The organism is Halorientalis sp. LT38 (assembly GCF_037031225.1).
Lineage (GTDB): Archaea > Halobacteriota > Halobacteria > Halobacteriales > Haloarculaceae > Halorientalis > Halorientalis halophila.
The window spans coordinates 1-54,401 of sequence record NZ_JAYEZN010000002.1; the positions used below are offsets into that span (position 1 = coordinate 1).

Annotated in this window: 61 protein-coding genes and 1 pseudogene (1 of these 62 running past the window's edge); 21 read left to right on the plus strand and 41 right to left on the minus strand. The window is 67.4% G+C overall.

Annotation, left to right across the window (positions count from 1 at the left end; all coding sequences use genetic code 11):
- Positions 1–369: pseudogene (locus U5918_RS17980) on the plus strand (hypothetical protein); the annotation flags it as partial.
- Positions 370–409: 40 nt separating this feature from the next.
- On the opposite strand, the gene U5918_RS17985 reads toward U5918_RS17980, so the two are convergent.
- The 3 genes from U5918_RS17985 to wecB all read right to left on the minus strand — a co-directional run bounded on the left by U5918_RS17985 (position 410) and on the right by wecB (position 3,617).
- Positions 410–1,483 (minus strand): glycosyltransferase family 4 protein, encoded by a 1,074-nt coding sequence (locus U5918_RS17985; protein ID WP_336003372.1) that lies wholly within the window; start codon positions 1,481–1,483, stop codon positions 410–412.
- 133 nt (positions 1,484–1,616) lie between these two features.
- Positions 1,617–2,516 carry a polysaccharide deacetylase family protein gene (locus U5918_RS17990; protein WP_336003374.1) on the minus strand — a complete coding sequence of 300 codons (900 nt, stop codon included), beginning with the start codon at positions 2,514–2,516 and terminating at the stop codon, positions 1,617–1,619.
- Complete coding sequence (gene wecB, locus U5918_RS17995; protein WP_336003536.1) at positions 2,517–3,617, minus strand: non-hydrolyzing UDP-N-acetylglucosamine 2-epimerase; 1,101 nt, start codon at positions 3,615–3,617, stop codon at positions 2,517–2,519.
- A gap of 397 nt (positions 3,618–4,014) precedes the next feature.
- On the opposite strand from wecB, the gene U5918_RS18000 reads away from it, so the two are divergent.
- Positions 4,015–5,058 (plus strand): GNAT family N-acetyltransferase, encoded by a 1,044-nt coding sequence (locus U5918_RS18000; RefSeq protein WP_336003375.1) that lies wholly within the window; start codon positions 4,015–4,017, stop codon positions 5,056–5,058.
- Positions 5,059–5,067: 9 nt separating this feature from the next.
- Here U5918_RS18000 and U5918_RS18005 read toward each other — a convergent pair whose 3' ends face one another.
- The 4 genes from U5918_RS18005 to U5918_RS18020 form a co-directional block, all read right to left on the minus strand.
- Positions 5,068–5,448, minus strand: a complete 381-nt coding sequence (locus U5918_RS18005) for a putative zinc-binding protein (RefSeq protein WP_336003376.1) — start codon at positions 5,446–5,448, stop codon at positions 5,068–5,070.
- 85 nt (positions 5,449–5,533) lie between these two features.
- Entirely contained in the window at positions 5,534–5,767 is a 234-nt protein-coding gene (locus U5918_RS18010) for a DUF2249 domain-containing protein (protein ID WP_336003377.1), read from the minus strand.
- 73 nt (positions 5,768–5,840) lie between these two features.
- A complete protein-coding gene (locus U5918_RS18015) occupies positions 5,841–6,314 on the minus strand; it encodes a redoxin domain-containing protein (RefSeq protein WP_336003379.1) in 474 nt (157 codons plus the stop codon).
- Between the two features lie 71 nt (positions 6,315–6,385).
- Positions 6,386–7,087 carry a hypothetical protein gene (locus U5918_RS18020; RefSeq protein ID WP_336003381.1) on the minus strand — a complete coding sequence of 234 codons (702 nt, stop codon included), beginning with the start codon at positions 7,085–7,087 and terminating at the stop codon, positions 6,386–6,388.
- A gap of 419 nt (positions 7,088–7,506) precedes the next feature.
- Between U5918_RS18020 and U5918_RS18025 the strand changes: the two genes are divergently transcribed.
- Entirely contained in the window at positions 7,507–7,734 is a 228-nt protein-coding gene (locus tag U5918_RS18025; RefSeq protein WP_336003382.1) for an RING finger protein, read from the plus strand.
- A 46-nt stretch (positions 7,735–7,780) separates the two neighbouring features.
- On the opposite strand, the gene U5918_RS18030 is transcribed toward U5918_RS18025, so the two are convergent.
- The 5 genes from U5918_RS18030 to U5918_RS18050 form a co-directional block, all read right to left on the minus strand.
- Positions 7,781–8,353 carry a hypothetical protein gene (locus tag U5918_RS18030; protein WP_336003383.1) on the minus strand — a complete coding sequence of 191 codons (573 nt, stop codon included), beginning with the start codon at positions 8,351–8,353 and terminating at the stop codon, positions 7,781–7,783.
- Between the two features lies 1 nt (position 8,354).
- Positions 8,355–8,729, minus strand: coding sequence for a DUF8160 family protein (locus tag U5918_RS18035; RefSeq protein ID WP_336003384.1), 375 nt, complete (start codon positions 8,727–8,729; stop codon positions 8,355–8,357).
- 253 nt (positions 8,730–8,982) lie between these two features.
- On the minus strand, positions 8,983–9,288 hold the full coding sequence (locus tag U5918_RS18040; RefSeq protein ID WP_336003385.1) for a HalOD1 output domain-containing protein: 306 nt from the start codon (positions 9,286–9,288) through the stop codon (positions 8,983–8,985).
- Positions 9,289–9,713: 425 nt separating this feature from the next.
- Positions 9,714–10,724: a Cdc6/Cdc18 family protein gene (locus U5918_RS18045; protein WP_336003387.1), complete on the minus strand. Its 1,011-nt coding sequence runs from the start codon at positions 10,722–10,724 to the stop codon at positions 9,714–9,716.
- 234 nt (positions 10,725–10,958) lie between these two features.
- The gene (locus U5918_RS18050; RefSeq protein ID WP_336003389.1) at positions 10,959–11,309 is read right to left on the minus strand and encodes a hypothetical protein; all 351 of its coding nucleotides are present in this window, start codon (positions 11,307–11,309) and stop codon (positions 10,959–10,961) included.
- 582 nt (positions 11,310–11,891) lie between these two features.
- Between U5918_RS18050 and U5918_RS18055 the strand changes: the two genes are divergently transcribed.
- The gene (locus tag U5918_RS18055) at positions 11,892–12,485 is read left to right on the plus strand and encodes a hypothetical protein (RefSeq protein ID WP_336003390.1); all 594 of its coding nucleotides are present in this window, start codon (positions 11,892–11,894) and stop codon (positions 12,483–12,485) included.
- A gap of 12 nt (positions 12,486–12,497) precedes the next feature.
- On the opposite strand, the gene U5918_RS18060 is transcribed toward U5918_RS18055, so the two are convergent.
- Positions 12,498–13,898 carry an ATP-binding protein gene (locus U5918_RS18060; protein WP_336003392.1) on the minus strand — a complete coding sequence of 467 codons (1,401 nt, stop codon included), beginning with the start codon at positions 13,896–13,898 and terminating at the stop codon, positions 12,498–12,500.
- A 119-nt stretch (positions 13,899–14,017) separates the two neighbouring features.
- Between U5918_RS18060 and U5918_RS18065 the strand changes: the two genes are divergently transcribed.
- Entirely contained in the window at positions 14,018–14,452 is a 435-nt protein-coding gene (locus U5918_RS18065; protein ID WP_336003394.1) for a hypothetical protein, read from the plus strand.
- A 472-nt stretch (positions 14,453–14,924) separates the two neighbouring features.
- Entirely contained in the window at positions 14,925–15,422 is a 498-nt protein-coding gene (locus U5918_RS18070; RefSeq protein WP_336003396.1) for a hypothetical protein, read from the plus strand.
- Here the strand turns inward: U5918_RS18070 and U5918_RS18075 are convergent.
- The 7 genes from U5918_RS18075 to U5918_RS18105 form a co-directional block, all read right to left on the minus strand.
- A complete protein-coding gene (locus U5918_RS18075; protein WP_336003397.1) occupies positions 15,379–17,505 on the minus strand; it encodes a type B DNA-directed DNA polymerase in 2,127 nt (708 codons plus the stop codon). The two genes, U5918_RS18070 and U5918_RS18075, sit on opposite strands and share 44 nt — an antisense overlap.
- Before the next feature lies 1 nt (position 17,506).
- Positions 17,507–17,839 carry a DUF8156 family protein gene (locus U5918_RS18080; protein ID WP_336003398.1) on the minus strand — a complete coding sequence of 111 codons (333 nt, stop codon included), beginning with the start codon at positions 17,837–17,839 and terminating at the stop codon, positions 17,507–17,509.
- A 3-nt stretch (positions 17,840–17,842) separates the two neighbouring features.
- Positions 17,843–18,580 carry a P-loop NTPase family protein gene (locus U5918_RS18085; RefSeq protein ID WP_336003400.1) on the minus strand — a complete coding sequence of 246 codons (738 nt, stop codon included), beginning with the start codon at positions 18,578–18,580 and terminating at the stop codon, positions 17,843–17,845.
- An 87-nt stretch (positions 18,581–18,667) separates the two neighbouring features.
- Entirely contained in the window at positions 18,668–18,955 is a 288-nt protein-coding gene (locus U5918_RS18090) for a hypothetical protein (protein WP_336003401.1), read from the minus strand.
- 175 nt (positions 18,956–19,130) lie between these two features.
- Positions 19,131–21,221 carry a CapA family protein gene (locus U5918_RS18095; protein WP_336003402.1) on the minus strand — a complete coding sequence of 697 codons (2,091 nt, stop codon included), beginning with the start codon at positions 21,219–21,221 and terminating at the stop codon, positions 19,131–19,133.
- Between the two features lie 98 nt (positions 21,222–21,319).
- Complete coding sequence (locus tag U5918_RS18100; RefSeq protein ID WP_336003403.1) at positions 21,320–23,371, minus strand: YegP family protein; 2,052 nt, start codon at positions 23,369–23,371, stop codon at positions 21,320–21,322.
- Entirely contained in the window at positions 23,368–24,537 is a 1,170-nt protein-coding gene (locus U5918_RS18105) for a poly-gamma-glutamate biosynthesis protein PgsC/CapC (protein ID WP_336003404.1), read from the minus strand. The genes U5918_RS18100 and U5918_RS18105 overlap by 4 nt, the downstream gene beginning before the upstream one ends.
- A 515-nt stretch (positions 24,538–25,052) precedes the next feature.
- Here U5918_RS18105 and U5918_RS18110 point away from each other — a divergent pair.
- The 3 genes from U5918_RS18110 to U5918_RS18120 all read left to right on the plus strand — a co-directional run bounded on the left by U5918_RS18110 (position 25,053) and on the right by U5918_RS18120 (position 28,013).
- A complete protein-coding gene (locus U5918_RS18110) occupies positions 25,053–26,267 on the plus strand; it encodes a tyrosine-type recombinase/integrase (RefSeq protein ID WP_336003406.1) in 1,215 nt (404 codons plus the stop codon).
- Between the two features lie 418 nt (positions 26,268–26,685).
- Complete coding sequence (locus U5918_RS18115; protein WP_336003407.1) at positions 26,686–27,525, plus strand: ParA family protein; 840 nt, start codon at positions 26,686–26,688, stop codon at positions 27,523–27,525.
- On the plus strand, positions 27,522–28,013 hold the full coding sequence (locus tag U5918_RS18120; RefSeq protein WP_336003409.1) for a DUF7970 domain-containing protein: 492 nt from the start codon (positions 27,522–27,524) through the stop codon (positions 28,011–28,013). Before U5918_RS18115 ends, U5918_RS18120 begins: the two co-directional genes overlap by 4 nt.
- 36 nt (positions 28,014–28,049) lie before the next feature.
- Here the strand turns inward: U5918_RS18120 and U5918_RS18125 are convergent, their stop codons facing one another.
- The 3 genes from U5918_RS18125 to U5918_RS18135 all read right to left on the minus strand — a co-directional run bounded on the left by U5918_RS18125 (position 28,050) and on the right by U5918_RS18135 (position 29,020).
- Positions 28,050–28,172 carry a hypothetical protein gene (locus U5918_RS18125; protein ID WP_336003411.1) on the minus strand — a complete coding sequence of 41 codons (123 nt, stop codon included), beginning with the start codon at positions 28,170–28,172 and terminating at the stop codon, positions 28,050–28,052.
- A gap of 5 nt (positions 28,173–28,177) precedes the next feature.
- Positions 28,178–28,447: a HalOD1 output domain-containing protein gene (locus U5918_RS18130; protein ID WP_336003413.1), complete on the minus strand. Its 270-nt coding sequence runs from the start codon at positions 28,445–28,447 to the stop codon at positions 28,178–28,180.
- A 315-nt stretch (positions 28,448–28,762) separates the two neighbouring features.
- Entirely contained in the window at positions 28,763–29,020 is a 258-nt protein-coding gene (locus U5918_RS18135) for a hypothetical protein (RefSeq protein WP_336003415.1), read from the minus strand.
- A gap of 165 nt (positions 29,021–29,185) precedes the next feature.
- Between U5918_RS18135 and U5918_RS18140 the strand changes: the two genes are divergently transcribed.
- Positions 29,186–29,989, plus strand: a complete 804-nt coding sequence (locus tag U5918_RS18140) for a CBS domain-containing protein (protein WP_336003416.1) — start codon at positions 29,186–29,188, stop codon at positions 29,987–29,989.
- Between the two features lie 276 nt (positions 29,990–30,265).
- Positions 30,266–30,508 (plus strand): PRC-barrel domain containing protein, encoded by a 243-nt coding sequence (locus U5918_RS18145; RefSeq protein ID WP_336003418.1) that lies wholly within the window; start codon positions 30,266–30,268, stop codon positions 30,506–30,508.
- Between the two features lie 36 nt (positions 30,509–30,544).
- On the opposite strand, the gene U5918_RS18150 is transcribed toward U5918_RS18145, so the two are convergent.
- Positions 30,545–30,805, minus strand: a complete 261-nt coding sequence (locus U5918_RS18150) for a hypothetical protein (protein ID WP_336003420.1) — start codon at positions 30,803–30,805, stop codon at positions 30,545–30,547.
- Between the two features lie 229 nt (positions 30,806–31,034).
- Between U5918_RS18150 and U5918_RS18155 the strand changes: the two genes are divergently transcribed.
- Both U5918_RS18155 and U5918_RS18160 read left to right on the plus strand, forming a co-directional pair.
- On the plus strand, positions 31,035–31,400 hold the full coding sequence (locus U5918_RS18155) for a HalOD1 output domain-containing protein (RefSeq protein ID WP_336003423.1): 366 nt from the start codon (positions 31,035–31,037) through the stop codon (positions 31,398–31,400).
- Positions 31,401–31,654: 254 nt separating this feature from the next.
- Entirely contained in the window at positions 31,655–32,464 is an 810-nt protein-coding gene (locus tag U5918_RS18160) for a hypothetical protein (protein WP_336003424.1), read from the plus strand.
- A gap of 97 nt (positions 32,465–32,561) precedes the next feature.
- Here the strand turns inward: U5918_RS18160 and U5918_RS18165 are convergent, their stop codons facing one another.
- The 4 genes from U5918_RS18165 to U5918_RS18180 form a co-directional block, all read right to left on the minus strand.
- The gene (locus U5918_RS18165) at positions 32,562–32,885 is read right to left on the minus strand and encodes a TFIIB-type zinc ribbon-containing protein (RefSeq protein WP_336003425.1); all 324 of its coding nucleotides are present in this window, start codon (positions 32,883–32,885) and stop codon (positions 32,562–32,564) included.
- Between the two features lie 69 nt (positions 32,886–32,954).
- Positions 32,955–33,665 (minus strand): DNA starvation/stationary phase protection protein Dps, encoded by a 711-nt coding sequence (gene dps, locus U5918_RS18170; protein ID WP_336003427.1) that lies wholly within the window; start codon positions 33,663–33,665, stop codon positions 32,955–32,957.
- Between the two features lie 87 nt (positions 33,666–33,752).
- Positions 33,753–34,058 (minus strand): DUF5789 family protein, encoded by a 306-nt coding sequence (locus U5918_RS18175; protein ID WP_336003428.1) that lies wholly within the window; start codon positions 34,056–34,058, stop codon positions 33,753–33,755.
- 82 nt (positions 34,059–34,140) lie between these two features.
- Entirely contained in the window at positions 34,141–34,587 is a 447-nt protein-coding gene (locus U5918_RS18180; RefSeq protein WP_336003430.1) for a hypothetical protein, read from the minus strand.
- Positions 34,588–34,774: 187 nt separating this feature from the next.
- On the opposite strand from U5918_RS18180, the gene U5918_RS18185 reads away from it, so the two are divergent.
- Complete coding sequence (locus tag U5918_RS18185) at positions 34,775–35,545, plus strand: mechanosensitive ion channel family protein (RefSeq protein WP_336003432.1); 771 nt, start codon at positions 34,775–34,777, stop codon at positions 35,543–35,545.
- Positions 35,546–35,729: 184 nt separating this feature from the next.
- A complete protein-coding gene (locus U5918_RS18190; protein ID WP_336003433.1) occupies positions 35,730–36,401 on the plus strand; it encodes a helix-turn-helix domain-containing protein in 672 nt (223 codons plus the stop codon).
- On the opposite strand, the gene U5918_RS18195 is transcribed toward U5918_RS18190, so the two are convergent.
- Complete coding sequence (locus tag U5918_RS18195) at positions 36,402–37,259, minus strand: YihY/virulence factor BrkB family protein (protein WP_336003434.1); 858 nt, start codon at positions 37,257–37,259, stop codon at positions 36,402–36,404.
- Positions 37,260–37,450: 191 nt separating this feature from the next.
- Between U5918_RS18195 and U5918_RS18200 the strand changes: the two genes are divergently transcribed.
- The gene (locus U5918_RS18200; RefSeq protein ID WP_336003435.1) at positions 37,451–39,076 is read left to right on the plus strand and encodes an FAD-dependent oxidoreductase; all 1,626 of its coding nucleotides are present in this window, start codon (positions 37,451–37,453) and stop codon (positions 39,074–39,076) included.
- Between the two features lie 88 nt (positions 39,077–39,164).
- Here the strand turns inward: U5918_RS18200 and U5918_RS18205 are convergent, their stop codons facing one another.
- Positions 39,165–39,314 (minus strand): hypothetical protein, encoded by a 150-nt coding sequence (locus U5918_RS18205; protein WP_336003436.1) that lies wholly within the window; start codon positions 39,312–39,314, stop codon positions 39,165–39,167.
- On the opposite strand from U5918_RS18205, the gene U5918_RS18210 reads away from it, so the two are divergent.
- The gene (locus tag U5918_RS18210; RefSeq protein WP_336003438.1) at positions 39,300–40,058 is read left to right on the plus strand and encodes a hypothetical protein; all 759 of its coding nucleotides are present in this window, start codon (positions 39,300–39,302) and stop codon (positions 40,056–40,058) included. The two genes, U5918_RS18205 and U5918_RS18210, sit on opposite strands and share 15 nt — an antisense overlap.
- A 227-nt stretch (positions 40,059–40,285) precedes the next feature.
- Here the strand turns inward: U5918_RS18210 and U5918_RS18215 are convergent, their stop codons facing one another.
- The 5 genes from U5918_RS18215 to U5918_RS18235 form a co-directional block, all read right to left on the minus strand.
- The gene (locus U5918_RS18215; RefSeq protein WP_336003439.1) at positions 40,286–40,831 is read right to left on the minus strand and encodes a four-helix bundle copper-binding protein; all 546 of its coding nucleotides are present in this window, start codon (positions 40,829–40,831) and stop codon (positions 40,286–40,288) included.
- Positions 40,832–40,944: 113 nt separating this feature from the next.
- A complete protein-coding gene (locus U5918_RS18220) occupies positions 40,945–41,304 on the minus strand; it encodes a hypothetical protein (RefSeq protein ID WP_336003440.1) in 360 nt (119 codons plus the stop codon).
- A 57-nt stretch (positions 41,305–41,361) separates the two neighbouring features.
- Positions 41,362–42,459, minus strand: coding sequence for a Gfo/Idh/MocA family protein (locus tag U5918_RS18225; protein ID WP_336003441.1), 1,098 nt, complete (start codon positions 42,457–42,459; stop codon positions 41,362–41,364).
- Positions 42,456–43,421 carry a sugar phosphate isomerase/epimerase family protein gene (locus U5918_RS18230; RefSeq protein ID WP_336003443.1) on the minus strand — a complete coding sequence of 322 codons (966 nt, stop codon included), beginning with the start codon at positions 43,419–43,421 and terminating at the stop codon, positions 42,456–42,458. The genes U5918_RS18225 and U5918_RS18230 overlap by 4 nt, the downstream gene beginning before the upstream one ends.
- Positions 43,422–43,551: 130 nt before the next feature.
- Positions 43,552–43,800, minus strand: a complete 249-nt coding sequence (locus U5918_RS18235; protein WP_336003445.1) for a hypothetical protein — start codon at positions 43,798–43,800, stop codon at positions 43,552–43,554.
- Between the two features lie 128 nt (positions 43,801–43,928).
- Between U5918_RS18235 and U5918_RS18240 the strand changes: the two genes are divergently transcribed.
- Entirely contained in the window at positions 43,929–44,960 is a 1,032-nt protein-coding gene (locus U5918_RS18240; RefSeq protein WP_336003446.1) for a Gfo/Idh/MocA family protein, read from the plus strand.
- Between the two features lie 86 nt (positions 44,961–45,046).
- On the opposite strand, the gene otsB is transcribed toward U5918_RS18240, so the two are convergent.
- Entirely contained in the window at positions 45,047–45,823 is a 777-nt protein-coding gene (gene otsB / locus U5918_RS18245; RefSeq protein WP_336003447.1) for a trehalose-phosphatase, read from the minus strand.
- Between the two features lie 94 nt (positions 45,824–45,917).
- A complete protein-coding gene (locus tag U5918_RS18250) occupies positions 45,918–47,405 on the minus strand; it encodes an alpha,alpha-trehalose-phosphate synthase (UDP-forming) (protein ID WP_336003448.1) in 1,488 nt (495 codons plus the stop codon).
- A gap of 1,373 nt (positions 47,406–48,778) precedes the next feature.
- Between U5918_RS18250 and U5918_RS18255 the strand changes: the two genes are divergently transcribed.
- The 3 genes from U5918_RS18255 (at position 48,779) to U5918_RS18265 (ending at position 50,016) form a co-directional block, all read left to right on the plus strand.
- Entirely contained in the window at positions 48,779–49,072 is a 294-nt protein-coding gene (locus U5918_RS18255; protein ID WP_336003449.1) for a PadR family transcriptional regulator, read from the plus strand.
- A 275-nt stretch (positions 49,073–49,347) separates the two neighbouring features.
- Positions 49,348–49,716, plus strand: a complete 369-nt coding sequence (locus U5918_RS18260) for a hypothetical protein (protein ID WP_336003450.1) — start codon at positions 49,348–49,350, stop codon at positions 49,714–49,716.
- Positions 49,717–49,821: 105 nt separating this feature from the next.
- Complete coding sequence (locus U5918_RS18265; RefSeq protein WP_336003451.1) at positions 49,822–50,016, plus strand: DUF7511 domain-containing protein; 195 nt, start codon at positions 49,822–49,824, stop codon at positions 50,014–50,016.
- A gap of 166 nt (positions 50,017–50,182) precedes the next feature.
- Here U5918_RS18265 and U5918_RS18270 read toward each other — a convergent pair whose 3' ends face one another.
- From U5918_RS18270 to U5918_RS18285, 4 genes are all read right to left on the minus strand, one after another.
- Entirely contained in the window at positions 50,183–50,782 is a 600-nt protein-coding gene (locus U5918_RS18270; RefSeq protein WP_418771381.1) for a DUF7344 domain-containing protein, read from the minus strand.
- A gap of 404 nt (positions 50,783–51,186) precedes the next feature.
- Positions 51,187–52,557: a nucleotide sugar dehydrogenase gene (locus tag U5918_RS18275; protein WP_336003453.1), complete on the minus strand. Its 1,371-nt coding sequence runs from the start codon at positions 52,555–52,557 to the stop codon at positions 51,187–51,189.
- A gap of 1 nt (position 52,558) precedes the next feature.
- The gene (locus tag U5918_RS18280) at positions 52,559–53,551 is read right to left on the minus strand and encodes a Gfo/Idh/MocA family oxidoreductase (protein WP_336003455.1); all 993 of its coding nucleotides are present in this window, start codon (positions 53,549–53,551) and stop codon (positions 52,559–52,561) included.
- A gap of 13 nt (positions 53,552–53,564) precedes the next feature.
- Positions 53,565–54,401, minus strand: partial view of a DegT/DnrJ/EryC1/StrS family aminotransferase gene (locus tag U5918_RS18285; RefSeq protein ID WP_336003456.1) — the 3' portion only. It continues 273 nt past the right edge of the window; the window shows 837 of its 1,110 coding nt (coding positions 274–1,110); the start codon falls outside the window, past its right edge — the gene reads right to left on this strand; its stop codon occupies positions 53,565–53,567.

Genomic DNA, 54,401 nt, shown 5'->3' on the forward strand with positions numbered 1-54,401 from the left:
ACGGACGACGGGACCGACGGTTCCACGGACGACGGGACCGACGGTTCCACGGACGACGGAACCGACGGTTCCACGGACGACGGAACCGATGGGTCGAGCGGGTCCGGCGGTATTCTGGTGATCGACGGATCGGACACGCCCGAGGACATCGCCAGGTACGACTTCACCGTGTCCGGCGACGTCGAGCGTGACGAGAGCCGGTCGGAGGTCTACGACAGCGGTCTGCCCTGGGACCTGATGGAAGACCGGGTCCTCGAGAGTCGCGTGGTCGGGATCGTCGGGAACGGCACGGACGCCTACCGGTTCACCGGACAGCTGACGGACATCTCGGTGGTCGGACAGGCCGACTTCACCGTCATCGGCGAGTAACACGGACTCCAGCCCGCGTCGTGTGCCGGATCTGCGCCGGTCACTGCGCGCTCGCGGGCTGTGGATCCGACTCGTAGACGTCGAGGAGGTTCCTGGTGAGGCGCTCCCAGGTGTAGTCCGACGCACAGGCTTCGCGGTTCCTGCGAGCCATGGCTTCGGTGCGTTCGGGGTCGCGGATCAGCGTCGCGAGCGCCGAGACCAGCGCCTCCTCGTCGCCGGGCTCGACGAGGAGGCCGTTGTCCTCGTCGATCACCTCCGGAATCGCGCCGACGGCGGTCGAGACGATGGCGTTCCCGCTCGCCATCCCCTCGAGCATGGCGATCGGGAGCCCCTCCGCGTAGGTCGGGAGGACGAACACGGACCCCTTCGCCAGGAGCTCGCGTTTTCGCTCCTCGGAGACGTACCCGTGATAGGTGACGTAGTCACGGTCCGCGACGAACGCCTGCACCTCCGCTGCGAGCGGGCCGTCCCCCGCGATGTCGACCCGGAACGGTCGTTCGACCGTGCGTTCGAGTTCGTCGAGCGCGTCGAGGAGTTCCGAGACGCCCTTCCGCGGGACCAGGTTCGAGACGAAGACGAGCCGCACGGGATCGGCCGTGAACTGCGGGTCGTAGGCGTCGAGCGTGATCGCGTTCGGCACGACGTGGATGTCGGCCTCCGTGACGTGTTTCGAGACGACCTCGCGCCAGGAGTCCGAGAGGACGATGACGTCGTCGACGGCCCCAAAGACCGCTCGCTGTAACAGCGAGACGAGTACCGAATCGGTCTCGAGGAACTCGTCGAAGGTCGAGCCGTGAACGTGGAGGATCACCTTCGAGCCCCAGACGTACTTCGCGAAGAGGACGAAGAAGGCGGATCTGTAGAACGAGAACCGGATCGCGGTGTGGACGTGGACGACCTCCGGCGGATCCTGGAACGGAAAGAGCGCGAGCACTCGCAGCGTCCGGAACAGCCCCCGAAGGATCCGGGCGAGTCCGCTCCCGGGGGGCGTCGAGTACCGCTCGTGAACCCGTACGGGCACGTGGTCGCGGAGGTGCTCTCGTTGCTTGTCGATGAACTGGGCCATCCCACCCGTGCCGGTCGGCCCGACGATCAAGACGCCGTCTGTGATCATTGACGTACCACCATAGGACGACGTATCGGGATCGGACCGATAGTAATAGACCTTCTAAGTGTGGGACTGCGTCTCGTACGAGACCGGTAGTCGAAGCCAGTCGCGTCCGGCGGGCCGGCTCCGGATCGGGCGGTCAGGCTCGCTCGGCCACACTCTGTCTCTCGTCCACGAGGAACTCCTCGTAGAACTGGCCCGGAGACCCGACCCACGCGCCCCGTTCGAGCGCGCCTTCGACGAGTTGCCGATACAGACGCCGGTATCCCGGAAAGTCGCGGTCGCAGAAGTAGCGCGGATGGAACAGCGCCGTCATCACGGCCCGTTCGGCGGCGGCGGTGTCCAGCAGGGACTCACAGACCGCCCACGCGCGGGCGAACTCCTCGCCGGGGTCGGGGAGGTGTTGCTCCATCAGGGTCAGCGGGAACACCACGAACTCGTCGTCGAACGGTCTGACGACGTCGTAGCCGAACTGGAACCCACACTCCGTCCTCGAGCCGAGCGACGCGTCGTACTCGAGCCCGATGGCCTCGTGATGGCGCCACGTGTCCGGAATCTCCAGGTTCAGGTAGTGCTGTCGACCGCCCCTGATCTCGCCGTCGACGACCGATTCGATGCGCGATTTCTCACGCTGCAATCGCTCGCGATCGTCCGGCGTGTGAAACGAGCCGTGCAGGCCGACCTCCCAGCCGTCCCCCTCGAGTCGACGGAGGACGGTGGCGAGCTCCGGGTCCCGGACGTCGTACCGACCGAGCGCCTGCACGAGCGCGTCGAAGTCGAGGAGGTCGGTCGGCGAGTGGTTCCACACCGGCGGTTCGCTCAGGAAGTAAAACGCCGAACGCACGCCCAGGTCCGCCTCCAGGTCCGTGATCGTCTCGAACTGCCAGTAGGGGTTCCGGCCGGGCAGCAGGTCGAGCAGGTGGCTCGGTGCTCGCTCCGTCACCGCGTAGAACAGCGACTGGTAGGTCTTGTACGGTCTATCGACGTCGTGGGTGAGACAGAGCGCGAACGGGTAGTCGGTGTTCTCGACGACGGTCATTCAACGTGACACCCTGGCCGTCCGCGGTTCGCTTCCGTCGACGCCGGTTTCGAGCGCCGACACGATCCGTGCGGCAGCGTTGCCGTCCCCGTACGGGTCCGGTTTCGTCGTGGTGTCGAACACCCGACCGAGATTGCGCTCGATCGCGCCGCTGTCCGAACCGACGAGGACGTTCCAGCCGCAGGCGACCGTCTCCTCCCACTCGGTCTCCTCGCGGAGCGTCACGCAGGGGGTGTCCAGGTAGAAGGCCTCCTTCTGGACGCCACCGGAGTCGGTCGCGACGCGCTCTGCCCCGTCGACGAGCCGGAGGAAGTCCAGGTAGCCGACCGGATCGATCAGCTCGATCGGGCCCGGCAGGTCCCCGAGCAGTCCCGCGTCGTCGAGCGCCTGCTCGGTCCGGGGATGCGCCGGGAAGACGACCGGGAGCCGCGACTCGGCGAGTCCGGCGAGGATCTCGACCAGCCGGTCCGGGTCGTCGGTGTTCGTCGCGCGGTGGACCGTCGCGAGGACGTACTCCCCGTCGTCGTATCCGAGCCGGTCCAGCACGGACGAGCGCTCGCGCGCTCGCTCCCGGACGGCAAGCAGCGAATCGTACATCACGTCGCCGGTGACGTGGACGCCGTCCGTGATGCCCTCGGCGGCGAGCCTGTCCGCCGCGCGCGTCGACGGCGCGAACAGCAGGTCCGAGCAGTGATCGGTCAGGACGCGGTTCGTCTCTTCGGGCATCGACCAGTTGTCGCTGCGGAGGCCCGCCTCGACGTGGGCGACGAGCGGCTCGCGTTTCGCGCCGGCGAGGGCGGCGGCCAGCGTGGAGTTCGTGTCGCCGTAGACGAGTACGACGTCCGGCGATTCGTCTGCGACGACGCCGTCGAGTTCGGCGAGCATCGCTGCGGTCTGTTCCCCGTGAGTCCCCGAGCCGACGCCGAGGTTCGCGTCCGGTTCGGGGATGGGGAGCTCCTCGAAGAACACGTCGCTGAGTTCGTGGTCGTAGTGCTGTCCCGTGTGGACGAGCACCTCCTCGTGTGCGCCCGAGAGCGCGTCGGAGACGGGGAACGCTTTCACGAACTGCGGGCGAGCGCCGACGACGGAGAGGACCTTCATCTGGAGCCCCTCCGCGAACCGTCGACACACCGAACTACCGCCGTCCTGCGCACAGTACCACCACGAGGGACCCGAGCGAGAGTCGCCAACATACTACGATCGACCGAACGGTCGCCGTTGTGTCCCTTTGTTATGGATTACGTGCCGGACGACTCCGTGTATCAGACCGCGGCTAACGGGCCGCGAGGCGGGACGAGTGGCGGCCGACAGATTCGTCTCGGCGAGCGCTGGCGCCGAGGCCGGCCGAACGACGACGCGGCGAGTCCTCGTTCCCGCGGCGGACGCTGGAGGGGAGGGATCCCGAACCGGTAACCACACTATAACGAAACGGATCGAACTCGCAGCTACGCGATACGGAACGGCGCCGGAGACGTCCGTGCCTGGAGACAAACAGACAATGAGCGTGGAAATCAGGGAAGCGACACAGACGGATCGGTCGGAGTGGAACGGGTACGTCGAGCAGTCGCCGTGGGCCGGGCTCTTTCACCGCCGGGAGGTGATCGACGCGCTCGCCCGGCACACCGACGCGACCCCCACCCTCCTGGTGGGGTTCAAGGGGCAGGAACCGGTCGGGATCTTCCCGGTGTTCGAGCTGCGGAAGGGACCGGTCTCGGCCGCGGTGTCGCCGCCACCGGACGTCCGAGTCCCCTATCTCGGGCCCGCCCCGCTGAACGTCGACGGGATGAAACAGCGCAAGGCCGAGCGTCGCCAGCGCCGCTTTCTCGAGGGCTGTCTCGACTGGATCGACGAGATGCTCGATCCGGCGTACGTCCACCTGCGACTACACCACGGATATCCCGACCTGCGTCCGCTGACCTGGGAGGCGTTCGACGTCGACCCCGCCTACACCTACCTCGTCGACCTCTCGGTCGGGCGCGAGGACCTGCTCGACTCCTTCAGCCGCGACGCCCGGACCAACATCCGGGACGGCCGGGAGAACGACGACGTGACCGTCGAGGAGGGCGGCCGCGGCGACGTCCCCTTCGTCATGGATCGTGTCCGGCGGCGGTACGAGCGCCAGGACGTCGACTTCGGGCTCCCGACCGCGCTGGTCACGGACCTCTACGAGTCCCTGCCCGAGGGGGCGATCCGCCCCTACGTCTGTCGCGTGGACGGCCGCCGGGTCGGCGGCATCCTGGCCTGCGAGCTCGGGGACACCATTTCTCGGTGGCAGGGCGGGGTCAAGACCGACCTCGAGGTCGACGCGTCGATCAACGACCTGCTCGACTGGCGGGTGATGGCCGACGCCGTGGACCGCGGCCTGACGACCTACGACCTCGTCGGCGCCAACAACCAGCGAATCAACGACTACAAGGCGAAGTTCAATCCGGAACTCCAGCAGTTCTACAGCGTCGAACGCGGGTCGACGGTGATGACCCTCGCGACAGGCCTCTACCAGCGCCTCCGGGGGACCACCGGCAGCCTCTCGCCGGTGAAGTAGCGCGGGGCGTCAGCCCGTCGCGGCGACGTCCGCCACCGCGTCGACCAGTTTCTCGTACAGTTCGTCGGCCTGCTCGTCGTCGTAGTCGGTGTGGTACTCCTTCGCCACCCCGCGCTTGGCGAGGTTGACGTGCCGGTCCGGCGTGACGCCGTGGTCGTCGAGGCACTCGCGCGCACATTCGAGGGGACAGCCGTCGATCACGACCGTCGGCCGCCCGGACGTGGCGGCGTCGACGAGCGGTCCCACGTCGCCACCGACGCCGGCGATACAGGACATCTCCGCCACCTGCTCCCGGTCGAGCCTGACCGCGAGGTCGTTCGCCATCTGCGCCGCGCTCGAACACCCCGAACAGGAGTAGACGAGCGGCAGGTCGTCGTACGCGTCCGTCATCGAGAGACGGGTGATCCGGGGTCGCCCAAAGCCTTGCCCCGAACGCCGTTCGCCACGGACCCGGTCGCGGCCAGTCGTGGGACCGCTACTTCTTCGGCAGGGTCGCGACGAACTCCTCGGGGCCGACCCGGTCGACCACGTAGTTCTCGGCGTCGAACGACTCCACCTCGGCCGCCATCTGGTGGTACAGCGGCGTCGGCTCGTGATCGTTGACGATGGTCAACGCTTCGCCCGAGTCCAGGTCCTCGAAGGCCTGGAAGATCTTCGGGTGGCGCTCGGGCGGCGGGATCTCGCGGATGTCGAGTCGTGTTCCTGTCATTCCGACCAGACCTTCCGGCGGGACGACGAAGGCCGTTGTTCCGAAGGTGTTCCCCTCGCCTCCTCGCGACGGCTCAGGAGGATTCGACGGCGTCGAACAGTTCCTCGTAGTCGGGTTCGTTCGTCGGGTCGTCGGCGACCCAGCGGTAGACGACCGTCCCGTCCTCGTCGAGGACGAAGACGGCCCGGTTGGCGATGCCGTACAGCCCCAGGTCCGGGATGTCCATCTCCAGGTCGTAGGCCCGGATGGCGTCGCCGCCCATGTCGCTCACGAGGTCGAACTCGATGCCGTGCTCGTCGCGGAACGCGCCCTGGGAGAACGCCGAATCGGCGCTGACGCCGAGCAGCGTCGCCCCCCGCTCCTCGAACTCGGCGCGTCGGTCCTCGAGGGCGACCATCTCGTTGGTGCAGGGCGGCGTGAACGCCCCCGGGAAGAAGGCGAGCACGACCGGGCCGTCGCCGAGTCGGTCAGACAGGTCGAACGATTCGTGATCGCTGGTGCCGAGCGTCGCGGTGAACGTCGGCGCGGTGTCTCCGTTCTCGGGCATCACTCCAAGTGGGACCGCCAGCCGCATAAATTCGGTCACGAACGCGGTCCCCTGCCGGGTCGCGTCCCCGGTCACCCCCGCGGCGGGTCCGTGAGCGCCGGGTCCCGCGCCGAGGGCGTGAGCGACTTCAGGTCGAACTCGGACTTGCCGCAGAACCGCTCGGCCAGCGACGCGAGCGCGCCCGTCCGGAGCACGTCGGCGACGTTGTGGGCGAGCAGCGGTTCGAACTCCCCGGCCTCGAAGGCCGCGACGGCCTCGCCGCTGTCGTCGAAGGGATCGGCCGCCGTCAAGCCGTTTCCCACGAGGGTATCGTAGGCAGTCACCAGGTCGTTCCGGTCCTCGCCGTCGGCGGTCGTGTTGAACCGCTTGCGGATCAGCGGCAGCACGTCGGCGTACGGGACGTCGTCGAAGGGCCACTGCAGTCCCAGCAGCGCGTATCGCGTCCGGAGGAAGGGGAGGTCGAACCCGCCGTTGAACCGCTCGCCGTTGTAGGCAACGAGGAGATACTCCCGGGGAGCGACGGCCTCTCCGAGGAACGCGGCGACCGCTTCGAGCAGTGCCCGCTCGTCGGGGTGGACTCGCACCTGGACCGCCGTCTCGAAGGTCTCGCTCAGCCGGGATTCGAGTCGGTCCGCGTCGGCCGGGTGCCCGTCCGCGTTCAGAAAGACCCGACAGCCGAGCGGTAGCGAGAACCCGACGACGCTCACGGCCGCGTCGGTCTCGAACCCGCTCGTCTCGATGTCGAACGGGACGTGCGTCAGGCGCGTCCCCATCGTGACCACCCTTCGTTCACGCTCGCCGCCCGGTTCCCCCGACTCGTCTCGGTCGGTGTTCGATCCCCCCGAACCGTCCGGGACGAGACGCGGTCCGCTCCGCTCGCGCGTTCTGGAACGCCTCGTCCGGGGTCGCTGTCACCCATACTCGACCGTCGACCCGACGGCAGTTAACGCGTGCCGGGCCGTTTCCGGATTTCCGGACCGGCCCGCGAGCCGCGACGGCCGTGGCCCACCGCCTCGGCCCCCGACCGTCGGACGATCGTCTGTTACCATCTCTCACGGAACTGGAAACCGACCGACGACGACGGTTATTCGCCAATTTACGCTCCGATATAATGTGAAAGAAGCGTCAGACACCTATCTAATTCCTCTCAGAAACAATTAACTCCCTCGCTGAGAGAATACCAAGAGCAATCGTGTCGACCCCCGAAAACACCGTGGACGCGACCGAGGCGCCCCTCACACTGCCGTGTGATCACAGCTTCGCGTATTCGACGCTCTCGGACTCGGTCGCCTTCACCATCGAGAACATCGGGTCGACCGCGGACGGTGCGATGTACATGGAGATCGCCTTCTCCTGTCCGCGCTGTGAGTCACCGGTGAAAGTCGAACTCCTCGAGTCGGTCGTCCAGTCGATGGCGTAACCCGGCCGGTGTCGTCACAGTCGCGGCCGTCTTCTCGCCTCGCCAGTCACTCCCAGTCTCCGGCCTGGATCTCTTCGGCGGCGGTCCGCGCGCGCTCGACGTACTCGTCGACGAACGCGTCAAGGCCGACGATCAGCGCCTCGCGCCGGACCTGTCGCTCGACCTCCGCGTGGACGTCGCGGCAGAGCCGCTCCATCCGGTCCTGTGCCGCGTTGTGGCGCCGCTTGGCCGCCTCGTCCCCGAGCCGGTAGTTGCGGAGGCCCCGTTCCTCGAAGGCGACCTCGATGCGCCGGGCGGCCTCGCGATAGATCCCCGCGATGCGGTTCCACGGGGCCGTCCCCGCGAGGCTGCGGTCGCGGAATTCGGGGTCCTGGACGATCCGGCGCGCGAACGCGTCGATGGTCTCGGGCGTCGCGGTGTCGAAGAAGAAGTAGCGTTCGAGGACGTAGTCGGGGCCGGTCACCACGACGTAGTCCCGCCCGCCGATCGGTCCCGTGGGGTCGAGGCCTCGCTCGACGTGGGCACCGTCGTCGTGGAACGACGAGACGACGTACCGCTCCGCGTCCGTCTCGGGAGCGACGCCCCGTGACGACCGCGTCGGTGCCCACTCGCCCGCCATGCTATCGCTCGAACTCGTCGGAGCTGACGCCCGGGACCTCGTCGACCTGCTCGGCGAACTCCGCCGCCGAGAGGTCACCGATCGCCTCGAGCCCCAGCCGGATCATGACGGGGTAGAAGTGGCGGGTCACCGCCATGTCGCCGCCGTACTCCCGCTGGACCGCCTCCGCCATCTGGGCCCTGGTCGCCTCCAGCGCTCCGTCCAGTTCGGCCGGGACGTAGAAGTTGCGGTGCTCCCACTCCTTCTGCACGTGCTCGACCCGCGGGGTCCCGCCGCTGTCGTTCGCGGCGCCGTCGCTGCCCGACCCCGGGGGTCGGTCCTGCACCTTCGAGACCGCGTTCTCGCCCGCCCGTCGCGAAGGAGAGTGTTCGCTCATGGCGCGATCACTCCCGCGCGAGTTCGGGGCGGACGCGGCCGGGTTTCCTGACCAGTGTGATTGGACGGCATGGTTCTGTGGGTCTAACCCTATCTGGGCTCCCCCTGCAAAAAGATGCGTCAGACAGCTGACTCCCTCCTGTCCGCCGATTTGCAGTGGAAATCGGCGACGGGACGGCGGTGGCCCGTAAGACAATCCCACCGGCGTGAGACGGCGTCGGCGTCGTGCGGGCGACTCGACCGGCGGGGCGGCGTCAGTGGTAGAAGGGCGTCACCTCGATCGTCCCGTCGCCCTGGACCTCGACGAAACACTCCTCGTAGGAGAAGACCACGTAGAGCCCGTCGCTCGCGCTGTTTTCCACGAGTTCCTCGATCGACTCGACGTCGACCGTCTCGTACAGCGGTTCGTGATCCGTCACGTCGCCCCCGGCGGCAGACTCGATGGCTTCCGACAGCGTCACGTGGAACGGCTCGTTGCCGTTCCAGGCGTGTTTCAGCGCCGGCTCGCTCTGCCCGGTTGTGGCCGTTCCGTCGGTCGTATCTCGCGTTGTGTCGTGCATAGTTGAACTGGTGCCCTCTCGATCGCTCCGCTCGATCGCGGCGTCGTGACTGACTTCCACGGCGCGGCGGTGCGTGGTCCCGTCCGCCTCGCGACGACGCGCCCCGTCTCCATCCAGAATGACCAGTCCAATGAATGTTTTTCTGCAAACACGATACGTTCGGCGAAAACGGATACAATAATTTTCCCGACAGCAACTAACCAGCAGACGAAGGAGGATTACGAGAGAACTGATCGTAATCAAGACATCACCGATCACAGGCATATCGTCGCCGACACGCGCACGGATGTATTACAGGCCGCTGGCGTCCGGGTCCCGTCCCGGTAAATGGCCCGCCCAGCGTCTGTTATACACGTCGCCGTCCCCGTATTTCACAGTACAGTTGACACGAACCGGGCGGTCGACCCGGTCCCGACCGTCGCCGGTCAGCGCTCGATGGCTTCGTAGGTGCGGTTCGGGCCGTTCCCGGCGCTCCGGACGAGGTCGTAGTCGTCCAGCTTCCGGAGGTAGGTGCGGACGGTGCGTTCCGTCTTGGGCTCGGGCACGCGGGACTCGTAGCGCTCGTATATCTCCCGGGGCGGGAGCTCGTCGGCCTCGGCCAGGACGTCGAACACCGCCCGCTGGTCGTCGGTGAGCTTCTTCAGGTTGCGTTCGTGGAGCTCCTCGCGCGCCGTCGGGATCGCCGCGCTCACGTCGGCCGGGCGGATCTCGGCCGCGCCCTCGTGGTCGGCGTTGCGCGCGGCCGAGCGGAGGATGCCGATCGCGTCGCGCGCGTTACCCGCCGCGGCGTCGGCGATTCGCTCGACCTGGGCCGTCGATATCGCGCCCGGGGCCAGGCCCCACTCGATGCGGTCCTCGAGCAGGGAGACCAGTTCTGCCTGGGTGTACCGGTCGAAGGAGATGGTCACGCTGCTCCGGAGCCGGGACTGCAGCCGCTCGTCGAGCGACGCGGTGACCTCCCGCTTGCGGTTGGCGATGAGCACCATCGTGATGTGGGGCATCGGGTAGAGCTTCCGCAGGACGCCCTTGTCCTCGAGCTGGTCGACCTCGTCGAGGACGAGCAGGTAGGGGCTGTCGACGGCCTCGATCCGGGAGACCATCTCGTCGAGCGGGGTCGACCGGTGGACGTCGTAGGAGGTCCCGACGCCCTCGAGGATCTTGTACAGAACGCGAAACCGGTTGGAGTGTTGCCAGCAGTCGATGTAGTGGCTCTCGACGTCGAGCACCTGCTCCTGGAGTTTGTCGACGGTGTAGCGCGCGATACAGGTCTTGCCGGCGCCCGACGGTCCCACGAGGAAGGTGTCCTGGGGCCGATCGTCATCGAGCACCGGCTCCAGGGCCTTGGACATCTGGTTGACCTCCTCGTGGCGGTGGACGATCTCCTTCGGCAGGAAGTCGTCCTGTAACACCCGCGCGTTCTGTATCACGGTGGTCATGTTCGATGTCGCCGAGGTAATAGCTACCCGGGGCGTTTCCGGAAATTCCGGATTTCATAGTTCACCCGACCGTCACGTCGCGCGCCCGGCCAGCCGACGGGTGCGTGCGTCGTGGTTGCCGGATCCGTCCCGAGTAGCCAGTTCTGTGAAAGCACGGTGATAGATCCACTTCACGGTTCCGTTTCCGGGAGCGGCCGCGCGAGAACGGAGCGGGCGAGCGAACGGCGCGGCGAGTCAGTCCTCGCGGACCCAGGCGAACCGCGGGTGGAGCCAGTGCCAGTACCCGCCCTCGCACTCCGCCACCCAGCGCTCGACGTCGGGTCGCGAGGTCACGTCCCGGACGTCGTCCTCCGCCAGGTCGTCCACGCCGCCCTCGTCGAACGGGACCGAGACCACCTTCCGGAGGATCGTCTCGTGGAATATCGCCCGGGTCCCACGCCGTCGGACGCCGACCAGCCGATACTGGGCCGTGTCCTTCGCGAGGAGCGCCTCCGCGGCCGCCGCCGGGTCGGCGAAGTCGTCCGCGCCGTCTATCGCCGCCGCCAGGTCCTCCCGGACCCGGATCTCGAACGGTCGTTGCGACATAGTTGCAGTTTGGTCGAGTATCTCTCACACGGTCGTCGCAGGCGGTAAAACTACCGACCGTTCGGCCGGGCGAGTCGAGTCGAAACTATGGCAGATCAGTTATGAAATTATTCATATCAATACGTGCGGCGTCGGTCCCGAAACCCGGTGTCAGACACGGGTCGGACCCTCGTCGAGCGAGTGACGGATTCGATACCCGTTTTCCGGAAATCGACCGCGTTTATAATCGAAGCCGGGCACTGTCGGTGACGACGACCGTCCGAGGGCGCTCGGATTCGGCGGTCGAACCGACGGCCTATCCGGTCATAATTAGGACGTATCCTAATGACAGGACAATTTTAATTCGACTGGGGCTATTCGGTTGCACCGCTAGGGAAACTTGGGTCCAGAAGGACGGGTTGGTGGAACAGCACGTCCTTCGTCGGGTACCTGTAAAAGCGTTTCCCAGCGCCAGCGGCGCCACCGTCGGTCGATCCGACGGGCCGCCGAGACAGGATACAACGATGACCGATACACGCACGCGGGCGACGGAGGAGGCCGACCCACCGCAGGAACGCGACCCCACGGCCGGGGGTGAAACCGGTGGGTAAAGTCTCGAGCCGCGACCCCGCCGACGAGTGGGAAGTCACGACGCCGGAGTGGAACGGCGACGTCGAGGTCCAGCTGCGCGACGACGAGATCGCCGTCGTCGTGCCGGACGACGCGCCGTATACGTCTGATGACGTCGTAATAACCGACGGACGGGAGCACGACGAGACGCTCTTTCCCGCGGACGCCGCGTGGCCGCTGGTCGTCCCGAGCGTCGCCGGGCTGGTCGCGCTCGCGGCCGACTGGCTGGACCCGCTGGCCGGGTTCGGCACGGCCGGGTGGGTCCTCACGGTCGGCCTCTACTGGCTGTACACGCTGGTCGGGGTCCTCGGCACGCTGGCGCTGTACGAGCGCGCGTCGGCCGCCCCGGACGAGGGGCTGGCCTCGAACCCGTGGCCGTACATCGTGGGCGGCGGCCTCGGGTTCACCGCGATCCAGGTCCTCCTCCGGGACCTCCCGGCGACGTGGCAGGCGGTCGCCGGCTCGCTCGCCGGCGCGTTCCTCTTCGGCTGCGTGGTCGCCGCCTCGATCACCGGCCCGCTCTACCTCTTCGTCTCCGCCCGAACGAGCGCCCCCGCCGCGACCTGACGGGGCGCGTTTTCAGAGCAGCAGGAGGGCCACGACCGCGAGTCCGAGCAGCACCAGCGCCGCGTACAGCAGTCGGTTCGATTCCCGCTCGGGCTCGGCCTCCCCCAGCGGATCGCGAGTCCCCGACCCCGATTGCGAACCGGTGACGTCGGCGAGCCGGTGGCGCAGCGAGTGGGTCGCCCGGGCGCCGCGACTGTGCAGCACCCCGAACAGGTACACCATCATGTCGCCCAGTTCCAGGAGCAGGTTGTCCCGCTCGGCCACGTCGGACTGCGCCCGTGATCGAGATGTCCCGTTCGAGCGCGTGTCATCGGCGCTCGACGCCGACGCCTGCGAACCGGAGCTCTCGGTCCCGGCCGATCCGGCGTCGTTCGACGAGTCCTCGGCGGCGTCGGCGTCGCCGTCCGAATCCGCCTCGTCCGGTTCCGTCGACTCGGACTCCGCGTCCGCTTCGGCGTCCGCGTCCGAAGCAGGCTCTGGTTCCGGCTCCGATTCCGGCTTTTCGTCGGTCTCGCTCTCCGCCTCCGCGGCCGCCTCGTCCGGGTCCGCGTTCAGCGTCCCGGCGGCGTTCAGGCGCTCGACCAGCGCGGAGTCGACGGGTCTGAGGTCGGGGACCGCCGCGTCCGAGAAGTCCGGAGTCTGCCCGACGTCGACGGTCTCGCGCATCCGGAACTTCACCCGCCGGACCTGCTCGTCCCAGTCGGTCATGAGGATGGCCTCGCCGTTCTCCAGTTTCTCGACCGCCTTCGCCGCGTCGGCGTCGATGATCCGGCTGACGACGTCCGTGTCGTTGTTCCAGGTCAGCCGGTGCCAGACGAGCCAGTTGCACTGGGTGATGTAGTCCTTGTCGACCGCGGCCGGGCGCTGGGAGATGGCACAGATCCCGAGCCCGCGCTTGCGGCCCCGCTTTGCCACCTGTAACAGCCGCTCGCTGAGGCCGTCGATCCCGCCCGACTGCGGGAGGTACTCGTGAGCCTCCTCGACGAGCAGCAGGAAGGGCTTCTTGTGCGTTTTTTCCCGGACGAACAGCTCGCGGACGACCCGCTCGAGGATGTCGTGAACCTCCGACTCGTCGATGTAGCCGGAGACGTCCAATACTACGGGGACGTTCTCCTCGAGGGCCATCGTCGCGAGCATCTCGGCGTGTTCGACACCGACTTTGGCGTCGCAGGTGTCGTCGGCGCCGACGTGGAGGACCTCGTATTGCTCCTTGAGGCCGTAGTACTCCCCGTCGGTGTCGACGATGAGGAAGCTCAGGTCGTGTTCGAGCAGTTCCTCGGCGATGACGCTCGCGGTGACGGACTTGCCCGAGCCGGACTTGCCGGTGATGAAGCCCCGGCCGGTCAGGAGCTCGATCACTGGGAGGGTCCCACCGTCGACCGTGACGGTGATGTGCTCGGGCGGATCGCTCATTGCCCGTGGTTGCGTGTGAGCCAGTATATGCCTTCTGTCCGATACGACCGCCGACGGCCGGGTCGGGTCGCCCGGCGATCCCCCAGTAGACTTTTGAAAGAACCGTGAGAGGAGCCGATATGGTGTCGCTGCCGGGTCGGCGGTTCGCGCGAGGGACGCTCCTCTTCGTCCTCGGAAGTTCGCTCGTCCTCACCGCGAGTTTCGTCGGGGCGCTGGGGCTGGTCTCCGGCGACCTGTCGAACACCCAGTCCCGGCTCCCGATCTACGTCCTCGGGATGGCGACCGTCTTCGTCGCCCTGATGTTCGGCCTCGTCAAGCACGACGCCGACGGCCTGACGGCCATGCTCGGCTCCGTCGGCGTCTCGCTGATCGCGTTCGTCCTCATCGGCCTCTCCGGGGAGGGGCTGACCTACGCCGTCCTGTATCCCGGTCGCGTGTTCGGTTCGCACCTCCTCGCCTACTTCCTCGCCGCCGGGCTGATCGGGACCGGCCTCGGCTACTGGGTGATCGCGTACTGGCGGGAGTTCACCGCGCGCGCGACGCCCGCGGAGTAGTCGCCCGAATTCGTTATCGCCGGGAATCATCGACGCGTCGACGAGCCCGACCCGCGTCGAAGCTCGCTGTCACGTGCGCTCACATATATACAGACGCCGACACGACCCCCCCACTCTGGCTCGCCGAAACGGTCACGATCGTGAACTGTTTTCGAACCCTCACTTTCGACTACACACCGTCGTCACGTCCCCGGATTCCGGGGCCGAAACGCTCGACTGGAAACGGACCTTTCGGGCGGCCGACGGCACTAATTACGGAGATTGCGAGACGGCGGGTCGCTTCAATTAACGCGCCGTCGTCCGATCGGTCGATCGGCGGCGACGGCACTCTGTGGCACCTGTGTCAGATATCTTGTACTGACAGTAAACGTTTTCACCCTCCCAGTCGACGCATCGAGCAGTGAACGTGTAATCGCGGCATCGTATTATAATCATGACCAAAAGTCGGTTTCGATCGCGTCGGCGACGCGGTGTGAGACTCACCGTCGAAAATCGGCCGCTCTCGAAGGGCCGGGGAGAGTCCGTCCTCGTCGGCGCGCCCTCGCTCTTGCACATCGGCCAGCGGCCGGGCGACCCGATCGAGATCCAGGGCGCCGAGATCACGTACGCGCGGGCGCGACACTCGGATCCCGACGACTGGCACGACGGCTGCATCTACATGGACGAGGTGTTCCAGCGCAACGCCGGCGTCGAACCCGGCGAGTCGGTCACGATCGAGCCCGCGCGCGTCGAACCGGCGACGACGGTCACCCTCCGCTATCACGCCGGCGCCGCCGAGCCGCGAGCCGACGGCGCGGTGCCCCAGATCCGGAGCACGCTCCGCGACCGCGCCATCTTCGCCGGCGACGTGATCCCCCTCTTCTCGATCAGTCGCTCGGACCCGCCCTGCGTCGAGATCGCCGACGTCCACCCCGACGCCGCCGGCCTCATCCGTCCGGAGACGACGCTCGACTTCGAGTGGGTCGGCTGAAACGCGAAAGCGCCGTCGCCGTCGTCTCCGCGAGGTACTCGCGGATCTCCCCCCGTCGCCACCCCTCCGGCGAGAGCACGCTCTCGGTCGCGCGCACGAGCAACTCCCCGTAGAAGGCGGGATCGTACGTTTCAGGCGACTCCGAAGCGAGCGCGACCCGGTCCCGATCGGACTTCTCGTCGTCGACGACCACGTAGGCGACGTGCTGTCCGGGGTGGAGGTCCCGACCGCGGTCGCCCGCCCGCTCCAGCGCCGCGACGGTCTTCGTGTACTGGTCGTAGGCGTCGACGGCCTTCGAGGTCCGCTTGTCGATCACGAGCCGGTCGGGATCGACCGCGCCGGCCCGCAGGGCTTCGAGTTCGCTCGCCAGCCGGTCGCAGACGGGTTCGGGCGATCGGTGGCGGTCGAACGTCTCGATCAGGTCCTGCTGGACGGCGGCCACGTATTCGGGGGTACTCCGCTGGCGGCACTCGATGCCCCTGTACTTGTAGTCGCCGCCGTCCGCTTCCCGCCCGAAGTACTTCGTCAGCGCGCCGGCGTCGCTGTCCCGGCAGGGGACGAACGCGATCCAGTCGTAGGCCGCCTCGTACTCGAGGCGGATCCCCGCGTCGTCGGTGATCTCGGCCGCGACCTCGGGCAGCGGGCGCTGGGAACAGTCCTCGCGGGCGGTGACCCAGATGCTGTCGACGATGCCGTGGACGACGCGCCAGCCGGCGGCCTCCAGCGTCTCTTTCGCGTCCAGCAGGATCTCGCGGGCGTAGGCGTTGATCGCCTCGTGGCACTCGATCCGGCCGAACTTGGCGTTCGAGAAGCCCTGGTAGCCGAAACAGGAGACCAGGATCCACTTGATCGCGGCCGAACGGCCCTCCAGATTCTCGACGCGCTCGGGGTCGGTCGCGGCGTCGATCGCCCGCTTGATATCGTCGCGGTCGTCGATCAGCGGTTGCAGGACGTCGACGAGATAGCCCGCCTCGTCGCAGACGCTGTACCCCAGTCCGGGGACGTCCTCGCGGTCGGCGTGACACGCACAGCGGATCTTGTCCGGCGAGACGTTGTACTCGCAGATGACGTTCGGGTAGAGCGAACTGAAGTCGAGTTCGTGGACGCCGTCGTGGACGCCCACGTCCGGCGAGAAGGTGAACCCGCCGCGGTCTGCCGTCTGCAACTGCCGGGCGCTCTTGAACTGCTCGTGGCGCCAGGACTTCCAGGGCACCAGCACGCCTCGATCCATCGCCTCGCGGATCTGCATCGCGGTCAGGACGTTCCCGATCGACGCCCAGGCCAGTTCCTGCAGCGGCTTCCACGACCGCCGGACGAGGTCGAGACAGCCCTCCAGGTTCGTCTCGCCGTAGAAGAACGTGTTCGACCGGTCGACGATGGCCCGCCCCGGGAGGCCATACCGCGCCGGGGAGTGCCCGACCTGGCCGTAGCTCTCGTAGGTCGATTCGCCTGCGAGTCGCTCCCAGCCGGGTTCGCGACCCAGGTCGACGTCGAGGCCGTGCTCGGCGGCCAGTTCGTACACCGTCGGAACGATCTCGGCCGAACTCAGCACGAGCACGTCCGGATCGACCGCCCGCACGCGCGCGTCGACGGTCTCGATCACGTCCGGGACCGATCCCTCGCAGGGCTCGCCGTCGATTCGAACGCCGGGGAGGTCGTCGTTGTCCAGCGCGGTCCGATCGGCGTCGATGGCAAGCGTCGTGAGGACCTCCTCGGGCGCGGGGCTGGTCCCCGTCTCCAGACAGTAGCGGAACTGCGGCGAGAAGTCGACGTTATAGAGCCGGTACTCGCCGGGCTCGCCCCACCGCCGGAGCCGCGTCGCGGCCTGCCGCACGTCGTCGATCCGCTCGACGTCGATCCGGACGACCCGTTCGGGGTCGCGTCTGAAGCCAGTCCTGTGCCGCTCGACGGCCGTCTCGGCGACGTAGGGCAGCCCCGCGACCCTCGCCGCCAGGTCGTCGACGTCGCCCGGCGCCGACGCGTACAGCGTGGGGCGGTAGCCGGCGTCGAGCTCGGACTCGGCCCCGTCGTCGGTCACCGACCAGCGCCGGACGCCCTCGTCGAGGAAGTCGACCGTGAACATCTCACTCCCCGTCCCGGGTGGATTCGGGGGGCTCGCCCCGGGCTTCGAGTTCCTCGACCCGTCGGGAGAGCGCGTCGACGCGCTTCGAGAGGTCCTCGACCTGGGCTTCGAGTTCCCGCCGTCGCCGCTCCTGGCCGAGCGCGACGGAGAACAGGATCGAGGGCAGCGGCCTGTCGCGATTCAGGTAGCCCGCGGCGTCGGCGTGTTCGCGCGCGTACTCGAACAGGGCGTCGAAGTGCTCCTGGTCGCGGCGGCGGAGGGCCCGCCGGTAGTCCCCCCAGCGCTCCTCGATCCCGTCCAGTTGCCGCCGGAAGGTGGGATTGGTCCGGCCCATCGGTCACCCCTCCAGGGTCGCCGGCGTGATCGGGTCCGGGTCGCCCACGCTGTAGCGCTCGTACAGCGGTTGCCGGGCGCGCAGGATCTCGGCCCAGTAGGTCAGCGTCGTCTGGACGAGCCCGTCGCCGAGGGGGTAGGCCAGCGTCTCGCGGTCGGCCGTCTCGAACCGCAGCCCCTGCGCTGTCTCCCGGCAGGTGATCGTCCCGTCGGCGGCCGTCTCGAAGGGCGCCGACAGGTCGTCGCGCTTCCAGCGGGAGACCAGCACCGGGACGTCGAGTTCCCGGGCGAGCGTCCGGAGCCGCGCGAGGACCCGATACAGCAGGTCCTCGGCGGTCCCCGATCTGACGTCGTCGGCCCGGTACAGCGCGTCGACCGCGGGGCAGACGATGAGCGACACGTCCTCGGGGGCCGGGACCCGGCGCGCGTCGGCGTCGGGGCCGTCCCGCACCGCCTCGAAGCACCGCTCGACGATGGCAGCGTGCTGGTAGGCGGTGAACCCCCGGGCGACGCGGATGCGGTCGAGCACCCGCGGGTCCGGGGCGAGCGTCGAGAGCGTGTCCGTCCGCGCGTGGTCGAGCGCGTCGATCCAGACGGCGGTCCCCGTCGACGAGCCCAGAAGCAGCGCGTCGAGCGCCAGCGACTGGATCGCCTCGACCGGCGGCGCGTCCGTCGCCGACTGGAGCAACTGGAGGCCCGGTTCAACCGCCGGCAGTTCCGGCAGTCGTTCGCGTTCGTGCATACCCACTGCTCGGGACGAGACACGGGTAAGCGCTGCAGGGGGATTTCCGGATTTCCGGGAACGGCGCGTCGAGGCCGACCGGGCGGCTCACATGGAGGGTTCGTAGCCCTCCTCCCGGAGCGCGGACGCGACGATCAGCCGGAGTTCGGGTGCCACTTCGGCCTTCGGGACGACCTCCCCGGTCTGGGTCCAGTAGAAGCGGAAGGTGGAGACGTCGTAGGTCCCGTCGTCGAGTTCGGTCGTGACCTCGACCTGCACCTGGTCTTCGAACTGGGTCACCGTCTTGCTGACCACCATGTCCCGGCTCCGGAGCTCGACCGTGCCACCGCCGGCACCGCCCCCGACGCCGTCCGGTCCGGGTCGCCGCGTGGTCATCGCGACACCTCCGCGGAGGCAGGGGTCGTCGGCGACGCCGTCAGTGACTGCGGCTGCATGCTACCGACTACCAAACACCGAATACTATGTATTTCTAATAGTTGTTGACAGCTTACGGGTCGAATTACTGATACGGCGCGATGGGATTAACGTGTTCGAGCGCGTCCGACGGGTATCAGAGTTCGGTCCATTCGATTTCGTCTGCTCCAGCGAGCGCGTCCACGCGCACGGTCGCTTCGTCTTCGACGTAGAGATACTCGTGGTGTCGCCCCGCGTCGGTCGACGGTTCCTCCCACTCGATGAGGCGGACATCGTCGACTGTGATGGTATTCGAGTCGCGATCTTCCGGGGGCGACAAGAGGGCGAACAGGTTCAGGAACGACGATCCGTCGGGCGGGACGAGCCGGTAGCGGAACTGCTGCCAGTCTCCGTCCGTCGTCTCTAGCTCGACCGTGACTCCGTCGAACGACGATCCACCTGCGCTGGAGTACCACGGCACGAGGAGCTCCACACTCGAACCCGTCTCCGACCGATACCAGCCCGTCAGTGTATACGACTGGCCTTCGATGGGGATTCGGCTGACGGGCGACAGAATACTCTGACGGCTGTTCTCCCGATAACTCGTCAACCGGAGACCGCCGGTTTCACGCCCGACGGTTGGCCCGGTGGCCGTGGGACCGCGGCGGAACCGCCACAGCGGCGCGGTGTACTGGGCACCGTCCACGAGTATCTCCTCGAACGACCCGGTGTACAATCGGTCGCGGCCGACCGCGACCGTTCCCGAGGCGTCGGCGATCTCGATCGTGCCGCCGGCGTCGCGCTCGTACACTGTCTCCGGACCGCCGAGCCGTCGCTCGGTCGTCGTCGTCCCAGGCGTCGACGTAACGACACCGGCGCGACCGGCGGTCCCGAATCTGAGTTGCCCCGTCGACAACGCCGCGGCGTCGCGGGCGATCTTGTTTCGAACGGCGCCAGCGGTGCCCTTTGGCACGTATCCATCGAGGAGCACTGGCTCGGCGAGGACTCGCTGTAGCCCATCGCTGTCGACGTGAGCGACCAGCACGTACGACCGGAGGGTCTCCCAGAGGACCTGATCGAAGACCAGATTCCCGAGCGACCAGGCGATCAGTGAGCCGTCCCGTATCTCGAGACCGCCGGTGACGTGTGGATGATGGTTGACGACCAGGTCCGCGCCCGCCCCGACTGCCACGCCGGTAAGTTGACGGACGGAGTCCGTTGGCTCACGCTGGTATTCCTGGCCGCCGTGGATTTGCACGACGACGACGTCCGCCCTGCTGGCCGCTCGGGTGACCTCGGCGCGGAGTTTCTCCGCCGTCGCTTCCGCGACGCCAGCGTCCCCGGGAACCGTAAGGCTCCGCCCGTTTTGTGTGAGGGTGTACGAGTCCGCCTGGGACCTGTCTGCGGACCAGTCCCGGTCGTACTGGTCTCCAACGACCGTGGTACAAGAGACGTATGCGACGCTCGGACCCCTGGTCTCGAATACCGCCGGCTGCCACGCTTCGTCGCTCGACATCCCGGCACCCGAGCGAGCGATTCCCGCACGATCGAGTTCCGCGCGTGTTTCCTCGAGCCCCGGTGTCAACGCATCGAACACGTGATTGTTCCCGAGGGCGGCGTAGTCGACCCCCGAATCGGCGAGCACTCCGGCAGCGACCGGATGGCTCGTGAACTGGAACGTCTTGCCTGGAAACGTCCAGTCCGTGGTCGTCAGAGGCGTCTCCAGGTTTATCGACATGATGTCGGTGTGCTCCAACAGCGGTCGGATCGGTCGGAGGACGTCTCGATGTGTTTTCTGCCGTGACCCCGGGTCGATACGCGCTCGTTCCGAGAGCCCGTCACCGCCGGTGTCGTAGAACCGACGCCCGAACATCACGTCGCCACCGAAGCCGAGACTCACCGTCGTTCCCGTGTCTGGCGTGAGACGGACGACGGGCTCGTCACCGGCGGTCACGGCCCGTACCCGAGACAGGTACTCGGGGTGGCTGGCCCGGACCCACACCGACTGCTCGACCGTGACCTCGAACCGACCCGCCTCGTCGGTTCGGGCCTCGGTATCGACACCGCCCGATGGCCCGATGACTTCGACGGTGGCATCGGGAACCGGGCTCCCCTGCAGGTCGGTGACTGCGCCGCTGATTGGGGCACCGCCGCTCCCGGAGTTCGGAACGCCGCACCCGGCCAGGCCGACCAGCGCGCTGGCACCCGTTGCCCGCAACAACTGCCGACGCGAGACGCCGAACTCCACCTACGTTTCCCCCCGTGCCGATTCCGTCGGTGTCGTCGCTGCGTCTTCGACGGCGAGGGAGCCTCGACGCCGATTCTTCCATTTGAGGGGTGCGGTGTTCATTCGTCCAGCTCGACCCCCGTACCGTCCGCGGCGGGCCCCTCGTCGGACGACCCACCGATGTTGACGACGTCGGCGTTGGCAGCCAGCGGTCGGATCCGCTCGACCATCCGCTCGGCAGCGGCCCGGGTGTCGTACGCGCGCGTCCCGTCCGCGACGATCCGGCCGTTCGAGCTGCGCGCTCGCCAGCGGTAGCCACCGGATTTGTCCTCGTACACCTCGATGTCGACCGCGGTCGATTGCGCGCTGAACCGACCGACCGCACTGACCGCGCCCCCGCGCCGGACGTAGCCTTCACCGCTATCAGCGCGGATCGTTTCGTCCTCGTCACGCAACCGCCACCGGTACTCGCCGGCCCGGTCTTCGTACACCTCGTATCGACCGCGCGCGGTGCTGCTCGGGCCCGGATGGATCAGCCTGCCCCGCGTGTCCGAGTCCGTGCTCGCAGATTCGAAATCGACCTCGACACCACCTTCGAGGGCTTGCTCGTCGAGATCGGCGACGGCGTGCGATCCACCCGTTCGTTCGGCGAGAAGGCGTTCCATTTCCCGCATGAACGGGGCGACGGTGTTCCCCATGAACAGTATCGGGCGACCGTCGGCGAGCAGTTCGTCCAGAACTGCCGCCGGATCGGCAGCCGGTGAGTGTGACTCACAGGGCACGTCGAGTGCGTCGACGAAGGCACGGCGGTGATCGCCGCCGACGTGGACGCGATCGATACAGTCCCGTTCGGCGAGGATGTTCATGTACTCCGCGAACGACGCGGATCGCCCACGGCGGTCAGACCGGAGATAGACGAACGGCAGGACGTGCTCGCCGCCCTGGACGAGCGCACGGCGGATCGCTTCCGTGCTTTCGATATCGTTGGCCTTGGCGGCGTTGAAGACCCGCTGTCCGCTGACGATCGACCACGACGGCTGGGCGCGCTCGAGGTACCCGGCGATTCGATCGGCGGGCAGGGGCGGTTCGTCGAGGCGCTCCAGGACCGCCTCGAGTGCGTACACGGTCTCGGCGCTGACGAGACCCCGATGGCGTTCCGGAACGTCGACCTGTGAGATCGTCCCGTTTCGCTTTTCGATCTCTTCGCGGAGGTACTCGTGGATGACCGGGTGTTGTTCGCCGCTGACCACGTGTGTGCCCGCGGGGATGGAGCGGCCGAAGGCGCGAGCGATTCGCTGGCGGTCCGCACCGAGCGTCTCGGTGTGATCCCGACGGACGTTGCAGAGAACGACGATATCGGGATCGAGGAATCGTTCGTTGACCATTCGCATCGTGTATTCGGTGATGGCCTGATTCTCGACGATAGCGACGTCAGGTGCCGGGCTCTCGTAGGTCGTCGGCCCCAGCCGCTGGAAGAACTCGACGTTCTCGTAGAGGGTGACACGTGGACTGTGGCGCTCGATCGGCACCACCGCGCCGTTCCTGATGAGTGTCGGTCGATCGCCGGTGATCTTCGTGAGCGTATCGTAGCCGCGTCGGTTGAACACGTCATCGAGCCGTTTCGCCGTCGATGACTTCCCCCGAATGCCGGAGACAGCGATCTGTATGTCCGCTTCCTTCAGCACCTTTCGGTGGCGCTTGCCACGTCCGACGATCGACTCGAGGGCTCGGAGCGGCCGCCCGACACGCCCGACCTCGAATCGGTCGGTGACTAGCTGCTCTTCGGGCGGATGCGTGAGCCGGACCTGCGCTCTTGGCGCGACGTCCCGAAACCGATTGATGTCGTCTGTCGCTTCCTCCGTCGTCGCTCGTTGGTTCGAACCGATGGCGAGCGTCCGTCCCGCCCCTCGCTCACCGACGACGAGCCGCCAGATCCACGTCCCGTCCTGTTCGACGGTCTCGAATCCGGCCACCCCCTCGTACAACTCACTCGATAGCACGGTCCAGAGCCGATCGATCGCGGCGAGGGTCTCGTTGACGGACGAATAGGTCTCGAGACTGTGTGCGAGCGTCTCCCGATCGTCTCGGAGCAGCCATTGCCAGTCGGAGCCCGTCGGTGAAACCTCGAACTGCAGTCGGTCGTCGGCATCCGGTACCGGATCGCTGTTCATGCACCGTCACCTCCACTGAGGATGGACGCAGCGTGGACCGACTCGTCGTCGGGGAGTGTCGGCGTGAGCCAGTACGCCACCGCGAACGAAATCGCCGTGATGACACCCATCACGGCGACCGCCGTGGGAGTGAGCGACTGGATCGGTGCGTTCGGTTGTGGCCGGCCGACCAGCAGGGCCAGTCCCAGCAGCGGGACGAAGATAGCGACCGAGAGGGCCGCGAACGTTCGCCGATGGCCGCTCGCCGTTACGTGGAAGTTGTACGCGCTGAGCCCGCCCAGGATGCCGGCGAATAGAGCCGAGAGGCCGCGAACGACCGGAAGTTCCACCGAGAGGGGGATCACCAGCACCACCGCGATCGCGGTCCCGATGCCCACTAACACCCGGCCGTACAGGAGCGTGGTCCGGTTGATCGCTTCGATGAGCACGTAGCTAACGGCGAAGACGAGCGCGAACACGACGGGCAACCAGATACTGGCGAGCGTAAAGACGGCGAGCAGCGCGATCGAAACGATCCCGACGCGAAGGCCGAACCGAGCCCTCACCGATTCGGCGAAGACCATCCCGATGAGCAGCACGACCGCACCGAGTCGCTGTTTGATGAGTGACGGTTCGGGTGGCGTTGAAACCGCCGCCCCCTTGAAGGCCGCCACGTCCGCGGTCTGAGAGAACAGCACCGGTGGTGCCATTCCGCCGAGGCGGGCAGCGTTTGCGGGAGTGATGAGCAAATAGCCGAGCACCAGGAGTGCTCCGAGAAGCCCCGTGGCGACGAACAGGTCTGTACGACGGCGCTCTGGTTTGAGCTGGTGGTAATTGAACGCCGCCAGTCCCGGTATGATACTCCCGATGAAGAGGATCGACTGGAACGCCTGATCGGCGACAGCCGTCAGTGTGTACAACATGCCGAGGGGGACGAGCGATCCGACGACGATTGCTGCCAGGAGTTCCTGGCGCCCGTAGATGAGCGTTCGATCTTTGAGGACCTGTAACCCCACATACGCGACGGCGAAACTCAAAACGAAGATCGGGAGCATCACCACGTTTTTCAGGGTATAGACGGCGATGACGCTCACCGTGATGGCCCCCCCGAGCCGGTATCCGTACCACTGCGTGAGCGTTGCGACAGACAGGAGGCCGAGAACGATTAACAATCCAGCAACGAGCATACTACGAAAGATGTGCAACTGGCAATAAAAAGTCTCGTATATGAGGCCTCCTATTTATTCCATTGCTTTAATAACAATGAACATATACTTTCGGCGGAGCGCGGCGGCTGCGTGGTTACACTCTCCGGCGTCCCGGAACCGCTCCAGATCAGTTGCCTGCATACCACGAACGCTCGTCTCGAGAGCGGTCTGCAGCGGTCCCCGCTCGTCGATCCGAGCGAACCCACAGATTGCAGGCCCGCGAAACCCACGGTAGACTCACTTCCACAGACGCCAGTTCCGTATATCAGCATACGGTTTATGTTTCGAGGTTCGGCAGTATCGTGCCCTAGACACCCGGATTCCGTCGAATTCGGTAATTTCGTAGATAGTCGTGATTACTCCGATAATCACGAGCAGATTGAAGTGGGAGCGCGCCGTCGGGTGAGCACGAATGCTGGATCGAGTCGTTGCGGCCGCTTCCCCCGGGGTTTGCGCGCCGAGAGCTGCCGCGCCGGAGCGCGGAGGGGAGACGGATGGCTGAGCGCGCGCGGTCGACGCCGCTGGCCCAGACCTTCGAGCGCTACCTCCAGGACAAGGGGAAGGGACGGGGCGGCGACGGCGGGAACTACCGCCGGAACGCGGCCCGTGAACTGGCGCGATTCGCCGAGTGGGCCGCCGGTGACCGGGGCGGAGACGACTGGTCCGGGATCGAGGCCGCCGACCAACCGACGTTCGCTGACCTCGACGAGCGAGTCTTCCGGGCGTACGCCCGCCACCTCGCCGGCGACCGCGGCCTCAAGGAGAACACGGTGCAGACGTACTACGCTTACGTCTCGGCGTGGTGTGGGTGGTGCGTCAACGAGGGCTATCTGGCGGCCCACTACGCCCAGCGGGCGAGCGCGACGGCGCCGCTACCCGAGGACGACGGGCGCAAGCCCGGCGATCAGCAGGCCTGGACCACCGAGCAGCGCCACGCGATCACCCGGCACGTCGACGACCGCGCCCGGGAAGCCATCGAGGCGTTCACGACGCTTCCGGCGGACGGCGACCCCCGAGAGAAGCAGCGAGCGCGGTACAACGCGCTGAAAGCCGCGCGCGATCGTGCCCTGGTCGTCGTCCTCGCCTACACCGCCGTCCGGGTCGGCGAACTGCTGCGGGACCCGGACGATCCCCGCCGGCGGGGCGTCCGGTGGGGCGAGCTCGACCTCGACGACGGGAGCATGGACGTCTACCGGAAGAAACAGCGGTGGGACGCCGCCAGCCTCCCAGACCCGGTGATCGGGCCGCTCCGGAGCTATCGCCGACTGCTGGACCCGCCGTCAGACAGATGGCCGGTGTTCCCAACCTTCGACCGACGGACGCTCGCAGACCGTTTGCAGACGGCGTTCGCGGACCGCGGACTGACGTCCGACGAGATCGAAAATCGGCGCGAGGGAGCCGTTCGCGACCTTCTGCTGGCGATCGAGGCGGACGTCCGGCCACCCTCGCTGACCACGGACGGGGCGCGATCCGTCCTGCAACGCCTCACGGCGGCCGCCGACGTCGACGTGGCGCACCCGAAGCACGACTACCTCGCCCCGCACGGCGGCCGGCGCGGGATGGGCGAGGTCCTCGTCCGCGCGTTCGGGTACACCGTCGCCGCCCGGTATCTGGACAACTCCGAGGAGATGGTCCGGGAGCGCTACTCCCACATCGAGGCCGGCGAGTTGGGCGACGTCGCCACCGAGGCGCTCGAGGAGATCGACTGACGGCCCGCGGTCCCAGGCCCCGATCGGCGCGCCGATATTCTAGCTGAGCCAACCAGCTGAGCCAGCTGGCTAAGTTAGCTGAGTTAGCTAGTCAACCCACCGGTCAGATCGACGCAGCCAGCCAACTGGGCCACCGAGCCCGCTCAGCCGGCCGAGCCCACTGACCCAGTCACCTGGCTGCCCCAGCGGTCCGAGCCATCTGGCTCGAACAGCTAACCCAGCCATCTGGCGAGCCCATCTGGACTGCCCAACTTGCTCACCCAGCTAACTAGGCCAGCTAGCTGAGCCAGTTGGCTTAGCCAGCTAAGTTAGCCAGCGAAGTAAGCCAGCTAAGTCTGCCAGCCAGACCAGTTAACTGAGTCAGCTGGATAGGTCGTCTGACTTACCTTTAAGTAGCTCCCCGCGTGAATCGACGTATATGCTCTCTTACACGGTCTATAGCGAAGCGGGGGGCGTCGGAAAGACGACGCTCGCGGCGAACCTCGCGAAAGCCGAAGCACGAGCGGGCCGGGACGTCCTCGTCATCGACTTCGACACCCAGGAGGCGTCGCTGTCCTACCTGCTCGACGTGGACGAAAACCGCAGTAACAAGGAGGCTGACAGCCTGCTGCGGCACATGATCGACCGGCCACGAGGCCCGTTCGAGGATCTCGTGGAGACGAGCGAAGGGATCGACGTCGTCCCGGCGCACAACATCCTCGAGTACGCCTCGAAACACCTCCAGCGTCGGGCGGAAGAGGCCGCCGACTTCGGGGAATCGTTCAACCCGAACAAACAGCTGCTTCGGGTCCTCAAGGACGCCGGCGTCGCCGAGAAATACGACACGCTCATCATCGATCCGCCGGCCAGCCCCGACATCAAGCTGCACAACGCGATTCACGCCACGCGACACCTGGTGATCCCCTTCGAGCCCAGCGGGAAGGGGTACGAGTCGGTCCAGGGACTCGACGACATCGTCGCCGGACTCGAGAACAACCTGGACATCGAGGTCGGCGTCCTGGCGATCGTGCCCAACCGATTCGAGGGGCTCAACACCCAGAAGGAGTTCCTGGCGGAGATCGAAGCCGAGGGCTGGGAGGTGCCAGTGACCTTCCGCAAGCGGTCCTCGCTGCTCGAAGGGTGCTGGAACGAGCAATGTACCGCATATCGCTATATCGAGGAATTCCGCGATCGCGACCGGGAGCACGAACTGGAGACGCTGGAGAAGTTCGACGAGCTCGCGGCCTACATCCGCCGACAGGCGGAGGTGCCGGCATGAAGCAGGGCTCGACCGACGATCCGTTCGCGGACGACGCGGAGACGAATCGGGATACGGAGACGAAACCGGCAGACGAGGAGGGGGCGGCGCGGTCGGAGGCGGAGGAAACGGATCGATCTGAGGCGGCAGCGGCGGAGACGGCAGCGGATTCGGCGTCGTCGCGAGAAGCGACGGCTACAGAGGCGAGCACCGACGAATCGACCGATTCCGGCGTTGACAGCGGCTCCGTCGGCAAGTCCGCCGGGCGGTCGCTCCCGTACATCTACAAGCGCGACGCGGTCAAGGAGGGGCGGTCCCAGCGGCCGGTCTACCTCCGCGAGTACAACGAGGAGCGGATCGTCCAACTGGTCGACGACGTCGAGGAACTCCTGGCGACGGAGGTCACCAAGACCGACGTGCTCGAGGCCGCCATGGAGACGGCCATCGAGAACCCGGAGCTCGTCGTCGAGACGCTCAAGACGGAGCGGTACGGCTACGACTGGGAGTGACCGGGCGCGAGCGCCCGGCCGACGGTCACCGCCCGGTCACTCGAGTTCGACCGTCGGCGGGTCGCCGTTCCAGCCGTAGGAGAAGACGACGAAGAGCACGGTCAACAGTCCGATCCCCGCGAGTCCGAGTCCGAACAGTTTGGTGAGCGTCCTGAGCACACGCGTCACCTCGGGTGAGGCGAATAAGTACTTTCAGGTCCAGGCTGCCGGGTGTCCCGGACCTCGATCGCACCGTCGGCCCGGACCGTCACCGCGTACGTCCAGATGCCGAAGGAGAGCGACGCGCCAGCCGCGGCCCGTCCCCGGCCCGAGGGCGCGAACAGGTCGTCCAAGGCCGCGGGGTCGACGCGGTCGAACAGCGCCCGCTCGGCGACCGTGACGTCGACGTCCGCAACGTCGGCGAGCGCGTGCGTGAGCGTGGTCCGCAACCGCACACCTCGCCCGTGCTCGTGCCTGACGTGGTACACGTTCTGGGTGCGTTGCCCGACCGGCCGGCCCGCGTTCGTCGGCTGCCGTCTCATCGTCTGTTAGTTGCACGATATACGACGTTCGCTGATAACGATTCGGGTTCGATTCGGAGTCGGGAGTCTCGCGGGGCTGTAGCGGCCTGCGTGACGGGAAGGGAGCCCAGTCGTGATACCGGGTTACAGAGAGGTCTGAAGAGCTACCGGGTATCCGAAAGGAAGCGGAAGCGCGTCACGGTCGTCGCTGCGGTCGGGTCGGTCACGGCACGGTCGATCGGGTGGGTCCTACATCTTCGGCGGCAGTTCGTCCGAGGTTTCGGGCGCGCGCTCGTCGATCGTCCTCGGTCCCAGTCGGTCGAGTTCCGCTTCGAGCGCTTCGATCCGGCGGTCGATGCGGTCCTCGACGCGCTGTAGTTGCCCGGCCAGGCGTTCCAGTCCGTCGACGGTCGCTCGCTGGCGGTCTCCGGACGAACAGCACCACCGGAGGTGGCGATCGAGTCGATCGTACGAGAGCGTCGTGTAACACTCGGGACAGCGTGGCATATACTACTACGAAATATCCCACCTGCGACCTTCATCGTTGGCCCGAATCCTTTAGGATCGGAGCGCGAGGATGGCGGGAAACCGCCTCCCGGCCTCGGGTTTTATCTGCCGCTTCGTGGTACCCCTATGCGGTCGGTCACCGCCGCTTCGAGACCGACGACAACCATGAGCTATCAGGGAGACGACCCGAACAGACGACGGCAGCGACAGCAAACCGGAACGCCGCGCCAGCAGCCTCAGTCGAGCGGACAGCAGTTGCCGCAGTCGGGCGGACAGCAGCCGCCGCAGTCGGGCGGCTCACAGCAACCGCCCGCCGGACAGCCGTCGGCACAGCAACAGCCCACCCAGCAGCCCCCAGCCCAGGGGTACCAGCAGGGACGACAGGGACAGCAACCGACCGGATACCAGCAACAGCAAGGCACACAACCCCAGCCGAGAACCGGCCAGTTCGGTGCCCAGGGAGCGGGTGCCGGCCACCCGCAGATGCCCGGGCAGGGCGGGCCGCAGCCGCCACAGGCCAGGGGCCGGCGTGCACGGCTGAGTCCGGCGACTGTCGAGGAGGTCGTCAGCACCGACGTCGTCACCGCCCAGCGCGACACGCCCGTCTCCACGGTCGCGGCGTCGATGGAGAAACACGACGTGGGGTGCGTCGTGGTCGTCGAGGACGACGGCGAGACGCCGGTCGGCGTCATCACCGACCGCAAGATCGCGCTCGCGATCGAGTCGACCCCGGACATCGGGAAGCGGCCTGCGGAGGAACTCGTCTCCGGTGACCTGCTCGTCGGCACGATGGAGATGACGGTGTTCGAGGCGCTCGACAAACTGTCGGAAGCCAGCGTGCGCCGGCTCCCGGTCGTCGACGAGGGTGGCTCGCTCGCCGGGATCGTCACGCTCGACGACCTGATCGTCGTCTTCGGCCGTGGCCTCGGCGACGTCGCCGAGATCATCGCGACCCAGACGATGCAGTAGCCCCGACGCGTCGGGGCTGCGATCACGGGTGCCCCCTCGAGCGTTCCTCGCCAGCCCCGCCCATACCCCGCCCGCTCGGCGGCCGGTCGTGGCCAATCGGTTGCTGGATAGTTGCGAACTGGGTAGAACTGCCTGCGTTTCGAACTCGGATCGTTGCCGTTCTTTACAGCTGTACGTTCGTAATCCATCCGGCCCGGAGCGCCCGGTCCAGGGTTGCGTTCGCGGCTTGCGAGTGCAGGCAGCAACCATTCGAGGGCACCGACGTTTGCTCTGACGATGGCGACAGAGATCACGGCCGAAGACGAAGGGAAAGCAGTCGTTCGCGGGAACGAGACAGTCGGGCGCGTCGTCGACGTGAGCCAGGGAACGGCCTACGTCGACCCCAACCCGGACCTCACGGAGACCATCAGGTCGAAGCTGGGGTGGGGCGACCGGAACGAGGCAGACGGATACCCGCTCCAGGAGGCGAGCATCGAGTCGGTGACGGACGACGAGGTCCGCCTCCGGGCAGGGAACTGAACCCGGGCGCCGACGTCCCCGCCAGCTGGCGACGACTCACTCCTCCCAGACGAGTTCGAGAGACAGTGACGCCGTACAGCCCGGATCCTCCAGTTGCTGGTCCTCGGCGGTCTCCGTCCTGTCGGCGTCGAGATGGCCCGGACAGTGACCGGTCTCGACGATCTGGTGGAGCGAGACCGTCGAGCCACACGACGGGCAGTCGACGACGTACCCCTCGTCGGTCTCGTGGAGGGCGTCGGGGCCGAGTTCCATCCTCGCTGCGTTCGCACCGCCGTCGGTCGCCGAGTCGTCGGACATGAACGGGTCAGGTGTCGGGACGAACGCGGGTAAACCTGTCCCAGCGGGGGGGCGTTCCGGCGGGATCGAAGCAGCCGGTTACGCTTTCTAGGTCGGGGTTACGCACGGGTATCACCGAGTGGTCGTCGCGTCGTGATTTTCGCGGTCCGCAGGGGTCGTCGACCCCGACCGGGGGTCGTAAGGGGAGAAAAACTTTTGGTAACGCTACTGTAACGGGTCTACGAGATAGATGAGTAATCGCAACGTGTCTCATTCCAATCACGCGGTCGCGTCGCGACCAGTCGGTCACAGGCAGGATCCGTACGTCGTCCACCACGAATTCGGCGGTCCGGCGGAGTTGACGACGACGCTGGCCCACGCGGTCGCCGACGTCACCGGGGTCGACGTGACCGAGACGGGCTTCACCCTCAACGACTACGTCGATCCGGACGCGCTCGACCGCCTGTTCGCCCCGAAACCGGACGGATCGCCCCGGACGAACGGCCATCTCAGTTTCTCGGTCTGGAACTGCCAGGTCACCGTCTACAGCACCGGGCAGATCGTCGTGAGCCAGCCCCAACCCCAGCCTCAGGGCGGGCATGCCGGCCCGCAGTAGGCCCCGTCGGCACGCTGATGGCCGCCCGCGTGAGCGATCGTGAACTGGCGGCCGACGGCCCCGTCGATCGCCCGACAGAATCCGCTTACCCGACCCCGGAACTGGAAATCCAGGGCTATCGAGTGAACGATAGCGGCTGTTTATACCGACGCCAGCGGACGACACTGACGCACCGTTCGGTTCGGAAACGGCGAGCGACGGTCGCCCGCGCGGATCCGACGGTCGATAGACGCTTTCGAGACCTCACGTTACCAATGAGTCAGCAACAACAGACCCAGCAAGGGCCCGGGGAGTCGAGCGCAGAATCAACACAGCAAACGCTCATGGAGAACGGTCGCAAGGCCGTCCGGCAGTTCGTCGAACTGCCGCTCCAGCAGACACTGGAGTTCCAGCGCAGCGCCGCGCAACTGTTCGTGAACGGCCTGGAGGCACAGAGCTGGGCCCAGCAACGCGGGATCGAACTGACGAAAGACAGCATGGGCAGTTACCTCCAGACGCTGGACAACGTCGTCGAGAACGCGGAGCAGATGGCCGAGACGGAGATGGCCGCGGCCAGCCAGCAGGGCGAGGCGATGCAGCAAGGGATGGGCGAAGCGATGCAACAGGGGATGTCCCAGCTGGGCGGCGAACAGCAGATGGGCGGCGACCAGGGGATGGGTGGCCAGCCGATGCAGCAGCCCCAGGGGATGGGGCAGGAAGCCGGCGGGATCGGGGGCCAACAGCAACCGCCCGGCTCCCAGCAGCAGCCGCCCGGAGGCCAGCAGCAGCCACCGGAGATGCAACAGCATGGCCCACAACAGCAGCCCCCGGGGATGGGCCAGCAGCCACCACAGCCCCAGGGATCGCAACAGCAGCCGCCGGGGATCCAACAGCAGCCACAGCCCCCACAGCAGCCACCGACCGACATCCAGACCCCGCCGCAATCGGCCGGTCAGCAGCCGCCGAAACAGCCGCCCCAGCAGCCAGAACCCACCGAGACGCCGGAGTCCGGGGCGGAGCCGAAGCCGACCGAGACCCCGCCGGAAGAGCGCTCCAAGGAGGAGCCGGTCCCCGAATCGAAGTAACGACGCCGGATCAGACCGCTCTTTTTTCGGGCGCGTGACTGCTCGTCCGTAGAATCCGTTTCCCGGTACCGGCGCGTGCCGATCGCCGACCGCTCCGTCAGTCCTCGGTCCAGTACATCAGGTCCGTCTTCGAGACCGCGCAGTTCGGGCACTCACCGGGGAGCCCCCCGTCGATCTCGCCCATCTCCCCGCAGTTGGTACAGCGCCACATCAACTCGGCCTCGCCGAACGCGTGGCCCGAGCGGGCGTGCTCGATGCTCAACGACTCGACGCCCTCCCGGACCGTCAGGTAGACGCCGCCCTCCTCGACACCGCGGATCGTTCCGGCCGAGACGCCGTCTTCCGTGTACAGCGTCTGGCCGAACGAGAGCTCGACCTCGTTCATCTCCGTCGATTCGGGGGTTTCACCTCGGCCGCTCATACCCCCGGCTTCGATCCGGAGTGGGAAAAAGAGTCTGTCGGGTCCGTTGCCACCTCCGCCCCGGCGACGCTACTGGCCGGTGATCGGGGGCCTCTCGTTGCCGGTCTTCGACGATGCGATCGGCTGCGTCTGGAGGTGGGCCTCGAGGAACCACAGGTACTGGCTCACGTCACGGGAGAGTTCGTTGAGGAGGTCCGCGGTGTCGACGTCCCCGGCGTCGGTGGCCGTCTCGATGTCGCCGCTGAGGTTGGCGTCGTGGACGGCCAGCCGCTCGGCGAGCGCCTCCACGAACTGCGGGCCGGTCACGACCCCCTGCGGGAACGGTGGGACGGTGCAGCGGTCGGCCGCCATCCGCGTGGTCCCGAGCGCCTCGCCGCCCAGCGCCGTGATCCGTTCCGCCAGCGCGTCGACGTGCTCGTCGAACGTCTCCGCGATCTCCTCGAACAGCTCGTGGAGCCCGACGAAGGACATCCCCTTGACGTTCCAGTGTGCGTACCTCGCGTGACTGGCGAGGACCGTCGCGTCGGCGAGCGCCCGGGTGAGCGTCTCTATGCTCTGGCGTCGGATCGGCTCGGACAGGTAGTTCCCCGTCGGGAACATCTGGCCGTCGTACTGGTCGACGCCCGTCCCGGGTTGCGTCTGCCCGGCGGCCTGTTGCGTCGATCGGCCGGCCTCCGGACCGGCTGCGTGTTGCGTCTGGCGTCCGGTCTCCGAACCGGTGGGCTGCTCGACCGCGTTGCTGTACTGTTGGGACTGTCCGATCGCGTGGCGTTGGCTCATGGTCGTCGCACCCGGTGGTCCCTCAACGACCGGGGCAAAGAAACTTCCTGGGGGTTCGGCCTGCGGTGCGAATCGGCGCTAGCACCGCTAGAACGACTCGTCCTCGTAGCCGATCTGGGTGTCGTTGGACTCGCGGTCGCTGTAGAACTTCCGTCCGATGGCCTCGTCGCCGACCATGTTGAGGACGCTCTGTTTGACCTCGTCGGCGGACTCGTAGCTCTGCTCGTCCTGCGTGTCGAGCACCGACGCCAGCGACACCGTCCCGCCGGCGTGTTCGATCTCGCCGTCCCCGTGGGCCGCGAGCAGTTCCTCGTTCGTCAGCGGGTACGACTCGTCCTCCAGCGCCGGCTCCAGGTCGCCGAAGTCGAGTCCCATCTCTCGCTCTGTGGTCACTGGCGTCACCGGGACCCCGTACCACGCGGACGGGCAAAAGCGGCCGGGTCCGTGAACCCCCGGCTCGGGGAAGCCGTCGGCGTCACGTCGACTCGTCGCCGCCCTTTCCCGTGCGTCGATCCGACTCTTCGTCCATCTCCTCTCTGCGCATGTCCGACTGCTCCTCCCTGCCCTCGTCGGTCCCGTCGAACTGGTCCTCGTCGCGCTGCTCGATGCCCTCCTCGTCGGCCCCCTCGTCGTCGGTCCCGGCTTCCCTGCCCTCCGCAGAGCGTTCCTCGTCGCCCTCGTCTGTGATCACGACCTCGGTGCCGGTGACCTGGACGACGCGTTCGCGGTCGACGCGGTAGGCGTCCTCGTCGTGGCCCTCCCAGTCGAGCGTCGCCTTGACCCGGTCGACGAGCGACGGGTCCGGAAACACGTAGAGCCCGTCGTCGCGGACCGCGGTCACCATCCCGATCGATTCCCCGGCGTCGTCGACGACCGTCTTCCCCTCGTCGGTCTCCCTGAGCGTCGGTCGGTCTGCATCCATGGTACCGGCCAACAGCGTACGACGGCGGCGACCATAACTCCGCGGGTGGTGAGCGGGTACCGGGACCTGCCCGGCCTTCGAGGCGCCGACGCGGTCGTCTTCGCGGGGGCGCGTCGGCTTGAGTGGCTTGGGCCTGCAGGCTGGGCGTTGATCCGGGTCGCTGGTGTACCTGACGGTGGTGAAAGCCATGCGCCCACAGGCTCAGACTCTCCTACAGCTCGACGTACCGAACCTGGTCGAGGGGACGATAACCGACGTGATCGCGTTCGTGCCCCGGCTGGTCGGAGCGCTCGTGATCCTCCTGATCGGCTGGGTGATCGGCATCGTTCTGGGGAAGCTCGTCAGTCGGGTGACAGACAAGGTGGAACTGGACGAACTGGTCCTCGACACACCGCTCGGCGGAATGATGGGCGGGACGGAGCGAGCCGTCTCCACGACGTTCGGGGCCATCACGAAGTGGTTCGTGGTCGCCCTGGCCGTGCTGGCGGCCGCGGACGTCCTCGCGATCACGCTGCTCTCCGAGTGGATCCAGACCGCCGTGTCCTACCTCCCGGCCTTCATCGGCGGGCTGGTCGTGATCGTCGCCGGGTTCGTGGTGGCCGACTTCATCGGCGACGCCATCACCAGCACGCGGGCGTCGACGGAGACGTCGTACACCTCCTGGTTCGCCGCGGGTACCCGGATGTTCCTGTACTTCACGGCGATCGTGATCGGGCTGGACACGATGGGAATCGACGTGAGCATCCTGTTCGTGTTCGCGCGGGCGCTCGCGTACGGCCTCGCCGCAGCGCTCGCCATCGGCCTCGGCGTCGCCTTCGGCTGGGGCGGCCACCGCTACGTCGCCAACAACATCGACCGCTGGATGGGGCAGGCCTCCTCCAACACGCCGAAGCCCTCCGGGTCGCCAGAGGCCGACGGCGGTCGCCGGGAATCACCCGAGGAGCGACCGGAGGACTGAGGCGCGCAGGCGAATCCGCGGTCCCCGCACGGTGATAGGTCCCCTCGCGCCCGGACGGTCCGGGTGTCGTCGAGCCGTTTCGCCGAGCTTTCCTACGTGTCAGATCGCGTGAGGGATCGGTACCGCCGCGTTACTCGAAATAGCCACTGTATAGTAAAAACCGAACTCGCCCTGGACTGCATCCATGGGAACGATCGTGGAGGCTCAGGTCCCGGCGGCGGAGTTCGCACTCGGGGACACCGTTTCGACGGTTCCGGCGGCCTCCTTCGAGACGGTCCGGACGGTCACCTCGGGCATGGATCAGCCGTTGCCCTTCCTGTGGGCCGCGGCACCGGAGTTCGACCGGCTCGACGACGCGATGCGCGACGACGACAGCACGGCCGAGGTGACGCGACTGGTCCGCGACGGGAAACACGCCCTCTACGCCGTGCGCTGGCAGGCCCGGGTCCGGGGGCTGGTCCAGCTCATCGCCGACGAGGACGGGACCCTCCTCGACGCGCGGCTGCACGACGACACCTGGAAGCTCCGCGTCCTGTTCCCGGAGAAAGCGGCGATGTCGTCCTTTTACGACTGCTGCCGGGGCTACGGCGTCGACATCGACGTCAACCGCGTGAACGGCCTCGAGAGCGTCGTCCGCCACGGCGGGACGCGGCTCTCTGCCGAGCAGTACGAGGCGCTCTCGGAGGCGCTCGACGCAGACTACTACGGCGTCCCCCGCGGCTCGACGCTGGTCGAACTCTCCGACCGACTCGACGTCTCCCACCAGGCCGTCTCGGAGCGACTCCGACGGGCCCATCAGGCGCTGATCGAGTCGTCGCTGCACGACGGCCTCACGCCGGACGAACCGCACCCCTGACTAGCCCCTCGATCGGCCCTCGACCCGGGGTGCCCGGTAGGCGGGCCCGGGGTTCGGCGGCGGCTGGCGACCGGCGAGGACGACGTTCGTGACCCCGCCGATCAGGAAGACGAGCGCCGCGAAGTAGAGCCAGGTGACCAGGAGGAGGACGCCGCCGAGGACGCCGTACAGCTCCGCCGTCGAGGAGATGGAGATGTACACCTGAAAGAGTAACTGCAGCAGGATCCAGCCCACGACCGAGACGATCACGCCCGGCACCGCCTCCAGCGGCTCGATATCCACGTCGGGGAAGACGTAGTAGACCGGGTAGAACGCGGCCGACAGCGCCGCGACGAGAAACAGGACGTTCAGGACGCCGAGGAAGGGAATATCCGGTACCATGGCGAAGACGACGCCCGCGAACAGCATCGCGAGCATCGCCCCGCCCATCGCCGCCATCACGACCAGCGCGTCGGTGACCTGATCGCGAAGCGGGCCGTGCCCGCCCGTCCCGTAGAGCTGTGCGAACGCCGTGTCCAGCCGGCGAAACAGCGTCAACGCCCCCCAGGCCAGCGCCGCCACGCCGAGCACGGAGAGACCGAACCGACCGCTCGCGCGCGTCAGCGAGTCGAAGAGGACGCTCTGGCCGGCCGGCGAGAGATAGCGCCGGGTCATCGTCATCACGATCGCCACGAGCTGGTCTCCGCCGAGCCAGGAGAGCACGAGGACCACGAGCAACAGGAGCGGCAACAGGGAGACGAAGGCCGAATACGCCAGGCTCCCGGCCATGAAGGACACGTCGCGCTCGCGGAACTCCGCGGCGATCTCGCGGACGACGGCCGTCACGTCGCCGACGCGACCGGGGAGGGCGAAGCTCATCGCTGCCCCGATCGCCGGCCTGACTGCCGGTCCATGTCACTTACATCCAGGGGCGGCGGGAACTTATGGGCCGCGGATATCGAACCGTTGACAGCCTGCCGATCGGGTTGCCGACGATCCGGGCTCCCCCGCCCGGCGCCTTGCAGAATCCGGCCGCGGGTTTTCGGCCGCGCGCGTGGAGACAATCGAGGATGACAACGGATGACGCGCGAACCGACGGCGGCGGTGACGGCGGTGACGGCGTTCCCACTCGCGACGGTGGGGCGAGCCGCGAGTCGGTGTGGTTGGACGATGGCACGGCCACCGAGTACGAGCCGCTTGCGGGTGACCTGACGGTCGACACGGTCGTGGTCGGCGGCGGCATCGCCGGGATCACGACGGCCTACCACCTCGCGACCGCCGGTCAGTCCGTGGCCCTGCTGGAACGGGACCGCTTGCTCGGCGGGACGACCGGCCGCACGACGGCGAAGCTCACCTCGTTGCACGGACTGGTCTACGCCGACCTGCTCCAGACGGCGGGCGAGGCCCGGGCCCGGGAGTACGCGCGGGCCAACCAGGCCGCCATCGACCGCGTCGAGCGCCTGATCGACGACCTCGGCGTGGACTGCGAGTTCGAGCGCACGGACGCCTACACCTACGTCACGGACCGGTCGAAGCGCGAGCGAATCCGCGAGGAGGTCCGGGCCGCGAAACGGCTCGACCTCCCGGCCTCGTACGAGTCGTCGGTCGACCTCCCGTTCGAGACGGTCGGCGCGGTCCGGTTCGAAGACCAGGCGCGGTTCGACCCCGGGACCTACCTCCGCGCGCTGGCCGCGGCGATCGAGGACGCGGGGGGCCGGATCTACGAGGGGACACGGGCGACGGACGTCTCCGGGGGCTCGCCCTGTCGAGTGGAGACCGATCGGGGGTCGGTGACGGCCGACGCCGTCGTGGTCGCCACCCACTTCCCGATCACCGACCACGCCGGCTACTTCGCGCGGCTGTCGCCCAAGCGGTCCTACGTCCTCGCCGTCCGCCTCGAGGACGAGGTGCCCGAGGGGCTGTACTACGACCCGTCCGAGCCGTACTTCTCGGTTCGTCCGCACCCGCGCGGGCGCGAGTCGACGGTCCTGATCGGCGGGCAGAACCACCGGACCGGCCGCGGCGGCAGCACGGCCGAGCGCTATCGGCGGCTCGAATCGGCCGCCCGCGACCGCTTCGACGTCGCCGCCGTCGAGAATCGCTGGGCGACCCAGGACTTCCGGACGGTCGACGGCGTCCCCTTCGTGGGGACGCTCCCGGTGTTCGACCAGGGCGTCTACGTCGCCACCGGCTTCGGCGGCTGGGGGATGACCAACGGCACCGCGGCCGGGCGACTCCTCGCCGACCGCATCCTCGGGCACGAGCCGGAGTGGGGTCGCGTGTTCCGCCCCACGCGGTTCACGCTCCCCGCCGGCGCTGGCGCGTTCCTCTCGCACAACGGCCACGCGGCGCGACACCTGGTCAGCGGCTGGTTCGAGCGGCGACCGAGCGCCGCCGAGACAACGCTCGCCGAGGACGAGGCGCGCGTCTTCCGGTCCGGCGCCGGTCCCGTTGCTGCGTATCGGGACGAGGACGGCGACCTGCACGCGGTCTCGGCGGTCTGTCCGCACATGGGCTGTCTCGTCGAGTGGAACGACGGCGAGCGCTCGTGGGACTGCCCGTGTCACGGCTCCCGGTTCGACGTCGACGGGGCCGTCCTGGACACGCCCGCCGTCGACGGACTCGACCCCGTCGCCGGGATATCCGAACAGCGAGAGCGCGAGCGTCGCTCGCCGACTCCGTCGGACGACCGGTGAGCCGCGTCGGAGAATGCGACCGGCGTCGGTTCACGGCGTCGCGCGAGCGGCCGGGAACCGAGGCGCGGTCAGTTCGCCGCGTCGGCGATCAGAACTGCTGACGGCTCTGGCCTTTCTGGCCCTGCTGCTCCTGCTGCTCCTGCTGCTTGTACTGGAGCCCGCCCTGTGATTGCTGGCCGCCCTGCTGGCCGGTCTGTTCCTGCGTGCCGGTCTGCTGGGGCTGTTGCTGCTGGCCCATTTGAGGCTGCTGTTGCCGGCCCATCTCGGGCTGTTGCTGTCCGATCTGGGGTTGCTGCTGGGACTGAATCCCTTGTTGGGGCTGCCGTTGCTGTCGCTGGCCCATCTGGGGCTGCTGCTGTTGGCCCGTCTGTGGGGATTTCTGTTGCCCCATCTGCGGCTGCTGCTGTTGCTGCTGGGATGGTTGGCCCTGCTGGGATGGTTGGCCCTGCTGGGACGGCTGGCCCTGCTGGGACGGCTGGCCCTGCTGGGACGGCTGGCCCTGCTGCCCCGGTTGCTTGGTCTCCTGGCCCAGCACTTCGATTCCCTTTCCGATCCCTTCGGTCATCTGACCGAGCTGTTCGGCCTGTTGCCCGATCTCTTTCTGGGCTCGCTGTTGTATCTCCTGGGCCCCCTGCTGGCTCTCCTGCATCTGGCCACCGCCGAACCCGGGCGACTGCTGCTGGCCCGTCCCCTGGGGTTGCTGACGCTGTTGTCCCTGCTGCTGGGGCTGTTGCTGGCCCATCTGCTCGGGCTGCTGCTGTTGCCCCGTCTGGGGCTGCTGTTGCCCGAACCCCTGCGTGGCCCCTTGCTGTTGTGGCTGCTGGGACTGGATTCCCTGCTGTGGCTGCTGCTGGGGCTGGTACTGTTCGCGCTGCTGGCCCAATTCGGCCTGTCCCTGCTGTCCGAAGTCGGTCTGGCCCTGCTGGCGCTGCCCGAGTCCCTGCTGGGTCCCCGTCTGCTGTCGTTCGGAGCCTCGCTGTGACTGTCCTGTCTGCTGTCGGTTTTCCTGACTCATGATCTGGTATGTCGCGCCGCTGTCGGCTGGTGTCTTTGCGCCCGTTCCTGTCCCGGGGGAGAAGTCCCGGGTCGGCGTCGACGGGGTCGGTGTCGCGTCCCCGTCGGAGGCTGCCACTCCCCTCCAATTAACCGTTTCGTCGGTTAGGGTTTCTAAGGAGCCGTTATACCGTTGCAGCCGTTTCTTGGCGACGGTTAGAACCCCTGGGTCGCACCGCCCTGCTTGCCGGGCTGCATGCCACCGGACTGCATACCGCTGGACTGCATCCCGCCGGACTGCATGCCACCGCCCTGCGTCGATCCCATTCCCTGCTGGACGGCCTGCATCGTCTGTCCGAGGGTCTGGGCGCACTCCTGGCAGTGCGGGTTCTGATGCTGTGCGCACTCCTGGGCACAGGCCTGGACCGACTGCTGGAAGGTCTGGAGGATCTCCTGTCCGAACCGGGAGTTACGCGGTAGCATGGCGACCGCGGCCTCGCCGATCTCGGCCACGTCTTCGCAGAGCCGGATGCACTCGACCATCTGGGGGTTGCTCTCCTGGATACACTGGTCGGCACACCAGGAGCAGACGTCGATGGCGCGGCTGATGCTCTCGGTGAGCTGCTGGCCCTGGTGCTGGCCGCCCTGCGTCGTCGATCCCTGCTGTTGGCCCTGGATCCCGCCCGACTGCTGCTGGGGCTGTTTGGCGTACTGCTGCCCGGTCTGTGCGCCGCTCGACTGCTGGAACTGGCCTCCTGTCATGCTAACACGGGCGTCGAACGCCCGGCTGCCAGTTTCACGAGGGGCGCCATAGGTATAGCACGGTTATCTCAGGTAACCCCGGCGTATCCGTCGCCGTCCGGCGGCGGGACCGTCTAGACCCCGGGGACGCCCGCCGCGTCGAAGGTGGTCACGCCGAGCGCCGCGAGGATGGCGATGACGATCAGCGACGCGAGCCAGGCGATCAGCGCGATGGCGATGGCGTTGAGCCATCCGCCCGGGTAGCGGTAGTTGATGACCGCGATGTACGCGATCAGGGCCACGAGCGGTCCCAGGAGCGGTATCCACCCGATCAGGAACGCGACGAGCACCCAGACGGCGGCCCCGATCAGCGCGGTGATGAGCGCGTACGTGAAGTCCTCGGTGTTCGTGATTACCCGGGCCCCGACGTAGATACCGAGCGCGCCGATCAGGAGGCTCACCGCGAACACGATCAGGGTGTCGATGACGGCCATGCCGCCTCTCTCCCACCCGCGACCGTTGTTATAGGGGGGCTTCTGGACGCGGCCCGCTCAGATCTCGACCCAGCGGCCGTCGCGGTCGGCTCGCTGGATCGCGTCGAGCAGCCGCTGGACCGCCAGGCCCGCCTCGAAGTCGGGATCGTACGCACCGTCGGTCGCGACGGCGCGCAGGAACTCGGAGTCCTGGTTGACGATGGCGTGTTCCCAGCCGAGGACGTGCCCGGGGGGCCACCAGTGCTCGACGTAGGGGTCCTCGGCCTCGGTGACGAGTTCCCGCTCGAACCCGCGGGCGTCGGCGCGGCGGACGAGCAGTTCGTTCGGCCGCTCCAGCGACCACCGGAGCGCCCCCTCGGTCCCGTCGAGTTCGAGCCGGTGGTCGTTCTTCCGCCCGGGCGCGACCCGGGAGGCCTCGACGGATCCCATCGCCCCGTTCTCGAACGCTAGCTGGGCACTGTATGCGTCGTCGACCGTGACCGCACTGGTCCCGTCGCCCTCGGGATCCGGTCGTTCCTCGACGAACGTCCGGGTGTGACCACTGACCCGTTCGACGTCGCCCACGAGGTACCGTGCGAGGTCCAGCGTGTGCGCGCCGAGGTCGCCCAGCGCCCCGCTGCCGGCGAGGTCCGCATCCAGCCGCCAGGACCACGGCGCGTCGGGATCGAGCAGCCAGTCCTGGAGGTACTGCCCGCGAAAGGCGCGGATCTCGCCGAGTGCGCCGCGCTCGACCAGCCGTTTCGCTCGCGCGACCGCGGGCAGGAACCGATAGTTGAACGCGATGGCCGCCGTCGCGTCGCTCTCCGCCGCGGTCGCGGCCATCCTGTCGGCGTCGTCGAACTCGTCCGCGAGGGGTTTCTCACAGAGGACGTGCACGTCCCGTTCGAGGGCGGTAATCGACGGCTCGGCGTGGAGGAAGTTCGGCGCGAGATTGAACAGGACGTCCACGTCGTCGATGGCCTCGCGCCAGCCGGTCGCGGTCTCGGCGAAGCCCAGCCGGTCGGCCGCCGTCTCCAGGGCCGACTCGTCGCGCCCGATCAGAACCCGCCGTTCCGTCTCCGGGGCGTCCGGGAAGAACATGGGGAGCCGCGCCAGGGCGTTCGCGTGCGCCCGACCCATGAACCCGTACCCGAGGAAGCCGATGCGGAGGGTCACGCCCAGAACGCCTCCCCGGGATCGGTCTCGATCAGGACCCGGTCGAGCAGTTCGACGGCCTTCTCCAGCCCCTCCTGGGGACTCAGCAGGGCGTCCTCGTGTTCGATGCTCACCGCGCCGTCGTAGCCGACCAGTCGCAGCGCGGTGACGATTCGTTTCCAGTGGCGCTCCCCGTGGCCGTACCCCACGGTGCGGAACAGCCAGGACCGCTCGGCCGGCCGATCCAGCGGCGTCGTGTCGAGGACGCCCCGGGTCCGACACCGGTCGGGGTACAGCTCCGTGTCCTTGGCGTGGACGTGGTGGATCGCGTCCCGGTCGCCCAGCCACCGGATCGCCGCGACCGGATCGATCCCCTGCCAGTAGAGGTGCGACGGGTCGAAGTTCGCCCCCACGCGTTCGTTCGTCGCGTCCCTGAGCCTGGCGAGCCCGTGGGGTTCGTGGACGAGCATGTTCGGGTGCATCTCGATCGCGATGTCGACGCCGCGGTCGGCCGCGAGCGCGGCGACGTCGGGCCAGTACTCGGTCGCCCGCTCCCACTGGTACGCGAGGGCGTCGGCGTGCTCGGGCGGCCAGGCAGCGGTGATCCAGTTCGGCGTCGCGTCGTCGGGGCTCCCGCCCGGGAGGCCGGAGAAGCAGGTGACCGCGGGCACGTCGAGCGCGTCCGCCAGCCGGATCGCCCGGCGGAGTTCCCGATCGGCAGTCTCGGCCCGCTCCGGATCGGGATGGAGCGGGTTGTTGTGGGTGGCCAGAGCGCTGACCGACAGGTCCCGGTCGTCGAGAGTGCGCCGGAGGGCCGTCCGGCGGTCGGGGTCGTCGACGAGGGCAGCGGGTTCGAGGTGGTCGCTCCCGGGGAACCCGCCACATCCCAGTTCGACGGCGTCGACGCCGAGATCGGCGAGGTAGTCGAGCGCGTCCCCGAGCGGGCGCTGCCCGAGGGGGACGGTCAGGACACCGAGGTCCATGGCGACCGTTCAACGTCCGGCTGTTAATAGCTCCCTGTCAGCGGACCCGACGGTCGCGGGACGCGGGACGTTGCGTGGGGGGTTGCGGTCGTCTCCGTCGCCGTCGTCGCCGTGTGCGAGGCCGGCTGTCTTATCGCCGCGGGCGGGACCGGCTGTTCGTCCCGCCGTTCTCGTCGGTACGGGAGCGCTTGACCTCGAGTTCCGATTCGAGGGCGCGGAGTCGGCGGTACATCCGGCGTTCGACGGCCTCGATCCGTCGGTCGATCCGCTCGAACGGCAGGGCGCCCACCCCGGCGTCGTCGCTGCCCGTGCAATACCGCTCGTGTCTCGCGAGGCGGTCGTAGGAAACCGGCCGCTCACAGACGGGGCAAGTCGGCATGTTGGTACGTGTGATACAACGCCTCACGGCATGACTCTTTGGTTGCCGTGCGGCTCGGCGCCGGCGTCTGTCACTCGCGCGAAATTGGGCAGCGTCAGACCTTTCGCTTCCAATCCCCCACGAGGTGTATGGCCCTGCAGATCGGCGTCATCGGAGTCGGTGGACTCGGCTACCTCCAGGCCAAGACCTACCGCGAGCTGGGGAGCGTCGAGATCGTGGCGGCCGCCGACATCACCGCCGACGCCCGCGACCTCTTCGAACGGGAGTTTCACGCGCCGGCCTACGAGACCCACCGTGCCCTCCTCCACGAACACGCCGCGGAACTCGACGCGGTCACGATCGTCACCCCGCACACGCTGCACTACGACCAGGCGATGGCGTGCCTGGATCGCGGCCTCCACGTCCTCGTCGAGAAACCGATGGTGACGGACGTCGGCAACGCGAAGACGCTCGTCCAGACGGCGACCGAGCGCGACCTCGTCCTGCAGGTCGGCTACCAGCGACGCTTCCACGAGGGGTTCCGCGAGATCGACCGCCTGCTCGGGAGCGGCCGGATCGGCCACCTCCACTCCGTCAACTGTTTCGTCAGCCAGAACTGGATCGACAACCACCGCGGCACCTGGCGGGTCGACCCGTCGCTGTCCGGCGGCGGGCAGCTCTACGACACCGGCTCGCACGTCATCGACACGCTGCTCTGGCTCACGCACGCCCATCCCACCACCGTCTCGGCCCAGATCGAGTACGCCATGCCCGATATCGACGTCAACAGCGTGCTGACCATCGGCATGGAACGCGACGACCAGCCGGTCCTGGCGAGCGTCGCCATCGTCGGCGACGGCGTCGACCTCACCCCGAGAGAGGGGTACCGCTTCTGGGGCACGAGCGGTTCGATCTCGTACATGGACGACGAACTGGTCGTCACCGAACGTGACGGCGCGACCTACCGGACCGAGATGACCATCGACGCCGACTTCGACGCCCTGAACCGGCGAAAGCTCCGGAACTTCGCCGACGCCATCGAGGGCACCGCGGAGTCGGCGGTACCCGGAACCGTCGGCCTCACCGTCACCGCGGTCACCGAAGCCGCCTACCAGGCGGCCGCCTCCGGCTCGACCGTCTCGGTCCAGTCGATCATCGACGGGGCCGCCGTCGAGCAGTAATCGTCGTCATCGAACAGTAATCGCCGTCGTCGAACAGGACCGCCTCGGTCGAACAGAACCGTCACTGTCGAGTCGATCCCCGGAAATCACCCGACTGGCCGACGGAAGACGGTCTCGGCGAGCCAGTCCAGGAAGGGCGCGACGGCGCGCTGTGAATCGAGGCGGAACTCGGCGTCGGTCGCGTCGGTGCCGACGCGGACGCCGACGTCGACCGGTCGGAGCGTCCGGAACACGTCCTCGTCGGTGGTGTCGTCGCCGAGATAGATCGTCCGGTGGCCTGCGGGCAGGTCCGCGGCGATCCACTCCACCGCCCGGCCTTTGTCCCACTCGACGCGCGGCCGCACCTCGACCGACTCCCGGCCGGGAACCAGGTGGACGTCCTCGCCCAGCGCGGGCGCGAGTTCGTCGATCCGTTCCGGGACCGTCGGCCGGACGTCCGGCGGCACGCGTCTGTAGTGGACGGTGAGCGAGAGCGATTTGTCCTCGATCGAACAGCCCGGGACGTCGCCGAGTTCCCGGGCGAGGATGCGGCGGGCGCGGTCGATTGCGGGCCGCCGCCGGCGAGCCGTCGGGTGAACGACCGTCTCCGCCCCCCGCTGCAGTTCCAGGCCGTGGTTGCCGGCGTAGATTGCACCCTCGAGCGCGACCCGGCCCCGGAGATCGACGAGTTCGCGTCCGCTCACGATCGCGACCACGGCGTCGGGGTGGGCCGCGAGACGGCCCAGGACGCGTGCGTTGGCGGGGGTGATCTCCGGGATCGAGGGATCCTCCGCGATCGGGGCGAGCGTCCCGTCGAAGTCGGTCGCCACCAGGAGGGCTGTGCCGGCGGCGAGACGTCCCGCGATCTCGTCGCTGGCGGTCACCGCGTCTTTCGTGTGTGACAGCCTGTCGTTCGATAACCGGTCTCGTCCACCAGCGTCGGTTGGTTGGGTCACGGCTTTTGAGGGGTGTGATCGCTCACGTCGGCTGGCGTCGCGGGGCAGTGGGGCGGTTCGGTCGGAGAATCCGGCGGACCCACGACTGCAGGTTTCGGGCCGCGACGGCCCGTCGGAGGCCCGCCATGCGCTGGCGGCGCTCCTCGCTCGGCATCGCGAGCGCGTCCTCGATCGTCGTCGCGAAGTCGGCGCGGTCGAACGGGTCGATCGCGAGCGCGTGTTCCCCGATCTCGTCGTACGCGCCGGTGCCCCGGCTCAGGACGAGCACGCCGGGATCGGCTCCCTGTGCCGCGACGAACTCCTGTGCGACGAGGTTCATCCCGTCGCGGATGGGGCTCACCAGCGCGAGATCGGCCTCGCGGTAGAGGCCGTACAGTTCCGACTGCGACAGGTGCGCCGTGGTGTAGAGTACCGGTTGCCAGTCTTCGGTCCCGAAGCGCTCGTTGATCCGTTCGACGCAGTCAGTGACTTCGTCACGGATGGCCTCGTACGCCGGAATCCGCGAGCGGCTGACGCTCGCGACCTGGACGTAGGTCAACTCCCCGCGGCGTTCGGGGCTGTCCTCCCACAGCTGTTCGAGCGCGCGGAGGCGTTCGGGGATCCCCTTCGTGTAGTCGAGGCGGTCGACGCCGACCGCGAGCCGTACGTCCTCGGTGACGTCGTTGCGAGCCCGGAGTTGCTGCGGGAAGGCCCTGGCTTCCGGCGACGTCGCGGCCTCCCGGACGTCGTCGACGGGGACGCCCATCGGCACCGCCTGGACGGTCACGTCCCGGCCCTGATAGTCGATCCGGCGGCCCTGCCAGTCGACGGTCGCTTCGTCGACGGCGGTCGCGACGCACTCGAGGAAGTTGTCGGCGTACCGTTCCGTGTGGAACCCGATCCGGGAGCAGCCGAGCAGCCCCCTGAGGAGGTCGTGTCGCCGCGGACAGGCGCGGAAGGTGTCCCACGCAGGCCAGGGGATGTGCCAGAACTGGGCGATGTCGGCGTCCGGGCCGAGTTCGCGGCGGACCGCGCGCGGCGCGAGCGCGAAGTGGTAGTCGTGAAACCAGATCGTGATCCTGTCGGCCCGGTTCTCGTCGACGCTGGCGACGGCGTTCTCGGCGAACCGGTCGTTGACCGTCCGGTAGGCCTCCCAGAACTCGGACTCGCAGTTCACGTGCCCGAGAAAGGAGTGACAGAGCGGCCAGAGAACCTGGTTGCTGAATCCGTAGTAGTAGTTCGAGACCTCATCCTCGGTGAGCCAGACGCGCCTGAGCGTGTACGATTCCTCGCCCGGTGGGACGTCGACGCACCCCTCGTCGTCGACGATCTCCCGGTCCGCGTCGCCGTCACCCCACGCGACCCACAGGCCCCCGGCGTCCTGCATCACCGGGTCGAGGCCCGCCGTCACACCGCCGGTCGGGCGGTCGACGGTGACGTCACCGTCCTCGATCCCGTGGCTGTACGGCTGTCGGTTCGAGACCACGACCAGTTGCCGATCCGGGCCATCCCCGATGGTCGGATCTCGCAATCCCGGGGATTCCCGTTGCCGGTTCGATTCGCGTCGCCGGTTCGATCCGCGCCCCGACTCTCGCCCCGATGGAACGTTCGTCGATCCGTGCTCGCCGGTCCCGTAGCCGTGCCGCGATGAGTGAGTGAAATCGTGCATGATCCCGAATGGGTACTTCGACGGCTCGAACGGATGGCAGGCTATGCCGGGACAAGGCGATGGTGCCTGCATCTGAAAGGAGTGGTCGCGAGTGGCGGTGGGACGGGCGGAAGGATCGAAGTGGGTGGCCGCGCGCGCACACCGGGTTTCCGGTGAAACGGGGGAGAAGGGTGGGGGAGGGGAGGTGGGGGAGGAAGGGAGGAGAGTCTGGGGACGGGACTGGCGGAAGGATGAATGTGAGTGCGCGCGCACACCGGGTTTCCGGTGAAAACGGTTCTGAGAGGGGGGCTGCTGCCAGATGTCGGGAAGGTGGTCAGAGACCCGCCAGTTGCCGGAACGGGACGGAGGGACACACCGGGTTTCCGGTGAATTGGCAGGAGAGCAGGCCTCTCCTCTCGCGTTTTCGTTGTAATACGATATACACTTGCTGTTCTCTCCGCTAGTCTCCGCTAGTGTTGTCGATCCAGCTGCAAGATCCCTAGATTTGTTGCCACAGCAATTAAGTTTAAATAGGTGTAGTGAGAAAAGCTAGCCAAGTACATCACAACAAAGAAAGTGATGACTCAGTCATCACGACGGCTCGAGCGAGCCAGTCGAAACGATCGTGCTGCACACTTCTGCTGTCGGTCTTGCCGTCGGTCTTCCCGTCAGTCTTCCCGTCAGTCTTCCCGTCAGTCTTCCCGTCAGTCTTGCTGTTGACTCCTGCTGTTGAGTCCTTGAGTCCACTCCTGTTGGCTGCGTACGCCCGTACCTTCAGCTGCCCGTCCCGCCTGGGATACACCTCGTTCCGTGTCTCGAGTCGTCTAGGACCGGTCTCTGTCTATCTGTCTGTCTGTCATTAGCCGTTTTCGCGTCCGTTGCACTCGATCTGGGCCCCGGTTCTCGTCCCGCTCCACACCCGGAATCCCACCCCGACCCCCGTTTCAACTCCACCCCCACCCCCTCTTCCCCCCGTTTCACCGGAAACCCGGTGTGCGCGCGCACCCCTCTTACTTATAAACCATTTCACCGGAAACCCGGTGTCCGATTAAGACATCTTATATAACTATTCTTTAATATCTCAGCTGTCAGCAGCGGGTCCGGTAGTTCAGTCGACAGTGTCACATCCCGGTCAGCTGGTGTCGGGTCACTCGTAGTCGATGCGTGTGATCGTCGATAGGCTGTGCATACGTCGGAGCGAGTGGGATAGTCGGTGTATAACTATAGACGAACGTTCATAACGAAAAGATGGACCCATGTTCGACTTGACTGGTTTCCAACGAGACATCATGTACTTGGTTGCGGGCCTGAACGACCCACACGGCCTCGCAGTCAAGGACGAACTCGAAAAGTACTACGAATCAGAGATCCACCACGGGCGGCTGTATCCGAACCTGGACGAGCTCGTGAAGAAAGGACTCATCAAGAAAGGCAAGAAGGACCGACGCACGAACGTGTACAAACTGACCGACCGCGGACTCCGGGAGCTCCAGGACCGCCGGGAGTGGGAGGACCAGTACCTGCAGGAAAAACAGGCCATCACGACGTGAACACCGGGCGGGGACTCTCGAACCGCTCCCGGTTCGCAGCCACCGGGTAACAAACCGTCCGTCAGCCGTCGGTATCGTTCGATGCTCCGATCCACGCCGGCACCGACGGTCCGGACGGACAGTACAGCGCGTCCATCGGCGCCACAGAGTAACTGGCGACCGGCGGGACTGAACAGCCGGCGATCGATAGAGCCGAGCGGCCGGCGCTCGACGGGATCGAATCGCCACCGACCGGCCGATTCTCTTCCGCGGCGATGGTGATCCAGAGCCGGGCAGTGCGATCCAGACTATCGTTCCGGTCCGTGTCCGCCCCCTGGATCCTGGCACTCGTGCTGACCAAGGCCGGCGACCTGACGACGACCATCCTCGGTCTCGTCGTCGTCGACGGGCTCACCGAGCGCAATCCCGTGGCCGCAGCCATCGTCGCCCGCTTCGGGATCGTCGGACTGTGCTGGCTGACCCTGGTCGTTCTCGGCGTGGTCGTCCTCGTCGTCGAATTCGCCGCGCGGATTATCGAGCGGGACACGGAGACCGATCTGAGTGGCGACGCGGCTTACCTGCTCGGCTATCTCCCGCTGGTCGCACTGTTCACACTTGCGACTGTGTACAACGCTGTATTACTGTGTGTACGCACCTTCTCGTAGGCACGGGGGCGCCTGTCACGGTGTGGCTCGTAACCCCTCTATAACTAACCCATCGCCACGTCAGCCATGGATCGACGTCGCGCGTGCGGTGTACGAGGTGGTAGCATGGACGAGGGTCACCAGATCGAGGACGTGACGGACGGAGTAACGGATCCAGAACTGGTCTCGGTCGTCGTCGAGGACGACGACGCGCCGGATCGCTGTACGATTTTCAACCCCGAATCGACGGGGGTCGATCGGATGTCACGGTGGATCACCGCCGAGGCCGACCAGCTCGTCGATCTGTACGACAACCGGTAACGGGGCGGTGCCGGCGGGAACCGGCGGGCGTCGAAGAATCGAAACACCGCTCCCCCGCGGTGGTGACGGCGGGTCGTCACAGACAGGGGCGATGACTGGGTCGAACTCTGTCGAACGAACTCGTGCCGGTCGAACGTTGCCGAAGTGAGTCGTACCGGCCGGCGACTTACTCGTCCCGACCGGCGTCCGCTTCGATCGCGTGGAGTGCCGAGAAGCCACCGATGGCCAGGCAGAACACGCCGAGTGCGACCACCGACGCCATCCCGCCCATCAGGAGGCTGATCAAAAAGAGGGCGCCGCCGCCGCCGCTCAGCCCGAGGTAGTATCGGTGCCACGGCCGCGTCTTCGGTGACTGGTTGTCCAGGTACTCGTAGAGCTGGGGCGCGTTCTGGCCGAGGGAGACGATCCCACGGTTCTGGTTGAACTGGACGATCCCCATGTCGGCCATCTTCGGCAGATGACACTGGTAGAGACCGACGTACACGCGCTTTCGCTGACTCGACGTGATCGAGGCGATGTCCGTGTCGTTCTCCAGGGCGGCGATGTGTTCGGCGAGGTCACTAAGCGTCACCTGTTGCTCGTGCTCGCGCAGGTATCTGATGACTTCGCGACGCCGTTCGTTTTTCAAAATTTCGAATATGAGATCTAACGACAGCTCCGTGGCGGGTGACTCCTCACCCCCTTCCGCATCCGTTGTCGATTCCGTAGGCGATTCTTCGATCGGTTTCGTGGTAGGTCCGGTTGACCCCGTTTCCTGTGTACTCATGTACTAATCACCCGTCTCTCGGATTCCAAATCGTTCCCCTCCCAGGCGGTCGACCTACCGGAGCGCGTCTCCATTCGCTCCATTACTGCTGGTAGGGCTCTCCCTATGACCGTCGCCACGTGGGAACGCCGTGGTTTATCCGTGGCGTCTACACGAACGTCAGGTAGGCACTTAATTGTTATTTGTCGTATAGGATATGAATAGGGACGTAAGTGTGCTGAAACCGCATACAGTACTCACACAAGAAAACGAAGGTCAGTAATACGGATTACGACCGTCCGGATCGGCCGGCTAGGCCATACGTATCGGCAGCTGGTGGGCAGATGAGCGGTCCTCGACTCGCGCGACGGCCGCGATCCACGCCACCGTTATCTTCCAAAATACATTATTGAAAATTGAACGGTTCAATTCCGCGCACCAGTCCCGACGCCGATCGTCCGGACGGGGCCGTTCACCGCGTCCGCCTCGATCGCATCGCGCCCGTCGACGACGACCAGATCGTCGAGCGAACCCCAGTCCAGGCGCTCGAACTCCGGGTGGGCCGTCGCGAGGACGACGCCGTCGAGATCCACGTCCGGAAGGTCGGCGACGCTCGCGCTTTCGACGTCGAACCCGTCCAGGTCGACGACAGGGTCGACGCCGACCACGTCGACGCCCGCCGCTCGAAGCGACGACGCGATGGCGGCGCCCGGCGCTTCGCGCGTCTCGTCCACGCCGGGGCGGTACGCGAAGCCCAGCACGGCCACCGTGGCGTCGGCCGGATCGACGCCGGCGTCGGCCAGTCCCGCGAACAGTTTCCCGACCGCGTACTCGGGCATGGCGTCGTTGATCCGCCGGGCCCGCTCCAGGAGCGGCGTCCCGGTCTCACAGGTGTCGATGAGGAAGTACGGGTAGTAGGGGATGCAGTGGCCGCCGACGCCCGCGCCGGGGCGGTGCAGATCGCAGTACGGCTGGGTGTTGGCAGCCTCGATGGCCGCGTACACGTCGACGCCCAGTTCCTCCGCCAGCGTGGCGAGTTCGTTCGCCAGGGCGATGTTGACGTCGCGGTAGACGCCCTCGAACACCTTCACGCACTCGGCGGTCCGGGCGTCCGCCACGGCGTGGACCTCGTTGTCGGTCACCTCGTCGTAGAGGGCCGCGGCCGCTCGCGTGCTCTCCTCGTCGATCCCGCCGACGACCTTCGGATACGCGCCCCGGACGTCCTGCAGCGCGCGGCCGCTGGCGGTGCGCTCGGGGCAGAAGGCGACGCCGAACTCGCCGCGCTCGCAGTCGCTCTCGGCTTCGAGCAGCGGCGCGACCACCTCGTCGCAGGTCCCCGGCGGGACGGTCGACTCGATGCAGACCAGGTCGCCGGGATCGAGGCCGCTCGCCACCGCCGAGATGGCCGCCCGGAGCGTCGACAGGTCGGGGCTGCCGTCCGAGACGAGCGTGGGAACGATGACGACGTGGACCGCCGCGTCGGCGGCCGCCGCGTCGCCCTCGGTCGTCGCCTGGAGCGAGTCCGCCTCGACCACCGTCCGGAGCGCGTCGTCCAGGCCCGGCTCGCCGGTCACCGGACTGCGCCCGTCGTTGATCGCGTCGACGACCGCCGCGTCGACGTCCACGCCGACGACGTTGCCGGTGGTCTCGGCCAGGACCGTCGCGAGCGGGAGCCCCATCTTGCCGAGCCCGTAGACCGCGACCGGGACGCGACCGGCCCGGACCGCGGCCCGTCGCTCGGCCGGATCGGTCTCGCTACCGTACAGCGACCCGTCAGAAGCTTGCTGTCGGTGCATGCTAGTTCTCGATCCTCGGCGGCGCGCCGGTCGCACAGTCCTCGATGCGGCGGGCGACGTCCAGGGCGGCGAGCGCGTCCTCGCCCGACACCGGTGGGCGCGACCCCGTGGTCGCTGCGTCCACGAACGCCTCGAGTTCGGCTCGCAGGGGTTCGCCGTTCTCGATGGTCGGGCGCTCGATGATGCTCTCGTGGCGGTACCGGAGGTCGCCGTCGGACTCGTAGTACTCGGGGACCGAGTGCCGGTGGATCTGGACGCCCTGGCTCTCGTAGTCGACGTTGACCCGGCACTCCCTGGCCGTGACGGCGAGTCGGCGGACCTTCTCCTGGGTCACCCGGCTGGCGGTCAGGTCGGCCACCACGCCGTCGTCGAACTCGAGTTGGGCGGTGACGTGGTCGCGGTCCCGTGCGCTCATCGCCGAGACCTGGTTCACGTCCTCGCCGAGCATCGACAGCACGATGTCGATGTCGTGGATCATCAGGTCGAGGACGACCCCGTCCTTGCTGTCGCGGTCGACGGGCGGACCCAGGCGCTGGACGTCGACGGCGATGACGTCCAGGTCGGGCAGGATGTCGGTGAGCGCCCTGACGGCGGGGTTGAATCGCTCGACGTGGCCCACCTGCAGGGCCACGTCCTGCTCACGCGCCATATCAACCAGTTCGCGCCCGCGCGCGAGGTCGGACACGAACGGCTTCTCGATCAGGACGTCGACGCCGCGGTCGATGGCCTCGGTGGCGACGCCGTAGTGGTAGCGCGTCGGGACGGCGACGGACACGGCGTCACAGCGGTCGAGCAACTCGGACTGGCTCAACACCTCGGTGCCGTACTTGCCGGCGACGGCTGCGGCGCGGTCCTCGTCGGCGTCGGCGACGCCGGCGAGGCTGACGTTCGGCAGCTCGTCGTAGACGCGGGCGTGGTGCTGTCCCATCGACCCGACGCCAACGACGCCGGCGGTCGGTGTTTCCGTGCTCGCTCGCGATTGCTCCTCGCTCATGTTTGGGGTGTCGTCACTCGTGGCTCACTCCGTTGATCGTGCGGGCGATCGTCCGGCGGTCCGCCTCGGTCGTCTCCGGGTGGATCGGCAGCGACAGCACTTCCTCGCTCGCGCGGTTGGCCACCGGCGTCGACGCCTCGACGTCGGCGTAGGCCGGCTGTTTCGGGATCGGCGTGGGGTAGTAGACTCCGGTGTCGATCCCGGCGGCCGACAGCTCCTCCTGCAGTCGCTCGCGGCGCTGGGTCCGGATCGTGTACTGGTGGTAGACGTGTCGCCGCTCGACCGGTTCGACCGGCGGGATCACGGGCGTGTCCGCGACCAGGTCGGTCAGCTCCGCGGCGTTGGCCCGCCGCACGCGGTTGAACTGGGGCAACTTCTCGAGCTGCACCAGCCCGATGGCCGCGGCGACGTTCGTCATCCGGAAGTTGTGGCCGAGTTCGGTGTGGCGATACGCCTCGTCGCGACCGTGGTTGATGAAGCGGGCCGCGCGCTCGGCGACGTCGTCGCGGTCCGTCACCACCGCACCGCCTTCCCCGGTCGTCATGTTCTTCGTCGGGTAGAAACTGAACGTGCCGACGTCGCCGATCGAGCCGACGGGACGGCCGTTGTGGCGCGCCCCGTGGGCCTGCGCGGCGTCTTCGATCAGGGCCAGGTCGAACCGGTCGGCGATCTCGCCGAGGCGGTCCATGTCCGCCGGCAGGCCGTAGAGGTGGACGGCCAGGATGGCGTCGACGTCCCCGTCCAGCTCGCGGATCACCGACTCCACGGCGTGGGGGTCGAGGTTGTACGTCTCGGGGTCGACGTCGGCGAACACCGGCTCGGCGCCGCAAAAGCGGATCGCGTTCGCCGA

Bases quoted from the DNA above. Each gene is read 5' to 3' on its own strand.
- U5918_RS18150 (WP_336003420.1), bottom strand. From the start codon at position 30,805: ATGTCCGACGACTCGGCGACCGACGGCGGTGCGAACGCAGCGAGGATG.
- U5918_RS18020 (WP_336003381.1), bottom strand. From the start codon at position 7,087: ATGGGGACGCGCCTGACGCACGTCCCGTTCGACATCGAGACGAGCGGG.
- U5918_RS18280 (WP_336003455.1), bottom strand. From the start codon at position 53,551: ATGAGCGAGGAGCAATCGCGAGCGAGCACGGAAACACCGACCGCCGGC.
- U5918_RS18155 (WP_336003423.1), top strand. From the start codon at position 31,035: ATGAGTAATCGCAACGTGTCTCATTCCAATCACGCGGTCGCGTCGCGA.
- U5918_RS18255 (WP_336003449.1), top strand. From the start codon at position 48,779: ATGTTCGACTTGACTGGTTTCCAACGAGACATCATGTACTTGGTTGCG.
- U5918_RS18050 (WP_336003389.1), bottom strand. From the start codon at position 11,309: ATGTCGCAACGACCGTTCGAGATCCGGGTCCGGGAGGACCTGGCGGCG.
- U5918_RS18100 (WP_336003403.1), bottom strand. From the start codon at position 23,371: ATGAACAGCGATCCGGTACCGGATGCCGACGACCGACTGCAGTTCGAG.
- U5918_RS18090 (WP_336003401.1), bottom strand. From the start codon at position 18,955: ATGACCACGCGGCGACCCGGACCGGACGGCGTCGGGGGCGGTGCCGGC.
- U5918_RS18085 (WP_336003400.1), bottom strand. From the start codon at position 18,580: ATGCACGAACGCGAACGACTGCCGGAACTGCCGGCGGTTGAACCGGGC.
- U5918_RS18120 (WP_336003409.1), top strand. From the start codon at position 27,522: ATGAAGCAGGGCTCGACCGACGATCCGTTCGCGGACGACGCGGAGACG.
- U5918_RS18045 (WP_336003387.1), bottom strand. From the start codon at position 10,724: ATGACCACCGTGATACAGAACGCGCGGGTGTTACAGGACGACTTCCTG.
- U5918_RS18080 (WP_336003398.1), bottom strand. From the start codon at position 17,839: ATGGGCCGGACCAATCCCACCTTCCGGCGGCAACTGGACGGGATCGAG.
- wecB (WP_336003536.1), bottom strand. From the start codon at position 3,617: ATGAAGGTCCTCTCCGTCGTCGGCGCTCGCCCGCAGTTCGTGAAAGCG.
- U5918_RS18065 (WP_336003394.1), top strand. From the start codon at position 14,018: ATGGTGTCGCTGCCGGGTCGGCGGTTCGCGCGAGGGACGCTCCTCTTC.
- U5918_RS18060 (WP_336003392.1), bottom strand. From the start codon at position 13,898: ATGAGCGATCCGCCCGAGCACATCACCGTCACGGTCGACGGTGGGACC.
- U5918_RS18240 (WP_336003446.1), top strand. From the start codon at position 43,929: ATGGCCCTGCAGATCGGCGTCATCGGAGTCGGTGGACTCGGCTACCTC.
- U5918_RS18215 (WP_336003439.1), bottom strand. From the start codon at position 40,831: ATGACAGGAGGCCAGTTCCAGCAGTCGAGCGGCGCACAGACCGGGCAG.
- U5918_RS18275 (WP_336003453.1), bottom strand. From the start codon at position 52,557: ATGCACCGACAGCAAGCTTCTGACGGGTCGCTGTACGGTAGCGAGACC.
- U5918_RS18010 (WP_336003377.1), bottom strand. From the start codon at position 5,767: ATGACAGGAACACGACTCGACATCCGCGAGATCCCGCCGCCCGAGCGC.
- U5918_RS18115 (WP_336003407.1), top strand. From the start codon at position 26,686: ATGCTCTCTTACACGGTCTATAGCGAAGCGGGGGGCGTCGGAAAGACG.
- U5918_RS18110 (WP_336003406.1), top strand. From the start codon at position 25,053: ATGGCTGAGCGCGCGCGGTCGACGCCGCTGGCCCAGACCTTCGAGCGC.
- U5918_RS17990 (WP_336003374.1), bottom strand. From the start codon at position 2,516: ATGACCGTCGTCGAGAACACCGACTACCCGTTCGCGCTCTGTCTCACC.
- U5918_RS18040 (WP_336003385.1), bottom strand. From the start codon at position 9,288: ATGCACGACACAACGCGAGATACGACCGACGGAACGGCCACAACCGGG.
- U5918_RS18200 (WP_336003435.1), top strand. From the start codon at position 37,451: ATGACAACGGATGACGCGCGAACCGACGGCGGCGGTGACGGCGGTGAC.
- U5918_RS18185 (WP_336003432.1), top strand. From the start codon at position 34,775: ATGCGCCCACAGGCTCAGACTCTCCTACAGCTCGACGTACCGAACCTG.
- U5918_RS18220 (WP_336003440.1), bottom strand. From the start codon at position 41,304: ATGGCCGTCATCGACACCCTGATCGTGTTCGCGGTGAGCCTCCTGATC.
- U5918_RS18235 (WP_336003445.1), bottom strand. From the start codon at position 43,800: ATGCCGACTTGCCCCGTCTGTGAGCGGCCGGTTTCCTACGACCGCCTC.
- U5918_RS17985 (WP_336003372.1), bottom strand. From the start codon at position 1,483: ATGATCACAGACGGCGTCTTGATCGTCGGGCCGACCGGCACGGGTGGG.
- U5918_RS18165 (WP_336003425.1), bottom strand. From the start codon at position 32,885: ATGAGCGGCCGAGGTGAAACCCCCGAATCGACGGAGATGAACGAGGTC.
- U5918_RS18145 (WP_336003418.1), top strand. From the start codon at position 30,266: ATGGCGACAGAGATCACGGCCGAAGACGAAGGGAAAGCAGTCGTTCGC.
- U5918_RS18035 (WP_336003384.1), bottom strand. From the start codon at position 8,729: ATGAGCGAACACTCTCCTTCGCGACGGGCGGGCGAGAACGCGGTCTCG.
- U5918_RS18000 (WP_336003375.1), top strand. From the start codon at position 4,015: ATGAGCGTGGAAATCAGGGAAGCGACACAGACGGATCGGTCGGAGTGG.
- U5918_RS18190 (WP_336003433.1), top strand. From the start codon at position 35,730: ATGGGAACGATCGTGGAGGCTCAGGTCCCGGCGGCGGAGTTCGCACTC.
- U5918_RS18205 (WP_336003436.1), bottom strand. From the start codon at position 39,314: ATGGGCCAGCAGCAACAGCCCCAGCAGACCGGCACGCAGGAACAGACC.
- U5918_RS18005 (WP_336003376.1), bottom strand. From the start codon at position 5,448: ATGACGGACGCGTACGACGACCTGCCGCTCGTCTACTCCTGTTCGGGG.
- U5918_RS18195 (WP_336003434.1), bottom strand. From the start codon at position 37,259: ATGAGCTTCGCCCTCCCCGGTCGCGTCGGCGACGTGACGGCCGTCGTC.
- U5918_RS18270 (WP_418771381.1), bottom strand. From the start codon at position 50,782: ATGAGTACACAGGAAACGGGGTCAACCGGACCTACCACGAAACCGATC.
- U5918_RS18180 (WP_336003430.1), bottom strand. From the start codon at position 34,587: ATGGATGCAGACCGACCGACGCTCAGGGAGACCGACGAGGGGAAGACG.
- U5918_RS18075 (WP_336003397.1), bottom strand. From the start codon at position 17,505: ATGTTCACGGTCGACTTCCTCGACGAGGGCGTCCGGCGCTGGTCGGTG.
- U5918_RS18160 (WP_336003424.1), top strand. From the start codon at position 31,655: ATGAGTCAGCAACAACAGACCCAGCAAGGGCCCGGGGAGTCGAGCGCA.
- dps (WP_336003427.1), bottom strand. From the start codon at position 33,665: ATGAGCCAACGCCACGCGATCGGACAGTCCCAACAGTACAGCAACGCG.
- U5918_RS18140 (WP_336003416.1), top strand. From the start codon at position 29,186: ATGAGCTATCAGGGAGACGACCCGAACAGACGACGGCAGCGACAGCAA.
- U5918_RS18135 (WP_336003415.1), bottom strand. From the start codon at position 29,020: ATGCCACGCTGTCCCGAGTGTTACACGACGCTCTCGTACGATCGACTC.
- U5918_RS18230 (WP_336003443.1), bottom strand. From the start codon at position 43,421: ATGGACCTCGGTGTCCTGACCGTCCCCCTCGGGCAGCGCCCGCTCGGG.
- U5918_RS18105 (WP_336003404.1), bottom strand. From the start codon at position 24,537: ATGCTCGTTGCTGGATTGTTAATCGTTCTCGGCCTCCTGTCTGTCGCA.
- U5918_RS18015 (WP_336003379.1), bottom strand. From the start codon at position 6,314: ATGCCCGAGAACGGAGACACCGCGCCGACGTTCACCGCGACGCTCGGC.
- U5918_RS18030 (WP_336003383.1), bottom strand. From the start codon at position 8,353: ATGGCGGGCGAGTGGGCACCGACGCGGTCGTCACGGGGCGTCGCTCCC.
- U5918_RS18265 (WP_336003451.1), top strand. From the start codon at position 49,822: ATGGACGAGGGTCACCAGATCGAGGACGTGACGGACGGAGTAACGGAT.